General features: G+C 50.1%; 49 protein-coding genes (1 of these 49 only partly in view). 30 read left to right on the top strand and 19 right to left on the bottom strand.

The features are described from left to right. Window positions 1-315 precede the first annotated feature (315 nt). Window positions 316-1,686: an ATP-dependent 6-phosphofructokinase gene (locus tag LQZ19_RS03495; RefSeq protein ID WP_411046258.1), complete on the bottom strand. Its 1,371-nt coding sequence runs from the start codon at window positions 1,684-1,686 to the stop codon at window positions 316-318. 146 nt (window positions 1,687-1,832) lie between these two features. Here LQZ19_RS03495 and LQZ19_RS03490 point away from each other — a divergent pair, with 146 nt between their 5' ends. Continuing rightward, a complete protein-coding gene (locus tag LQZ19_RS03490; RefSeq protein WP_411046257.1) occupies window positions 1,833-2,057 on the top strand; it encodes a NifU family protein in 225 nt (74 codons plus the stop codon). Between the two features lie 7 nt (window positions 2,058-2,064). Further along, window positions 2,065-3,876: a YgiQ family radical SAM protein gene (locus LQZ19_RS03485; RefSeq protein ID WP_411046256.1), complete on the top strand. Its 1,812-nt coding sequence runs from the start codon at window positions 2,065-2,067 to the stop codon at window positions 3,874-3,876. Here LQZ19_RS03485 and LQZ19_RS03480 read toward each other — a convergent pair. Genes LQZ19_RS03480 through LQZ19_RS03470 form a run of 3 tightly spaced genes read right to left on the bottom strand, consistent with a single transcriptional unit; the run spans window position 3,854 to window position 5,791 of the window. Continuing rightward, window positions 3,854-4,411, bottom strand: coding sequence for an energy-coupling factor transporter transmembrane component T family protein (locus LQZ19_RS03480; RefSeq protein ID WP_411046255.1), 558 nt, complete (start codon window positions 4,409-4,411; stop codon window positions 3,854-3,856). The two genes, LQZ19_RS03485 and LQZ19_RS03480, sit on opposite strands and share 23 nt — an antisense overlap. Continuing rightward, window positions 4,404-5,228, bottom strand: coding sequence for an ATP-binding cassette domain-containing protein (locus LQZ19_RS03475; RefSeq protein ID WP_411046254.1), 825 nt, complete (start codon window positions 5,226-5,228; stop codon window positions 4,404-4,406). Before LQZ19_RS03475 ends, LQZ19_RS03480 begins: the two co-directional genes overlap by 8 nt. Window positions 5,229-5,233: 5 nt before the next feature. Continuing rightward, a complete protein-coding gene (locus tag LQZ19_RS03470) occupies window positions 5,234-5,791 on the bottom strand; it encodes a folate family ECF transporter S component (protein ID WP_411046253.1) in 558 nt (185 codons plus the stop codon). A 185-nt stretch (window positions 5,792-5,976) separates the two neighbouring features. Here LQZ19_RS03470 and ndk point away from each other — a divergent pair, with 185 nt between their 5' ends. Further along, the gene (gene ndk, locus LQZ19_RS03465; RefSeq protein WP_411046262.1) at window positions 5,977-6,426 is read left to right on the top strand and encodes a nucleoside-diphosphate kinase; all 450 of its coding nucleotides are present in this window, start codon (window positions 5,977-5,979) and stop codon (window positions 6,424-6,426) included. After that, window positions 6,410-8,233, top strand: a complete 1,824-nt coding sequence (locus tag LQZ19_RS03460) for a M3 family oligoendopeptidase (protein ID WP_411046252.1) — start codon at window positions 6,410-6,412, stop codon at window positions 8,231-8,233. Before ndk ends, LQZ19_RS03460 begins: the two co-directional genes overlap by 17 nt. Before the next feature lie 40 nt (window positions 8,234-8,273). Here the strand turns inward: LQZ19_RS03460 and LQZ19_RS03455 are convergent, their stop codons facing one another. Further along, window positions 8,274-8,942: a GNAT family N-acetyltransferase gene (locus tag LQZ19_RS03455; protein ID WP_411046251.1), complete on the bottom strand. Its 669-nt coding sequence runs from the start codon at window positions 8,940-8,942 to the stop codon at window positions 8,274-8,276. Window positions 8,943-9,049: 107 nt separating this feature from the next. Here LQZ19_RS03455 and LQZ19_RS03450 point away from each other — a divergent pair, with 107 nt between their 5' ends. From LQZ19_RS03450 to LQZ19_RS03425, 6 genes are all read left to right on the top strand, one after another. Next, complete coding sequence (locus LQZ19_RS03450) at window positions 9,050-10,117, top strand: NAD(P)H-dependent glycerol-3-phosphate dehydrogenase (protein WP_411046250.1); 1,068 nt, start codon at window positions 9,050-9,052, stop codon at window positions 10,115-10,117. Between the two features lie 2 nt (window positions 10,118-10,119). Continuing rightward, window positions 10,120-11,496, top strand: coding sequence for a signal recognition particle protein (ffh, locus tag LQZ19_RS03445; RefSeq protein ID WP_411046249.1), 1,377 nt, complete (start codon window positions 10,120-10,122; stop codon window positions 11,494-11,496). A gap of 105 nt (window positions 11,497-11,601) precedes the next feature. After that, window positions 11,602-12,444, top strand: a complete 843-nt coding sequence (locus LQZ19_RS03440) for a DNA-methyltransferase (RefSeq protein WP_411046248.1) — start codon at window positions 11,602-11,604, stop codon at window positions 12,442-12,444. Beyond that, window positions 12,444-14,009, top strand: a complete 1,566-nt coding sequence (locus tag LQZ19_RS03435; RefSeq protein WP_411046247.1) for a B12-binding domain-containing radical SAM protein — start codon at window positions 12,444-12,446, stop codon at window positions 14,007-14,009. The genes LQZ19_RS03440 and LQZ19_RS03435 overlap by 1 nt, the downstream gene beginning before the upstream one ends. A gap of 26 nt (window positions 14,010-14,035) precedes the next feature. Further along, window positions 14,036-15,403: a ClC family H(+)/Cl(-) exchange transporter gene (locus LQZ19_RS03430; RefSeq protein WP_411046246.1), complete on the top strand. Its 1,368-nt coding sequence runs from the start codon at window positions 14,036-14,038 to the stop codon at window positions 15,401-15,403. Next, window positions 15,390-17,897 (top strand): DNA polymerase domain-containing protein, encoded by a 2,508-nt coding sequence (locus tag LQZ19_RS03425; protein WP_411046245.1) that lies wholly within the window; start codon window positions 15,390-15,392, stop codon window positions 17,895-17,897. The genes LQZ19_RS03430 and LQZ19_RS03425 overlap by 14 nt, the downstream gene beginning before the upstream one ends. A 32-nt stretch (window positions 17,898-17,929) precedes the next feature. Here LQZ19_RS03425 and cls read toward each other — a convergent pair whose 3' ends face one another. The 3 genes from cls to LQZ19_RS03410 all read right to left on the bottom strand — a co-directional run bounded on the left by cls (window position 17,930) and on the right by LQZ19_RS03410 (window position 22,001). Beyond that, a complete protein-coding gene (gene cls, locus LQZ19_RS03420; protein WP_411046244.1) occupies window positions 17,930-19,468 on the bottom strand; it encodes a cardiolipin synthase in 1,539 nt (512 codons plus the stop codon). Between the two features lie 74 nt (window positions 19,469-19,542). After that, the gene (locus tag LQZ19_RS03415; protein WP_411046243.1) at window positions 19,543-20,382 is read right to left on the bottom strand and encodes a GNAT family N-acetyltransferase; all 840 of its coding nucleotides are present in this window, start codon (window positions 20,380-20,382) and stop codon (window positions 19,543-19,545) included. Further along, window positions 20,379-22,001 (bottom strand): glycoside hydrolase family 3 protein, encoded by a 1,623-nt coding sequence (locus tag LQZ19_RS03410; RefSeq protein WP_411046242.1) that lies wholly within the window; start codon window positions 21,999-22,001, stop codon window positions 20,379-20,381. Before LQZ19_RS03410 ends, LQZ19_RS03415 begins: the two co-directional genes overlap by 4 nt. A gap of 236 nt (window positions 22,002-22,237) precedes the next feature. Here LQZ19_RS03410 and LQZ19_RS03405 point away from each other — a divergent pair, with 236 nt between their 5' ends. The 3 genes from LQZ19_RS03405 (at window position 22,238) to LQZ19_RS03395 (ending at window position 26,166) form a co-directional block, all read left to right on the top strand. After that, complete coding sequence (locus LQZ19_RS03405; protein WP_411046241.1) at window positions 22,238-23,056, top strand: hypothetical protein; 819 nt, start codon at window positions 22,238-22,240, stop codon at window positions 23,054-23,056. A gap of 63 nt (window positions 23,057-23,119) precedes the next feature. Further along, a complete protein-coding gene (locus tag LQZ19_RS03400) occupies window positions 23,120-23,416 on the top strand; it encodes a HigA family addiction module antitoxin (protein WP_411046240.1) in 297 nt (98 codons plus the stop codon). A 53-nt stretch (window positions 23,417-23,469) separates the two neighbouring features. Beyond that, window positions 23,470-26,166 carry a GAF domain-containing hybrid sensor histidine kinase/response regulator gene (locus LQZ19_RS03395; RefSeq protein ID WP_411046239.1) on the top strand — a complete coding sequence of 899 codons (2,697 nt, stop codon included), beginning with the start codon at window positions 23,470-23,472 and terminating at the stop codon, window positions 26,164-26,166. Between the two features lie 5 nt (window positions 26,167-26,171). Here LQZ19_RS03395 and LQZ19_RS03390 read toward each other — a convergent pair whose 3' ends face one another. Next, a complete protein-coding gene (locus LQZ19_RS03390; protein ID WP_411046238.1) occupies window positions 26,172-27,596 on the bottom strand; it encodes a GGDEF domain-containing protein in 1,425 nt (474 codons plus the stop codon). 199 nt (window positions 27,597-27,795) lie between these two features. Between LQZ19_RS03390 and LQZ19_RS03385 the strand changes: the two genes are divergently transcribed. Then, window positions 27,796-28,080, top strand: coding sequence for a hypothetical protein (locus LQZ19_RS03385; protein WP_411046237.1), 285 nt, complete (start codon window positions 27,796-27,798; stop codon window positions 28,078-28,080). A gap of 8 nt (window positions 28,081-28,088) precedes the next feature. On the opposite strand, the gene trxB is transcribed toward LQZ19_RS03385, so the two are convergent. Beyond that, entirely contained in the window at window positions 28,089-29,018 is a 930-nt protein-coding gene (gene trxB, locus LQZ19_RS03380; RefSeq protein WP_411046236.1) for a thioredoxin-disulfide reductase, read from the bottom strand. A gap of 73 nt (window positions 29,019-29,091) precedes the next feature. On the opposite strand from trxB, the gene LQZ19_RS03375 reads away from it, so the two are divergent. From LQZ19_RS03375 to LQZ19_RS03345, 7 genes are all read left to right on the top strand, one after another. Beyond that, window positions 29,092-30,576, top strand: a complete 1,485-nt coding sequence (locus tag LQZ19_RS03375; RefSeq protein WP_411046235.1) for a BAR domain-containing protein — start codon at window positions 29,092-29,094, stop codon at window positions 30,574-30,576. A 37-nt stretch (window positions 30,577-30,613) separates the two neighbouring features. After that, window positions 30,614-32,077, top strand: a complete 1,464-nt coding sequence (locus LQZ19_RS03370) for a Wadjet anti-phage system protein JetA family protein (protein WP_411046234.1) — start codon at window positions 30,614-30,616, stop codon at window positions 32,075-32,077. Next, window positions 32,070-32,753, top strand: coding sequence for a DUF4194 domain-containing protein (locus tag LQZ19_RS03365; RefSeq protein ID WP_411046233.1), 684 nt, complete (start codon window positions 32,070-32,072; stop codon window positions 32,751-32,753). Before LQZ19_RS03370 ends, LQZ19_RS03365 begins: the two co-directional genes overlap by 8 nt. Next, window positions 32,750-36,154, top strand: a complete 3,405-nt coding sequence (locus tag LQZ19_RS03360) for an ATP-binding protein (RefSeq protein ID WP_411046232.1) — start codon at window positions 32,750-32,752, stop codon at window positions 36,152-36,154. Before LQZ19_RS03365 ends, LQZ19_RS03360 begins: the two co-directional genes overlap by 4 nt. Continuing rightward, window positions 36,144-37,442 carry a Wadjet anti-phage system protein JetD domain-containing protein gene (locus LQZ19_RS03355; protein ID WP_411046231.1) on the top strand — a complete coding sequence of 433 codons (1,299 nt, stop codon included), beginning with the start codon at window positions 36,144-36,146 and terminating at the stop codon, window positions 37,440-37,442. The genes LQZ19_RS03360 and LQZ19_RS03355 overlap by 11 nt, the downstream gene beginning before the upstream one ends. A 181-nt stretch (window positions 37,443-37,623) precedes the next feature. Next, a complete protein-coding gene (gene thyX, locus LQZ19_RS03350) occupies window positions 37,624-38,472 on the top strand; it encodes an FAD-dependent thymidylate synthase (RefSeq protein WP_411046230.1) in 849 nt (282 codons plus the stop codon). 30 nt (window positions 38,473-38,502) lie between these two features. Then, window positions 38,503-39,411 carry a nucleotidyltransferase family protein gene (locus tag LQZ19_RS03345; protein ID WP_411046229.1) on the top strand — a complete coding sequence of 303 codons (909 nt, stop codon included), beginning with the start codon at window positions 38,503-38,505 and terminating at the stop codon, window positions 39,409-39,411. A gap of 36 nt (window positions 39,412-39,447) precedes the next feature. Here the strand turns inward: LQZ19_RS03345 and LQZ19_RS03340 are convergent, their stop codons facing one another. From LQZ19_RS03340 to LQZ19_RS03315, 6 genes are all read right to left on the bottom strand, one after another. Then, window positions 39,448-40,116: a DUF3786 domain-containing protein gene (locus LQZ19_RS03340; protein ID WP_411046228.1), complete on the bottom strand. Its 669-nt coding sequence runs from the start codon at window positions 40,114-40,116 to the stop codon at window positions 39,448-39,450. Window positions 40,117-40,290: 174 nt separating this feature from the next. Continuing rightward, window positions 40,291-40,941: an HAD-IA family hydrolase gene (locus LQZ19_RS03335; protein ID WP_411046227.1), complete on the bottom strand. Its 651-nt coding sequence runs from the start codon at window positions 40,939-40,941 to the stop codon at window positions 40,291-40,293. 87 nt (window positions 40,942-41,028) lie between these two features. Further along, the gene (gene lgt / locus LQZ19_RS03330) at window positions 41,029-42,087 is read right to left on the bottom strand and encodes a prolipoprotein diacylglyceryl transferase (protein WP_411046226.1); all 1,059 of its coding nucleotides are present in this window, start codon (window positions 42,085-42,087) and stop codon (window positions 41,029-41,031) included. After that, a complete protein-coding gene (locus LQZ19_RS03325; protein ID WP_411046225.1) occupies window positions 42,084-43,223 on the bottom strand; it encodes a nucleotide-binding protein in 1,140 nt (379 codons plus the stop codon). Before LQZ19_RS03325 ends, lgt begins: the two co-directional genes overlap by 4 nt. A gap of 2 nt (window positions 43,224-43,225) precedes the next feature. Continuing rightward, window positions 43,226-43,630 (bottom strand): hypothetical protein, encoded by a 405-nt coding sequence (locus tag LQZ19_RS03320; protein WP_411046224.1) that lies wholly within the window; start codon window positions 43,628-43,630, stop codon window positions 43,226-43,228. A 112-nt stretch (window positions 43,631-43,742) separates the two neighbouring features. After that, complete coding sequence (locus tag LQZ19_RS03315) at window positions 43,743-44,135, bottom strand: DUF6941 family protein (RefSeq protein WP_010256131.1); 393 nt, start codon at window positions 44,133-44,135, stop codon at window positions 43,743-43,745. Between the two features lie 67 nt (window positions 44,136-44,202). On the opposite strand from LQZ19_RS03315, the gene dnaE reads away from it, so the two are divergent. The 5 genes from dnaE to LQZ19_RS03290 all read left to right on the top strand — a co-directional run bounded on the left by dnaE (window position 44,203) and on the right by LQZ19_RS03290 (window position 51,559). Further along, on the top strand, window positions 44,203-48,159 hold the full coding sequence (gene dnaE, locus LQZ19_RS03310) for a DNA polymerase III subunit alpha (protein ID WP_411046223.1): 3,957 nt from the start codon (window positions 44,203-44,205) through the stop codon (window positions 48,157-48,159). Beyond that, window positions 48,147-48,734: a YggT family protein gene (locus LQZ19_RS03305; protein ID WP_411046222.1), complete on the top strand. Its 588-nt coding sequence runs from the start codon at window positions 48,147-48,149 to the stop codon at window positions 48,732-48,734. Before dnaE ends, LQZ19_RS03305 begins: the two co-directional genes overlap by 13 nt. Next, window positions 48,734-50,881, top strand: coding sequence for an ATP-dependent DNA helicase RecG (gene recG / locus LQZ19_RS03300; protein ID WP_411046221.1), 2,148 nt, complete (start codon window positions 48,734-48,736; stop codon window positions 50,879-50,881). The genes LQZ19_RS03305 and recG overlap by 1 nt, the downstream gene beginning before the upstream one ends. 82 nt (window positions 50,882-50,963) lie before the next feature. Then, on the top strand, window positions 50,964-51,227 hold the full coding sequence (locus tag LQZ19_RS03295) for a type II toxin-antitoxin system prevent-host-death family antitoxin (protein ID WP_411046220.1): 264 nt from the start codon (window positions 50,964-50,966) through the stop codon (window positions 51,225-51,227). Between the two features lie 2 nt (window positions 51,228-51,229). Further along, window positions 51,230-51,559, top strand: coding sequence for a type II toxin-antitoxin system RelE/ParE family toxin (locus tag LQZ19_RS03290; protein ID WP_411046219.1), 330 nt, complete (start codon window positions 51,230-51,232; stop codon window positions 51,557-51,559). 146 nt (window positions 51,560-51,705) lie between these two features. Here LQZ19_RS03290 and LQZ19_RS03285 read toward each other — a convergent pair whose 3' ends face one another. Further along, a complete protein-coding gene (locus LQZ19_RS03285; protein ID WP_411046218.1) occupies window positions 51,706-51,972 on the bottom strand; it encodes a hypothetical protein in 267 nt (88 codons plus the stop codon). 67 nt (window positions 51,973-52,039) lie between these two features. After that, entirely contained in the window at window positions 52,040-52,381 is a 342-nt protein-coding gene (locus LQZ19_RS03280) for a helix-turn-helix domain-containing protein (RefSeq protein WP_411046217.1), read from the bottom strand. Window positions 52,382-52,489: 108 nt separating this feature from the next. Between LQZ19_RS03280 and LQZ19_RS03275 the strand changes: the two genes are divergently transcribed. Together LQZ19_RS03275 and LQZ19_RS03270 are read left to right on the top strand one after the other, a co-directional pair. Then, window positions 52,490-54,559, top strand: a complete 2,070-nt coding sequence (locus tag LQZ19_RS03275) for a leucine-rich repeat protein (RefSeq protein ID WP_411046216.1) — start codon at window positions 52,490-52,492, stop codon at window positions 54,557-54,559. Window positions 54,560-54,640: 81 nt separating this feature from the next. Then, complete coding sequence (locus LQZ19_RS03270) at window positions 54,641-54,913, top strand: hypothetical protein (protein WP_411046215.1); 273 nt, start codon at window positions 54,641-54,643, stop codon at window positions 54,911-54,913. Window positions 54,914-55,141: 228 nt separating this feature from the next. Here LQZ19_RS03270 and LQZ19_RS03265 read toward each other — a convergent pair whose 3' ends face one another. Further along, window positions 55,142-55,303 carry a hypothetical protein gene (locus LQZ19_RS03265; protein ID WP_411046214.1) on the bottom strand — a complete coding sequence of 54 codons (162 nt, stop codon included), beginning with the start codon at window positions 55,301-55,303 and terminating at the stop codon, window positions 55,142-55,144. Window positions 55,304-55,768: 465 nt separating this feature from the next. On the opposite strand from LQZ19_RS03265, the gene LQZ19_RS03260 reads away from it, so the two are divergent. Next, a complete protein-coding gene (locus tag LQZ19_RS03260; protein ID WP_411046212.1) occupies window positions 55,769-56,680 on the top strand; it encodes a sigma-70 family RNA polymerase sigma factor in 912 nt (303 codons plus the stop codon). A gap of 17 nt (window positions 56,681-56,697) precedes the next feature. Further along, window positions 56,698-57,114: the 5' portion of an HAD family hydrolase gene (locus LQZ19_RS03255; protein ID WP_411046211.1), read on the top strand. 252 nt of this gene lie beyond the right edge of the window; only the first 417 of its 669 coding nucleotides appear in the window; its start codon is at window positions 56,698-56,700; its stop codon lies off the right edge, out of view.

Genomic DNA, 57,114 nt, shown 5'->3' with positions numbered 1-57,114 from the left:
CTGATATAGAACACGATGAAGGCGTCTTGGCCTTTTACCAGAAAAACGGCTTTCTTCTGAACAACGAACTCTACAACAAAAACCGCAAGACAATCAGTATGAGAAAAGACATTTACAGTTAGATAGCGGTAGCGTAATTCCCTCTGTCCTTTCGTATGGACGAAACCCCGCCTGCTCTATACGGAACCTTTCACCCCTCCAACAAAGCACACACCATTCGGCTAACCTAGTATAAACCACAAAGTCGAAAAAGAAGGAAAACTTGATATTTCCTTCGACTTCTTCGACTTCGCGGTCAAAATTCCTATTGTGTCATCAGACGGGGATGCTGAACTCGTTAGTAAAGAGGGTATCGCTCTGGAAATTGTTTATCATAAGCACCGGTTGATGGGTCGCGTCCAGGGTATCCCGCCAGAGGGCGCCTTCGGGGTCCACATGGCTGCGATGGGAAATTACCACCTTAGTGGGGAGGTGTACAAATTCATTGTTCACCAGGCCGATGATGAGCTTCGTTTTCCCCGCCATGGCCGCATGTGCCGCAGCGTTGCCGAGCCGTTCGCAGTAAATCGAGTCACTGGGTGCGGCAGGAGCGGAACGGATCATGTAGCTGGGGTCGATGTACTTTAGGTTGGTCTCAATTTTTTTGTCGTCAAAGTACTTCTGAATCCGGTCCCGCATATAGGTACCCACGTCGACCATCTTAACATTGCCGCCGGCATCGGTCTTTACTTCCTTTATCAGCTGATCCTGCAGGGCCCCTTCGGCAACAATTACTACCGCATGGTGCCGTTTGCTCAGCCGTTCTTCCAGGTGGTGGAAGAAGCCGTTGGGCCCTTCCAGATCGAAGGGTACTTCGGGGATGAGCACAAAGTTTACCTCGTGGCTGGCCAGGGCAGTATGGGCGGCGATAAATCCCGATTCCCGTCCCATTACTTTTACTAGGCCTATGCCGTTGATCTGGGAATTGGCTTCCATGTGGGCGGCGGTTACAACTTCAACGGCCTTAGCAACGGCGGTGTCAAAACCAAAGGACCGTTCTATGAAGGCAAAATCGTTATCCACCGTCTTAGGGATACCCACGGTGGCGATTTTCAGCCCCCGTTTTTCTATTTCGTTGGCAATATCCAGGGAACCCCGCTGGGTTCCGTCGCCGCCGATGGTAAAGAGCATATTCATATTGAGCTGTTCAATGGCATCCACAATTTTGACGACCTCTTTGCCGCCGCCCCGGGCGCTTCCCAGGAAGGTACCCCCCAGCTTATGGATATCATCCACGTCTTTCAGGGTAAGGGGCATGATATCAAACTTATATTCCGGAAGGAAACCCTTGTATCCATAACGAATTCCCGAAACCCGGCTTACCCCGTACCGGGAAAGGCAGCGGACTATGGCCCGGATTACGTCGTTAATTCCCGGACAGAGACCTCCGCAGCTTACTATCCCCGCATGGACATGGTGGGGGCTAAAATAAATCATTTCCCGGGGGCCGGCGCATTCAACAACCTGACTGCGTTTGATCGTGGCCTGTTCACCCAGTTTTATCTGGGGCTTGAGAAGGACAAATTCGTCATCCGTAACATAGTTCGCGATCATATCGCCTAAGGTCTTTGACATGGCGATAGGTGAATGGACATTACGACTTCCCAATTCTTCAATCGTAAAATCGAAATCCTCGTTTTCACTCATAGTTGCCCCCTGTTCTATTGAATATAATACTATAATACTCCTTATAAAAGCCCCTTTCAATGGGATAAAAAAAAAGGTATATTATAAGGTAGTAAATATGGTAAATTTATTATATATTATTACCATATTATTAATAGGAGAATATTATGCTTGAAGAACAGGTTAAACTCGCCCTGGATAATGTCCGCCCTTCCCTTCAGAATGACGGGGGAGATGTGGAATTTGTGTCCCTTTCTGACGATGGGATCGTATCCCTTAAACTGACCGGAGCCTGCGGCACCTGCCCCATGGCCCAGATGACCCTTAAAATGGGGATTGAAAACTACCTGAAAAAGGAAGTTCCCGAAGTTAAGGCGGTTGTTGGGGTCTAAAAGCCCTATGGGTCCGAAAAAGCCCGGATTCCTCCCCGTAAATCTCCGTGAAATGGGGGAGCGGGGTTGGGAATCCTGTGATTTTATCTTTGTTTCCGGCGATGCCTATGTGGATCATCCCTCGTTTGCCGTTGCTCTGATCTCCCGTTTTCTTGAAGCCCAGGGCTTCCGGGTTGGGGTTTTGCCCCAGCCTGACTGGAAAAATCCTCAATCCTATACCGTTTTGGGTCGTCCTCGCCTTGCTTTCCTGGTTGGGGCCGGCAACATGGATTCCATGGTTGCCCACTATACTGCCGCCCGGAAGCCACGTTCGGAGGATGCCTATTCTCCCGGGGGCAAAGCGGGACTTCGGCCGGACCGGGCAACCTTAAAATACGTTGAAGGTATCAGGGCGGCTTATAAGGACATACCGGTTATTATCGGCGGTATTGAAGCGGGGCTCCGTCGGTTTGCCCACTACGACTACTGGTCCGATACGGTACGCCGTTCGATCCTGCTGGACTCTAAGGCGGATATCCTGGTCTACGGTATGGGGGAGCGGCCCATCCTGGAAATAGCCCGGCGCCTGGGTAAGGGGGAACCGGTCACGGCTATCCGGGATGTCCGGGGCGCCTGCGTCCGTTCCCATGGCCCGCCGCCGGAACTTTCCGCCGGGGCTCTCCGGCTGCCGGACTACGAAGCGGTGAAGGCCGGCGATCCCGACTCTCTGCGGGCCTATGCGGAACACTTCATGCTCCAGAAGCTGCAAGCCGATCCCGGGACTGCTAAGCCCCTGGCGGAACGGTCCGATGGGGACCGCTGGGTCCTCCAGAACCCCCCGGCCTTCCCCCTGGAAACCACGGAACTGGATCGGATCTACGAGCTTCCCTATATGCGCCGGGCTCATCCCATGTACGATGCTGCCGGCGGTGTTCCGGCTTTACAGGAAGTGTGTTTTTCCCTGGTTTCCAGCCGGGGTTGTTTCGGCGGCTGTTCCTTCTGCGCCATCACCTTCCACCAGGGCCGGGCGCTTACCAGCCGGAGCCGGGAGAGCCTGGTCCGGGAAGCGGAAACCCTGACTCACCATACGGAATTTAAGGGCTATATCCACGATGTGGGCGGTCCCACCGCTAATTTTTACGGCGCCTCCTGCCCCCGCCAAGCTAAGGGCGGCTTCTGCCCGGAAAAGGAATGTCTCTACCCCAAGCCCTGTCCGCAGCTCAAGGCGGATCACCGGCCCTACATGGAAACCCTCAAAGCGCTGCGGAACATCGGATCGGTCAAAAAAGTCTTTATCCGATCCGGTATCCGTTTTGATTATCTGGAATTGGATAAACAGCACGGCAGGGAATTCCTGGAAATCCTCTGCCAATACCATGTAAGCGGGCAGCTCAAGGTTGCCCCGGAACATATTTCTGCAACCGTGCTTGCGGCCATGGGTAAGGGCGATTATGATACCTACGAAAAGTTCCGCAGGGACTATGGGGAAATGAATTCACGGCTGGGACTCAAACAATATCTGGTCCCCTATTTTATCTCCGGCCATCCCGGTTCAACCCTGGAAGACGCCATAGAGTTGGCGCTGTATATGAAAAGGAGCCGCTTTGTTCCGGACCAGGTACAGGATTTCTACCCAACTCCGGGAACCATGACCACGGTGATGTACCGTACCGGCCTGGACCCCCGGACCATGGAGGATATTTATGTGCCCAGGGGGGAGCGGGAAAAGCGGCTCCAGCGGAGCCTTCTGCAGTTTAACCACCCTGATAAGAAGGCCCTGGTGATTGAGGCGCTGCGGACTGCGGGACGGGAGGATCTTATTGGTATCCTTTTAACCTGATCGCCCGGGATATTTCATTTGTTCTGCTTAGGATGCTTACAAAAAATGGTTTTACTATATATTTAAAATTTTGTGCATTTACCTTCATTCCCTTTGCCTTCAGGGCGGTTCTGATTTGTTCAAAGTCCCGGCGTAAAACAGGAATAAAGGCAAGGCTTATGGACACCATAAGGGATATATCTTTTCCGTCGATGTTAAATACCTTTAAAGGCTTGCTGAGGGTCTCGATTATCCTGCAAAGGTCGTTGGTGTTTACAACCTTTTTATAACACTGGGTAATATTGCAAATTAAAATTAAACGGGCGCTTAGATACAGTGCATTCTGTACAAATCCTAAAATAAAATTAAAAAATGCCGCTAAAAAGATGAAGGGTAAAAAAGAAATGATGTATTTTGCTGCGGCAAGGGGCCTTAAGCGGCAAAGGAACATCGCCGCAATATTAATTAAAAGAAAGGCTGCGATAAAGGGCCATTCAAAAAAGAAGATACCGATGGTATAGGCAAATATTGATAAAAACTTTACCGTGTTAAACATCGCTTCCTTTTATATATGCATAAATATTATCCGCTACGTCATCCACGGACCATTTTTTTACAAAAATGTCTATGCCCTTTTGTTTCAATGTATGGAGGAGGTCCATTATCATGGGTATCTCCAGGCCGAAGGACTTCATCTTTTCTATGTTGTCAAAAAGTTCCTGTTTTTTAATCTCAGCCTTAATACTGCCGTTTTCTATTACAACAATTCTATCGGCGGGAAGTACCTCGTCGATCACATTGGTAACGTATACCACCGTAAGTCCGCTTTTATGCAGATCCGTGACAATATTTTGAATATCCTTTTTACCCTTAGGATCGAGCATTGCCGTAGGTTCATCAAAGACAATACACTGGGGATTCATGGCCAGGACGCTTGCAATGGCTACGCGCTGTTTTTGCCCCATGGAAAGCTCAAAGGAATCGATAAAATCTTCTATGCCCATTGTTTTTGAAATTTCTTCAATTCGCTTGTCAATTTCGGTATCGGTAAAATTTAAATTTCGCAGGCCGAATGCAATATCATCCTTCACTTTTTCAAATACAATTTGATTTTCCGGATTCTGAAAAACCATCCCCAATGTTTTGCGTAATTCTATAAAGTTTTTTTTACTCTTAGTGTTTATGCCGTTCACAAATACGGCACCCTTCGTAGGCTTCATGAGCCCCGAAACTACGCCGGCAAAGGTTGATTTCCCCGAACCGTTTCGGCCTACGATGGCGACAAACTCACCTTTCTGAATGGTCAGGTTTATGTTTTTTAAAGCATGTTTGCCCGAGGGATATATGTACTCTAAGTTTTCTATGTTGATCATTTCTTTTAATCGATATCTTCTTCTGTGTCGGACCAGGGGCCTGAAGAATCTTCCAGAAGGTATTTTTTGACCGGTTTATCCAGAAAGATTTTTATGGCAAACATGGATCCTATTTCTATAGGAATTTCAACAATATTTGCAATAATTCTGCCTGCAATTACCACCATAAATGCTTTTTTATACAAAATGGAAAGCCAAAGGGTTGTAAGGCCCAGGTGTATAAATATATGCACCACAAAAATACTGATTATGAGCCGTATCAGATAGGATTTATTTGAAGGCGTCTTGTAAAGGAAAAGTCCGTAAACTAAACCGGTTAATAGGGCATTAAGGGTAAAACCCGGGAAAAAAGGCCCCTTGGGCATAAGAAGCATACCCAAAAGATCCCCCGCCACGCCAATGGCGGCGCCCCAAACCGGCCCCAAGAGTGTCCCGATTAAAATACAGGGCACATAGGCGAAACTTAAACGTAAAAGTAGGGTTTCTACAGAAATGAAACGTTCAAATACGATAAGGATAGCCAGGAGCAAGCCGGCAAGTACAACTTTCTTTACCTTAGGCATAAGGCACCTCTTTGTTTTGGTCCGTACAAGATTGGCACGGAAATTTCAGCAATTCGATGTTCCTTTAAGCCTGTCCGTTGAAGGCATAAACAAACAAGTAAAGTGTAGAGTATTTTTATCTGAGTGTCAAGAAAATATAGAATTTACATGCGGCCCTTCCAAAAATGTTCTATTTATATTAGATTATTTTTATGGAAAGAACTTTTGTGATGTTAAAGCCAGGAGTTTTGCAGCGCCGTATTGTCGGAGAAGTACTCAGCCGGTTTGAACGGAAGGGTCTCAAGATCCTTGCCCTTAAATTAGTACGGATGGATCAGTCCATGGTAGAGGCCCATTACGCAGAGCATAAGGGGAAGGATTTTTACGACAAACTTGTGAGTTACACCCTCTCGGGGCCCGTGGCGGCCATGATCCTGGAGGGGGAGGAAGCCATCGCCGCCGTGCGCCGTCTGGTGGGGCCCACGGATATACACAACTCCCAGCCGGGAACTATCCGGGGGGATTTTGCATACCGGACCAGGCTCAATATCGTTCACGCTTCGGATTCGACCGCCAGCGCGGAACGGGAGATAGCGCTATTTTTTAAGCCCCAGGAGGTTATTGAATGGGAGGACGGAAATGCCCAGTGGTATTGAGGCTCCGAAATGGGACCTATCATCCATATATGTATCCTTTGATTCACCGGAGTACCAGCGGGATCTGAAATTGCTTACAGAAAAGATTGCCGCCTTCCTGCAGCTTCTGGAAACGCCCCTGCCTACCGGGGCCGGGATAGCCGCTACCCTGCTTACTCTGATACGGGCCTATGAGGAGGCTGGGGATTTGAATGAAAACCTATCGGCCTATGCGGAGGCGATCTACACCGCCGATACCCGGGACAGCCGGGCTTTGACGGAGATCAACGCCATTGAAGCAGCGGCGCTGCCCCTGGGGAAAGGAGCGGTGATTTTTCGTAACCGGCTTGTGGAGGCGAAGGATCTCGTGTTAAAAGCCTTGGATTCCGATGCTGAACTGACGTCCTACGGGTTTTTTATTCGGGAAAGCCTGGAGAAGGCGGCTTACCAGATGAGTCCTGAGTTGGAGGACCTTGCCAACGACCTTTCCCGATCCGGCGGTGATGCCTGGGGGCGGCTCCAGGAGGCTATTTCCTCCACCGTAACAGCCCTGTGGGATACGGCTTCTGGGGAGCGGAAGACCGTAATTGCCCTGCGGGATCTGGCGCACAGCCCGGACCGTAGTGTCCGAGAGCGGGCTTACCAGGCGGAGCTTGAGGCCTGGAAGTCTATGGAGATACCCTTGGCGGCGTCCCTTAACGGTGTTAAAGGAACCGCCCTGTCGGTGGATAAGCGGCGGGGCTGGAAATCGCCGCTGCAGAAATCGGCCTTCCAGTCCCGGTTGAGCGAAAAGGCCCTGGAGGCGCTCATCGCCGCCATGGAAAATTCTCTGCCCCTGTTCCGCCGCTATCTTAAAGCTAAAGCTTCCCTGCTGGGGCTTAAGGCCTGCGCCTTTTACGACCTCTTTGCTCCGGTGGAGAATGTTACAAAAAAATGGACCTGGAGCGGCGCAACAGAATTCATCATCGAGCAATTTACTGCCTTTGATCCGGACATGGGAGCCTTTGCCCGTAAGGCTGTTTCCCGCTCCTGGATAGACGCCCTTGGCCGGGAGGGTAAAATCGGCGGGGCCTATTGCACGGACTTTCCCCTGGCGGGTCTTCCCGGCGAAACGAAGCGGGGAGAATCACGGATACTCTGCAACTTCGAGGGGTCCTTCGATTCGGTGTTCACCGTGGCCCACGAACTGGGCCATGGCTGGCACCACGAGTTGATCAAGGATCTAAGCCGGTTCCAATCCGCCTACCCCATGACCCTGGCGGAGACCGCCAGCATCTTTGCGGAAACCATCATCTTTGAGGGCGCTCTGGGCGCTTCCTCCACTGACGGTGACCGGATCGCTCTTATCGAGGGGAACCTCAAGGATTGCTGTCAGGTTATCGCGGATATCCTCTCCCGGTTCTACTTTGAGCGGGCCCTTTTTGAACGCCGGGACAAGGCGGAGTTAAGCGCAGAGGAACTTTGCGCCCTGATGATCGACGCCCAGAAAGCCACCTACGGGGATGGCCTGGACCCTGCGCAGTTTCACCCCTATATGTGGGCGGTTAAGAGCCACTATTACAGCCCCGGTCTTGCCTTCTATAATTACCCCTATGCCTTTGGGCAGCTTTTTTCGCTGGGGCTTTTCGCCCGGGCAAAGAAGGAAGGGCCGGGATTTTCGGCGGCGTACCGGAAGATACTCCGGCTCACCGGTCAGGCTTCCGCCGCTGATGTTGCCAAGTCTGCGGGGTTTGATATTGAGGATAGCGCCTTCTGGCAGGATGGGATTGCCCTTATCGCTGGTCGGGCGGCGGAGTTTGAAAAACTTGCAGAAAGCTGGGGGCCATAAGCGGCGAGGCGTTTACTATTATCCATGGTAACTCTATTTTTTATAAATATTTATTCACCAATTCATTAAATCTATTTTGTGTCTTTGCAAATCCTTTTTCCTTTTTATTAAACCCCGTCTCAAATTCTTCCAATTCTTTCTCATCTATTTCATAGGGTTTTCCTTCATCAAATATTCCCCTTATTCCATTTAGGGCATTTGGGTATAATTCTAAGACCAATAACGCTGCGGGATATTTTTTATCCTTGTTTGTTATGGTATATTCCTTTGATTCTTTAAATCCAAATCTTTTATAATATTCAGGATCGCCATATATTATTATTGCCTTATACCCCAATTCTTTTGATAAATTTATGGTATGTTTTATTAATTTACTTCCAATTCCATTGTTTTGATATTCCGGCGATACACTTAGCGGACCAAATGTTAATACGGTATATTCTTTATCCATGTTTTTAATTTTTGCTTTTACATATACAATGTTTCCAATAAGTTTATTGTTATAAATTGCTACAAAATCCAATTCTTTAATAAATTCAGTGGCCTTCCTTAAATTATGAATGAGTAAATGTTCACCACAACCCGGAAAATACACATTCCAGAATGCTTCTCTGGTTAGTTCCTCAACAATTCTATAATCTTTTTCTTCTTCAAGCCTTAAATTGATTTCCGTAAAATCAAGAATATCCTTGCCATTTTTAGCTTCCATATTGTATGTTATGCATGATAATGTGTAATGTCAAGCCTTTTTATACTTGTAGAATGCCGCCGGTAATGGTACAATTCAGGTATAACGTGAAGTGTAAAGGAAACGGTATGGCAAAAATAGGTATTTTGGGCGCCGGCGCCTGGGGAACCGCGGTGGCCAAGGTTATCGCCGATAAGGGAAACGATGTGCTGATCTGGAGCCACAGCAAATCTGCCCTGGAGGACATCAATGTACGGCACGTCAATTCCCGGTATCTGCCCGAGGTAGCCCTGCCGAATAATCTCCAAGCCTGCGATGATATCATTGAAACGGCTAATGGTAAAGAATATCTCATCCTGGCGGCCCCGTCACTCTATCTGCTGGATACGGTAAAACAGATCCTGACGGCGCCGTCCATACGGGAAGGGGAGACCGCCATTGCGGTGCTCACCAAGGGCTTCCTCCCCTCGCCCAAGGGGCCCCGGTTAATCCTGGAAACCCTGGAGGATTACCTGCCGGGTTTTTACCGCCAATCCCTGGTCTATATCGCCGGGCCAAGCCATGCGGAAGAAGTTTCCCGGGGGAAGATCACCGGCCTTATCGCCGCCAGCGAGAATGCCAAGAATTCCATACGGTTCCGGGATCTGTTAAAAAGCCCCCGGCTTTTAGTTTTTTCCTCTTTTGATGTCCGGGGGGTTCAGGTTGCGGCGGCGGCGAAGAACGTTATCGCCATTGCCTTCGGGATGCTGGATGCCTTGAAGACCGCCAAATCCTATGCCGGCGCAGAGGATATGTTCGGGGACGGAACAGAATCACTGCTTCTTGCCGCCGGGCTTAACGAGATACAGACCCTGGGCAAGGCCATGGGGGCGACCCACGCAGAAACCTTTACTTCTATCTCAGGAGTGGGGGACCTTGATGTTACCTGCCGTTCCGTATTTGGCAGAAACCGCCGCTTTGGTCGGGAAATTATCGAAAAGAATATTATGGGCCCCTTTATCAACTTGGATGATCTCATCGCCCGGATCGCCGAGGTCGGGTACCTGCCCGAGGGGGTGGTGGCTGCCAGGTATGTAAAAGCCCTGGCGGAAAAATTCAAACTCAAGATGCCCATATCCACGGGGCTCTATCAAATACTAAACCGCGAGACCGAGCCGGAAGATTTTCTGCGCTCCTTCTTAAAAGGAATGGAATAACGATGTTAGATAAACTAACCCAGAAAATTTCCGATGCCCTCCGTATTGTTTCGGGGAAGGCGACGATCACCGAGAAAAATATTGACGATGCGGTGGAGGCCATCAAGATGGCTTTGCTGGAGGCGGATGTAAATCTCCGGGTAGTCCGCCGTTTTGTTAATTCTACTATCGAAGAGGCGAAAGGGGAGAAAGTTCTCCGTTCGGTTGATCCGGGTCAGCAATTTGTCAAGATTATTCACGACAAGTTAACCGGTTATCTGGGGGATACCACCCTGAATGCCAACGGGCGCTCGGCGCAGGAACTCCAGCTCAAGGGACCGGACACTATTTCTGTTATCCTCATGTTGGGGCTTCAGGGTTCGGGGAAGACCACCAGTTCCGCCAAACTGGCCCTGCGGCTCAAAAAGGAAGGACGCAAGCCCCTCCTCGTAGCCTGTGACCTGGTGCGGCCTGCGGCTATGGAACAATTAGCGGTACTGGGAAATCAGATCGGCGTACCGGTGTACAAAGAAGACGGGGCTAAAGATAGTGTTAAGGTTTTTAAGGAGGCATGGAACTATGCCGGGAAAAATCTGATCGACACTATTATTGTTGATACCACGGGTCGGCTTCAGATAGACGAACCCATGATGGAAGAACTTTCCCGGCTCAAAAACGCCGCTAAGCCCGATGAACTCCTCCTGGTGGCGGATTCTATGACCGGCCAGTCCGCAGTGGATATCGCCAAGACTTTTGATGAAAAAATCGGCCTTACCGGAGTTATCCTTACCAAGTTCGATTCCGATACCCGGGGCGGCGCGGCGCTTTCCCTCAAGACCGTTACCGGCAAGCCCCTCAAGTTTGTGGGTACCGGGGAAAAACCCGAAGACTTTGAACTATTCCACCCTGAACGTATGGCAAGCCGTATCCTAGGCATGGGAGATGTGGTCACCCTGGTGGAAAAAGCCCAGGAGGTGATCGACCAGAAGGAAGCGGAAGAGCTCCGGAAAAAAATGGAGAAGGAGAATTTCACCCTGGAGGATTGGCTGGGCCAGCTTCGTTCCATGAAGAAGATGGGTTCCCTTCAGTCCATGCTGGAAATGATCCCCGGTATGGCGGGGCAAATCAGCGAAGAGGATATCGACAAGGCGGAGCTGAAATACCAGGAGGCCATACTTTCTTCCATGACCCGGAAGGAACGGGCGAACCATCTGATCATCGGCCCTTCCCGCCGTTCCCGGATCGCCCGGGGTTCCGGTACTTCGGTGTCCGAAGTGGGAAGGCTCCTCAAAAAATTCGAGAAGATGCGGACCATGATGAAAAAGATGTCCAAGATGAGCAGGAATCCTGCGGCTGCTCAATCAATGTTTTCAAAGATGGGGCAGTTCCAGGGACGGTGATCGTTTTTTCTCAATCATGGCCAGGGTGACTCCGGAGATTACCAGAATTGCTCCCGCCCACTGAATGGGATAGAGCCGGTACCGCCACTAATATATACAATTTCCATGATCTTTCATAGCGTGGAGAAATACTTTATAATGACCGGGGGACTGGTTATGGGAAGCGTATCGCCATATTATTCATCTGAAAATTTTGTCTTGTATAATGCCGATTGTCTTGAAGTATTAGCCGGTATGCCGGAGAATACCATAGATATGATATTTGCGGACCCTCCCTATATGCTTTCCAATGATGGATTCACCTGCCGGAACGGCAGAATGGCAACGGTAAATAAGGGGAAGTGGGACACAAGCAAGGGGCTTGAGGAAGACATGGCGTTTCACGATACATGGATTTCCGCCTGCCGCAGAGTCCTAAAGCCCGAAGGAACTATTTGGATAAGCGGTACTTATCATAGTATATATCTGTGCGGTTATCTTCTGCAAAAAAATAATTTTCATATTCTTAATGATATTGCCTGGTTTAAACCTAATGCCGCGCCCAATTTAAGCTGCCGTTTTTTTACCGCATCCCATGAGACCTTATTATGGGCACGAAAGGAAAGGGATTCAAAGCATATATTCAATTATGCTGAATTAAAAAACGGCCTGTTCCCGGAGGATAAATTAAAAAATGAGAATACCCAAATGCGATCCGTATGGTCCATCCCCACTCCTGCTAAGCAGGAAAAAAAACTGGGAAAACATCCGACCCAGAAACCGGTAAATCTATTAACCAGAATTATCATTGCTTCCACAAATCAGGATAGTATTATTTTAGATCCCTTCAATGGCGCCGGTACAACCGGAGTCGCCTGTGGGATCTTAGGCAGGCGGTATATTGGCATTGAAATTGATGCCGCCTTTTGCGAGTTGACTAAGAAAAGACTACAGGATGCGCCTGAATAATGCGTATCATATTAACATCGGTCCATCTTTATGACGGTCCCGAGGCTGTTCCCCTGGGTGCAGCTTCGGTAGCTTCCGCCCTGAAAGCGGCTTTCCCAAAACTTGCTGTCTCCCTGGTTGAAAGCTTTGTTGCCGACGGAGCCGAGGTTCTGGCGACCAAAATCATTGCCGGGCTTCCGCAGGCTGTTGGATTTTCCATTTACAATTGGAATCGATCTATTATGCTGGAAGCTGCAAAATGTATGCGTACCGGGAATCCTGACATTTTCCTTTTCTGCGGCGGCCCTGAGGCGACCGCCCTTCCCCAAGGCCTCTCTGTTTCCGATGGCGGCCCCTTCGACGCGGTAATCCCCGGTGAAGGGGAGGCTGCCGCAGTTGAACTTATTAGACGCCGGTTCTTTGGGGCAGGTCCGGAGCCGGCTGATTCCGTCAATGTGCCCTCACCCTGGCTTGACGGAACCCTTCGTGTCAAAGGCCGTGAGGGGGCGCTCTGGGAACTGGCCAGGGGTTGTCCATATTCCTGCGCGTATTGTTATGAATCTAAGGGAAAGCGGCAGGTCCTGTATTTTCCCGGGGAGCGGATCCAGGAAGAGCTGCGGCTTTTTGTTCATGAACATATCTCCTATGTGTTTGTCCTGGACCCGACCTTCAACAGTAATAATAAGCGGGCCCTGGGGATCCTTGATATGATAGCCGGGGAAATCCGGAAAAACCCGGGATCCGAAATGCACTGGCACTTTGAGGTTCGGGGCGAGCTGCTTACCCGGGAACAGGCCCGGCATTTTGCGAGCCTTGGGGCGTCCCTCCAAATAGGTCTCCAGACCGCCGACCTCAAGGTTTCCGCTTTGATAGGCCGGGAACTGGATCGGAATCACTTCGCTTCCCGGATAGGGCTGCTCAACGAGGAAGGGGTGGTCTTCGGCCTGGACCTTATCTACGGCCTTCCCGGGGACAGCCTCGCGGGGTACCGGCGGAGTCTGGACTACGCCCTCTCCCTTTACCCCAATAGCCTTGATATGTTCCGGCTTTCGGTACTGCCGGGGACGGCCCTCTTTGACAAGGCGGCGGAATACGGCTTGGAGGCGGATAGCAAAGCCCCTTATATGGTTCAGTCCACGCCGGATTTTTCCGCCGCCGATTTGGCCAGAGCAGAAACCCTATCTCAAGCGGCGGATCTGTTCTACAACCAAGGCAGGGCAGTGGCCTGGTTTAACCAGACTCTGCGGCCCCTGCGGATAAGGCCCTCGGCCTTTCTTGAGGGCTTCGGCAGTTTTGCCGGGAAGAATATTGAGGAAGCGCAGCTTACATGGCTTGAACAGAAGTACCGGCAGGCGAAAAAGGAGCCGCTCCTGCCGGCGGTGCGGGACCTGGTGCGCTTTCACGGCGCCTGGGGCCGGGCGCTGGCGGAGGGAGCATCCACGGAAATCAGTCTTGCTTATCACCCGGATGATGTGCTGGGAGAAAGAGCCCTGGATTTAGAGTCCTTTGTCCGGGGAGTCAAACCCCATCCGGGGAAGTTTCGGGTGCGGCCCGGAAACGACGGACCCGAGACAGCGTGGATATAAGGGAATAATGTAGCTATACTCTATCCATGGGTAAACCCAAAACACAGATAGAAACGGCGATCCGTCACTGGTATAGTTCCCGTTTGGCGGTAGTCCTGGAAAGCATCCTTATCGGCTTTATTGTGGGCTTTGTAATTGTACTATTCCGCATTTTACTGAGCCGGGCCGATTCCCTGCGGCATTGGATTTACGGGATCCTCCTGCCGGGAAAGCCCTGGTATTGGACTGCAGCCCTGGTTCCAATCCTGATACTGATTGGCCTTTTCCTGGGCTGGGCAGCCAAAGCAAGGCCCATGATAAAAGGGAGCGGTATACCCCAGGTAAAAGGCGCCCTAAGCCGGGAACTGAGCCTGAACTGGGCTCCGGAACTGCCCCTCAAACTGATCACCGGAGTGCTTGGTCTTGGGGCCGGCCTTTCCTTGGGACGGGAGGGGCCGTCCATACAAATCGGCGCCTATGTGGGCATGGGAGTGCTTAGTCTATTCCGCAGGCCCTATGGGGAACGAAAATTCCTCATCACCGCCGCTTCCGCCGCCGGGGTGTCGGCGGCCTTTAACGCTCCCCTGGCGGGGGTGCTCTTTGTTCTGGAAGAGATGCAGTCCTCCTTCACCCCCCTCATGATAGCATGCGCCATGGGCGCTTCCATGGCGGCGGATACGGTGGCGGGCTATTTTTTCGGTCTGGGCCCGGTGTTTGATTTTCGGCATATCACCCTTCTCCCTATCCATGCCTTCCCCTGGGTGGTCCTTTTGGGTGTACTCTGCGCCCTTCTTGGCGATCTTTTTAAGCGCCTCCTCTACGGAGCCCTGGACTTCTACGACAAGCTTGTGATTCCCCAGGTGATCCGTCCCATACTTCCCCTGATGGTCTCCATCCCCCTTGGGTTTTTCCTTTTCGATGTTACCGGCGGCGGTCACGGCCTGATAGAATCCCTATCCGGCACGAACAGAACTCTAACAATGATAATAATACTGCTCGCAGGGAAAATGCTCTTTACGGTATTTTCTTTCGGTTCCGGAACCTCCGGAGGAATTTTCCTGCCCCTCCTGGCCTGCGGCGCCCTTACCGGCGCCGGGCTGGGGAAACTGCTGACCGGCTGGGGATTTATCCAAGATGCCCAGACCCTCAACTTCATGATCCTGGGGATGGCCGCCTTTTTCGCCGCCGTGGTTAAGGCCCCGGTTACGGGCATCGTTCTGATCCTGGAGATGAGCGGTAGTTTTAATCACATGGTGAGCCTGGTTCTGGTTGCCCTTTCCGCCTTTGTTACCACCGATGTGATCGCCTCAAGGCCTGTATACGCAGTATTGCTGGAACGAATACTGCAAAACAAAAAGCGGCAGCCCGATGTACCGGAGAAGCCCGAATCTGACGGTGGGTATGAACTTGGGTGAACCTCTTTCGCCGCAGTTCCGGGGCTTCCTGGTCCACGCCTGGGCGGATCATCGTCAGGATCGGCTCTATCTTACCGGCCGCCTTGAGGATGGGCGTTCCTTCGCGGCAGTCCAGTTTTGGCGGCCCTGTTTTCATATCTACGAACACGACACGGCCCGATGCGCAGATTTGCTGTCATCCATAAAATATGAAGTATTTCCTTCCGATCTCGAATCTTTTTCGGGAACAGAAAAGCTACTTTTTCTCTGTTTTTCCCGTTACGGAGATCGTTCCCGGGCAGCGAAAATTCTGGAACAGACCGGAATACCCAGCCCCGACATGGATATGAAACCCCAGGATTTATTTCTGGCTGAAAAATACATCCGGGGTTTCCTGCGGATCCGGGGCGATTCCCGTCCCGGCCGTCTGGTAAATCTGGTTTTCCCGGATGCGGAAATTCTCCCCCCTGACACCGATAGTAATCCTATTAAGGTTCCTTTGCAGATAGCATCTATAGATATTGAAACCGATACCCGGAATGGGACCATACGCGCCGTGGCGATTGCTCTGACGGATTCGGATTTTTGCGGGACAAGCGGACTGGTCCGAGTCCTGGCGCCGACTCCCTGTAATACAGACTGTATTACAGTACCCGGTACCGGACCTGTCTTTCATGCCGATGAACCGTCTCTCCTCCGCTCTTTTGTAGCGGACATACAGGACATGGACCCGGATGTACTTACGGGCTGGAACTTCCTGGACTTCGATTTCCCACGGCTGGCTGAACGCTGTGAGCATTACGGCATCCCCTTTGCCTTGGGCCGCGCTGCGGGATCGGCAAATCAGGATGGGGCTAAGTTTTTTTCCGGCGAAGGCAGACGATCCGCCGCAGCATTAGTGCCGGGGCGGCAGGTTATCGACGCCCTGCGGATAGTCCGGTCCGGCCCGCGGCGTTTTTCCGACTATACCTTGGAAACCGTATCACAGGCGGTACTGGGGGAAGGCAAGATCGTGGCCGCCTCGGGGAAAGATAAAATAGCTGAGCTGGACCGGCTCTATGCAGAGGACCCCCGGCTCTTCGGGGAATATTGCTACAAGGATGCCGCCCTGGTCCCGGGGATTCTTGCCAAGACCGGCCTCTTCCGGCTTACCCTGGAGAGGGCTGCCCTAACCGGGGTTTCCCTAGATAAGGCATGGACCAGCGTGGTGAGCTTTGAACGGATCTACGGTATGGAACTCCGCCGCCGATCCATTGCTCTGCCGCCGCCGAACCCGCCGGATTTTCAGGTATCCGGGGCTGCCGGGGGAACCGTGCTGGAGCCTCTGTCCGGACTTTTTAGTAATGTTGCGGTTTTCGATTTCCGCAGTCTCTATCCAACCATCATGCGGAGTTTCAACATCGATCCCTTAGCCCACGAGCGGGCTATTATTCACGAACGCTCTCCCCAAGATCAGCCCGCGATTATTGCTCCCAACGGCGCCGCCTTTTCCCGACAGCCGGGAATACTGCCGGAACTTATTGCGAATTATTTTGCCGAGCGGCGAAAAGCTCTGGATGCGGGAGATGAAAACGCAGCATTTGTGTATAAAATACTGATGAACAGTTTTTATGGCGTTCTTGGAACTGCCAGCTGCCGCTACGGCCGTACGGAACTGGCTGGTTCCATCACCTCCTTTGCCCGGAAGTGGCTCCTCCTCTCCCAGGACTGGTTTACCGAACGAGGCTACCAGGTGCTGTACGGCGACACGGATTCCCTCTTTGTGGAAACCGGTCTTGGCGATGAAGCCAGCCTGGATGAGTATATCAAAACATGCGGTACTCTTACCACGGAACTGAATAGTTTTCTTACGGAACGTATAGGGTCGGAATATAATCTGGAATCCTTTCTGGAACTGCGGTTCGAAAAAGCTTATCGTCGTTTTCTGATTCCCCCACTCCGGAGTATCCACGACGAAGGTGAGACCCGTGGCCGGGCTAAGGGCTATGGAGGTTATCTTATAGATAGTGATGGCGCTATGTCGGTGGAGGTAAAGGGCATGGAGGCGGTACGGAGCGACGCCACCCCCCTGGCTCGGCGGATACAGGTGGAGCTGCTGGAATTAGTATTCGGCGGAGGCGGCGAAGAGGCCTTCGGGAGGCAGATCGTAGAAATACTGCGGGAACTCCGGCAGGGGAAACTGGATGAGGAACTGGTATACCGGAAGCGGCTCTCCCGTCCGCCCGAGACCTACACGGCCTCCACTCCGCCCCAGGTAAAGGCCGCCCGGCTATTGGGCTGGAAGGGCCGCCGGGGTACGGTGGAATATGTCTGGACTATCTCCGGGCCTGAGCCGGCGTCCCTGCCCCACGCTCCCTTCGATTACGATCACTACACGGATGCTCAGGTACTGCCGGTAGCTCTGTCTATTGCCGCCGCCGCAGGATGGGATACGGAGCCTTTCCAAAAAAAGAGCAGAAGCCGCCAGTCCCGAAAGGATCTTGTCACAGGGCAGCTGGAATTGGAATTTTTGTGAACCGATAGTCCCCTTTATGGTGTTTTATTTCCCTACATAAGGGGCGCGAAAATCCGCAGTACATCCCGGCCAAAATTGCGTATGGGGCTGCGGGAGCAATCTTCCAGGGTGATCTGTGTGGAGATGGGAATCGTCTTTAGAAAATCCTCTTTAACTTTACTGACGGCGCTGTTTTTGTAAATCCAGACCCCGCATTCAAAGTGCAGATACAGGCTGCGGTAATCCAGGTTGGTGGTACCCACGGTGGCAACCTTGTCGTCGGACACAAAGGTCTTTGAATGATTAAAGCCGCTGGTGTACTCGTAGACCTTTACCCCCGCCATGACCAGCTGCCGGTAATAGGACCGGGATACCATCCGTACAAACCATTTGTCCCAGCGATGGGGGGTGATGATCCGCACATCAACACCGCTCTTTGCCGCCAGAGTCAGGGCGGAAAGGAGATTGTCGTCTATCACCAGGTAGGGAGTGTTGATGTACACATACTCCTTAGCATTGTTGATGATCTGGATGTAGACATGTTCCCCCACGTTTTCCGCATCAATGGGGCTGTCCGCATAGGGCTGCACATAGCCGTCGGATTTTACCGGACAGGGATCTTCCCTCCAGGGATAAAAATCCCCATAGCTCTCCATTACCTTTTTCCCCAGGTCCCACATTTGTAAGAAGATCAGGGTAAGACTCCAGGCAGCTTCCCCTTCGATCATGATTGCTGCGTCTTTCCAGTGGCCGTATTTTGGGAAGATATTGATATATTCATCCGCCAGGTTCATACCCCCGGTGAAGGCAACCTTGCCGTCGATGGAAACGATCTTCCGGTGATCCCGGTTGTTTTGAAGAGAGGAAAAGATAGGCTTAAAGAGGTTGAAAATAGTACAGCGAATACCCCGCTGCTCCATCTGCTGTTTAAAGTCCGGCGGCAGGGACATGAAGCATCCAAGGTCATCGTACATGAGCCGCACGTCCAGACCCTCCCGGGCTTTTCGTTCCATAATATCCAGGATAGGGTCCAGCATTTGCCCTTCGCTGAGTATGAAAAATTCCAGGAAGATATACCGTTCCGCCTTTTCCAGTTCCACCAGAACCTGTTTGAAAAAATCTTCCCCCGAAGGAAAGTATTCGGCCTGGGTATGGACATAGATGGGAAATCCCGCGTATTCCTGCAGGTACCGGGCCTGGGGCAGGCAGTCTTCGTAATTTTCCATGAGGAAGGGCAGGGAATCTCCGGGAAGCAAGAAGAGAGGCCGGCACTGCCGTTCGCTTTCCGCGAAGTACCTCTTTAACTTGCGGGGATTAGACTGAAAATAAAAGATGATGTACAGGATCCCCCCGAAGATAGGGAAGAGCATGATAAGGAAAATCCAGGTTAGTTTATAGGCGGATTTTTCTTTTTTATTGACTATATATATACAAACCAGTACGCTCACCACATTCAGAGCCCAGCCCACATAGTGGGAATTCATACTCGTGCTGGCGATGAGGGACAGTATAAACGCTATTTGTATAAGCAGGATAGCTATAACAAAAATCCGCCTCCTGAATACAGCCCGAAACCATTTTTTTTCTTTCACCGAATACTCCGTTCGTTATGAAGTATATACCAACCGGGGGATCAAAACCAGATTGGAATGTACTTAATATTTGTTTAGTAGTAACTGATCCGGTAATCCCCAATCGTCTTAAACCCAAGCTGCCGGTAGATTTTCTGTGCCGCCGGATTGTCTTTCTTTACAAAAAGGGTAAGCCCCCTGCCTGCTTTGATAAGCTCCCCAACAAAAGCTGCGGTCATCCGGCGTCCTATGCCTTGGCCGCGGTACTCTGGGAGGACGTAGACACCGCCGATCTGGACGCGGGAAAAGGAGGCGGCGTTGGTATTGATCTTCCCTACGATGCGGGTACCCAGGCAGGCTATGAGGGATTGTTCCCGGGTCAGGATCTTGCTTAGGTTGCAACGGCATGCTACGGGGTTGAAAGCCGTGTCCTTGGGAAGAACTTCTTCCTTTTCGTATGCAGCCTGGAGGGGGTACAGTAGATCCATGTCGGTAAAACCCGGTTTGCGGAGGACAAGCTCTTGGGGACCGGAACAGTTTTCCCACCCGCTCTGACTATCCAGGGTCATGAGGTCGTAATTTCGGTGTTCCGCCGCATGGTAACCCCGGCTTGCTAAAGCGGTTTCCAGGAGCTCCGCTTCATCAAGCATACCCAGGACCGCACGGATACTGATCCTGCCCAGGAAGCTTTTTATAAACCGGGGCAGGGGAGGATTCCGGGTACTGCCAAAGACGGGGAAGAGCATACCGCCGAAGCGGAGGAGTACCGCCGAGATGGTTCCGTCCGGATCGGTGAGATACCACACCTGTTCATGCGGTGAATTTTTTTGCAGAAATTGTGCGCAGGCGTTTACGCAGTAATACTCATGGGATCTAAGAAACTCCTCCGTTCGGATCGCCTCTGATTTGCCGGCTCTTCGCCACCGTTTTTTCATTGCAGGGGAAGCCGGCCCTGAGCGGGGATGCGGCCCAGCATGGAGGAGAAGCCTGCCACAAAGGATTCCGGCGCATAACTATAGACTGCCACGGCGCCGTCAATCCAGGGAACCTGATCGAGGTAAACCGGGCTGAGAACGGAAAAAACGATGACCCGCTTTCCCAGCCACCGGAGGTTTTTAAGAACGTTTAACCCTTCGGTATCGGCAAGGCAGAAGATGATCGTGTCCGACCGGCGGGCATAGCCCTGCAGCTCTTCTATCGCCTCCTCCGACGGGGTGTACCAGTAGCCGGTGGCGCCGGGATAGGCCGATTTGCCGGTGCTGAAAAAGTCCAGGTATTGACCTGCCAGGAGTACCCTGCCGGCTTTTTCCCGGCTTAGGGGGAAGATGGCCTGGTCTTGATCTTCACCCTTGAGAATAGTAACGCTGCGGGCTGCCAGGTCCAGGAAGAAACGGATTCCATCGGGATCGGGCAGACCCGCTTCCGCCTTGCGGAGGTCCGGCACGTAGGGTACCGCAGTTTCACCCCGCAGGTGTTCCAGCTTAGTCACAATAATCCTACGGGCGGCATCCCGTACCCGGTCCCGGAAAGCCGGTTCCTGCCGCATGGAGGCGAGCAGGTTGGTCCAGACCGGATCGCTCAGGTTGGGGGTTTTGGAGAGCATGATAATATCGTTACCCGAAAGAAGGGCCTGTTTCGCCGCCTGAGAAAGGCTCCCCGCCCAGGTGGTAGCACCGTTCATCATCAGATCATCGGTAATGATCAACCCCTGAAATCCTATCCGGTCCCGGAGTATATCCCGGAGAAACCAGGATGAAAGGGATGCCGGGGTGGACGCCGCCTGGGTATTGGGAAAGGCCAGGTGCCCGCTCATGATCGCCGGGATTTTTTCCTTGGCGAGCATACGGTATGGGATCAGCTCCCGGTCCCAGAGCACCTCGAAGGGAACCGTTATCCGGGGCAGGACCCCGTGGGAATCCAGGTCCGTATCGCCGTGCCCGGGGTAGTGTTTCGCCGTGGCGATAACCCCCGCTGCCTGCTGCCCCTTCATAAAAGCGGTCCCCAAAAGGCCTGCCCGCACAGGATCGTTACCGAAGGACCGGGGACCGATGACGGTGGAAGCCAGGTTCGTATAGATATCCACCGTGGGGGCGAAGTTCATGTTGATACCCAGCAGCGCCAGTTCCCGGCCTATGTAGTAGCCCGAAAGGTAGGCGTCCCGGGGATACCCCGAAGCGCCGATGGCCATATTACCCGGGGTCTCGCTGGTGGCGCCCTTTACATGGCGTATCCAGCCCCCCTCCTGATCCGTGGCCACCAGGAGCGGTACCTTAAGTTTTCCCGCCAGGGACACCTGCTGGAGTGATCCCACGGTTTCCGCCAGCCTGAGGGTATCACCGGTATTCCATCCGAAGATCTTTACCCCGCCGATATGCCGATCCCGGATCCAGTCCAGGATGAGCGGCGAAGGCTCCGCGCCCACCCAGCCAAGCATGAAGGTCTGAGCCAGGGCTTCTTCATCGGACATGGCTTCCACCAGGGCGGCCGCCAACTCCGGCCCGTCACCGGTATCGGTAAAGCTAAGAGGAAAGATTTTTGCAGTACAAAGAAGCAATGGAAATAAAAAGCATGATAGGGTACGGCTGCGAAGTGTCATATGTTGTATTCAATTATATTATAGAGAAATAGTCAATTCTATATGTTAATCGGGGATGTAATTATATTCATAGGTGGATTATAATTCATAAAAATGGAGTATTTATAGGGAAATCGAATATTTGTTCTAAAATTATCTTTATTTTTATAGTAAGGTATTGGTGCGAAAATGTTGGCGGAGGAGTCGAAAAAACTATGAGATACAATGAAGTAAAACCATCTTCCCATACCGATTTAGAAATTATTCTCAGCAGACTGGATAAAGAGGATCTCACCGCCTTCCTATTGGAATATGCGGCTCAGAATGATGACTTCCATGATACTCTTTTAATCCGTTTTTCTGAAAAGGCCGATATTGAAGAAAATCTTGATAATCGGGATTTTAGAAAGATTGCCATTGAGCATGCTGTGGCCGAAAAGAAATATGAAAGGGCGTTGGAACTATGTTCCGGAGGTGAACAAGCAGAGACTGGATATAAAGGGAAAGCTGATGAATGGCAGCATCTTAAGTACATGATCTATGAAGAACAAAAAGATATAACTAAACAAAAAGAACTGGCCCTTATGTTAACCCTTGGGGGTGATTTTTCCTATTACCAAAAATTGAAGACCCTCTACCTCGTGGAAGAATGGCCTGATGTTTTACAGAATATCTTGGAGAAATTGGAAAAGAGCAATCATAAATATGGTGTTTATATACAAATTTGCATCCATGAACATTTGCAAGAAAAGCTTTTGGCCTATTGCCGGGAGAATCATTCCTCAGCCGTTGAACTCTATCCTCACCTAATTCCCAAATTTTCTGATGAGTTGAATGAAATCTTTATGGCTCATATTAGGCAGGAAGCAATCCAGGCGTCCAACAGACATGAATATAAAGCGGTTACCGGAATCATTAAACATCAAGTTAAGGCTTGTGGAAAGGAGAAGGAGAAATTTATTATAGCGGAATTACTTGCCGCCTATCCCAGACGACCGGCCTTTATTGATGAGCTGAATAAAATTAAGGTTTAATATGCGCCTAAATTGCGAGTATATCCGCTTGACAGATATATCTGTTTGCCGTATATTATATATATGAAAGAACGGATTGAAACCCCTACGGTAGGGGAAATGTTGAAAGAAGAATTTTTGGACCCCTTGGGTATAAGCGCGTATGGTTTAGCTAAACATATTAACGTGCCCAGTTCACGGATTTTAGATATTCTTCATGGGAAACGAAGAATTACCGTTGAAACAGGGCTGAAACTTTCCCGGTATTTTGGTATGTCGGATCGATTTTTCATCGATCTTCAAACAGATATTGATATCCGCAACGAAAAAATCGTACTTGTTGCTGAATTAGCTAAGATTGAACCTGCCATAGCCGGTTAATCTTTTCAACGGCTAATCTTCGATGAGTTAGCCGTTACGAAAACGGAGTGAACATGAAATCTATAAAATCGCTGATCCATCGATATATCTTTTCGAATGAACTTTCCCTGGATGCGAGAATTTTAAACATGGTATGCGCCTTTGGTTTGGCAGCGGCGGTGGCCGCCACAGCCGCCCGCATCATAGAAAAAGCTCCTCCCATCGCTATGCTTGCCATGGCTGCCATGTTTGTTTTCATTATCGGCCTCCTTATTGTGAGTAATCGTTTTAAGTTGTATAAGATCGGAATCTGGATTTCCTTGATTTCCCTCGGCGATGTCCTATTCCCTGTTATTTATTTTACCAATGGCGGCATCAACAGTGGTATGGCCGCGTATTTTGTGCTGAGTATGGTCATCATCTTTCTCTTGTCCCGGGGAAAGAGCTGCGTTGTTATCCTTATACCCCATATTATTATTATTCTGGCCTGTTATTTTATCGGTTATCGTTATCCGGATTTGATCCGTCCCGTAAGTACCTTTCAACTATATGTGGATACTATCCAGTCCCTGCTGGTTACGGGTTTTTTTATCGGCTTTGTTATTAAATTCCAGAGCCGGATTTACAATGACGAAAAGCAAAAGGTCGAAATTACGGGAAGAGAACTTGCCCGGCAGGATCAGCTCCTCCATGTTATAAACGAAGCCGCAACGCTTCTGCTCGCTTCCGATGCAAATACCTTCAAGGCAGCTCTGGATACCAGTATGGAGATGATGGCCCGCTGCGTGGACGTGGATCGTATCCATGTTTGGAGAAATCAAATTGAGGGTGAGCAGATGTCCTACTCGATCGTGTACGGATGGGCCGCTTCCCCTGAATTAAAACAGGAGAAAATGTCCTTTCTGTACAATCAAAGCTTTCCGGATTGGGCGGCAAAGCTTTTTGCCGGTCAATGTATAGGGGGTCCCCTTACCAGCCTTTCCAAAACTGAGCAGGAACGGCTTGGGCCTTATGGCGTACGGTCTATTCTGGTGGTTCCCCTGTTTTTACAGCATTCCTTTTGGGGCTTTGTTAGTTTTGATGACTGCCGGAATGACCGAGATTTTCCCGAGGCTGAGGTTGGTATTCTACGTTCCGGGGGAATGCTCATCGCAAACGCCATACTGCGTTTTGAAATGACCGAAAACCTTATCCAGGCTAGGGAAGAAGCCCTTTCCAGTACCAAAGCTAAGGGAGATTTTCTGGCGAACATGAGCCACGAAATGCGTACACCCATGAACGCAATCATCGGTATGACCAATATCGCCAAATCCTCTGCAGACCCGGAAAAGAAGGATTATTGTCTCTCTAAAATAGAGGATGCTTCCAATCATCTTTTGGGGGTCATCAACGACGTGTTGGATATGTCAAAAATCGAAGCGAACAAATTTGAACTTTCTTTTACGGAATTCAATTTTGAAAAAATCCTTCAGCGGGTGGTGAATGTAAATAATTTCCGGGTTGATGAAAAGGAGCAGAATTTTACCGTAAAGCTGGATAAAAATATTCCCCGTACTCTTATCGGGGATGATCAAAGGTTGGCCCAGGTTATTACCAACCTTCTTTCCAACGCCATCAAATTTACGCCCCAGCATGGTTCTATCCAACTGAGTACCTTTTTTGAAAAGGAAGAAAACGGCGTCTGTACTATCCGGATTGAGGTACGCGATTCGGGTATCGGGATCAGCGAGGAGCAGCAGCGCAAACTCTTTACCTCCTTCGAGCAGGCGGATAGTAATACCTCCCGGCGTTTTGGCGGTACCGGCCTTGGGCTTGCAATTTCCAAGCGTATCGTCGAAATGATGGACGGGCATATATGGATAGTGTCGGAACTTGACAAGGGTTCAACCTTTGCGTTTACCATTCAGGCGAAACGGGGTTCGGAAAAGAACGGTCTCCTCCGACCCGGGATAAATTGGAAAAATGTCCGGCTTCTTGCGGTGGACGATGATTCGGATATACGATCCTATTTTCTGGATGTCGCCCAGCAGCTTGGTCTCCGCTGCGATACTGCCGCTGGTGGAATCGAGGCCCTCGCCATGGTTGAACAAAAGGGGTCCTACGATATTTATTTTGTTGATTGGAAAATGCCCGGCATGGATGGTGTGGAATTTTCCCGCCGCGTTAAGGAGCGGAGTTCGGGGACCTCCGGGGTTTCACAACCGGAGTCGGTTGTGATCATGATATCCGCTGCGGAGTGGAGCACCGTTATGGACGAGGCCCGGCGAGCGGGTGTGGACAAGTTTCTTTCAAAACCCCTCTTCCCATCAGCTATCGCCGACTGTATCAACGAATGTCTGGGCGCCGAAAATGTACTTGCGGAGAATCAGCAGCCGGGGCAGATTGATCGTTTTGAGGGGTCACATCTCCTGTTGGCGGAGGACATCGACATTAACCGGGAGATCGTACTTGCCCTGTTGGAACCGACGGCTATTGTCATTGATACTGCGGAAAACGGAAGGGAAGCGGTGGAAAGGTTCAGTCAGAACCCGGACAAGTACGATATGATTTTTATGGATATCCAAATGCCCGAAATGGACGGCTATGAGGCAACCCGGCGTATCCGTGCCCTGGATAACAAACGGGCGAAGGAAATTCCCATCATTGCCATGACCGCTAATGTATTTCGGGAGGACATTGAAAGATGCCTTGAGGCAGGGATGAACGGCCACGTCGGCAAACCCCTGGCCATGGACGAGGTGTTGACAAAACTCCGGACCTACCTTCGGTAGTGATACTATATGGCAAAGCCATCCCGTCCGGCTTCTTTTGCCCGGTAGAGTGCCTCATCGGCTTTGCTAAATAATTCATGGTATGCTTGTCCATCCTGCGGAGCAAAGGATATTCCGATACTTGCGGTGATGCCCTTCTCACCGCCCGGCGGAATAATCTTCAGCCATTCATCGCGAATCTGCCACGCCTTTTGTTCCGCCATGGCGACAGAACCGATACTTTTGCAGAAGACCGCAAATTCATCGCCCCCCAATCTGCCGACAATATCCGACTCACGCACCACTCTCCGCAGAGCGTGTGCGCATTCCGACAGAACCATGTCTCCTGCGGCATGGCCGTAATTATCATTGACCGCTTTAAAATAATCTACATCAATCATCAAAAAGGCATTAATCTGATCCGTATCCTGCCGGAGGCGCAGGACGGCGCTTACCTGCTGCTCGAAAGCGCCTCTGTTACAAAGCGAAGTCAACACATCCGTTTCTGATTTGATGGTAACAATGTTCAAGCTGGTGATGTACTCGTCAATCTTCCGCACCATGGATTTCAAGGATTCGGCAAGGCTTTGCATCTCATCCCCGGTGTTGATATCCATAGATAGAATATCGGATGCACCGATTGATTTCTCGCCCTTTGGAGGAGAATCCTGCCCATCAATTTTTCCGGAGAGTTCCAGACTGTTGACAAGAAAGCTATCCGCCGCCTTTGCCATAATATTGATCGGGCGGATGATGGCTTTCCGAATAATATACAGGTATATTACCGCAAACAACGCAGTGGTTATAAGTATGATAATTGCAAGCTGCCAGAGATATGCCGATTGTTTGGCTACCACCTGATTCACATCAAAATCAATTCCCACATATCCTTTACACGTTCCGTCACTGCCATAGAGCGGCTCGCTCACGGTTATTATCCAGCCGTATTGGGTAATTCCCATGACGGTGGTAACTTGTCCGCTATTTCGCAGCTGCTGTACTGTGTCATCGGGGTAAAGATGCCCAACCGTTCCGTCATCGTCAATATAGGTATAGGGATCGTAATGCCCCAATTCACACCACATATCCGAAGGGTCGGTATCATATATATACGTAATCCCATCCTCTGTCGCCCGAAACACATACAATGCTTGAGCCTCACATTCAAGATGAGCTTTCTTAAGTAGTTCCATGGTGTTTTCGTACTTTTTATCTGTGGTAAGAGTATCGAGATACGTATCCAGGGAATCGGGATCAATAATTGCTGCCACAATGCCTGCGGTGGTTTCTCCCATTCTAAAATAATATTCTTCCGTTGATTTTTTGAATCTCAAATACCCAATTATCATCATAACGCCGCTTAGCACCACAATCATAAGGACAATTAAGGCTGTCAGCCATCTGCCCACCGAGCGATTGGTTTTTTGTCCCCGCATTGTTTGGTTTTTCATTTGTATTCCTGCAAGTTTAACCTCATTTAGGAAAAACTTTCAATGCGTGGAAATATACTACATATATGTATAGTTGTAGATCTATAAATCATGAAACAACGAATAATTTTCGAAAAACCCACAAAAAAAATTAATACCAGCTAAAAATACCGCAATATTGAATTTGCCAGGAATACGGGCGATCTTTAATACTCAAATTATGAGATCCTCTAAAAAAAACTGGAAAATAGACCTGAAAAAGAAAATTTGTCGGAATGATGCAATGGGAATTGAAGTTTCATTTATTATTACAAACGAAAACAAGCTCTTTGGTAATATCACCAGAACGGACACAGGCTTACATCAATATATCGCCAAAATTGAATGTGATCTGGAGGGTATTCCTGAACAGTTAATTAACCTGGCCAGATATTATTTCGCAAAAAAATACTATAAAAAAAATAATCCCTATGAAAATTTACCGGATCCGGTTTTGATCTGGTAGGGCATGGCTCATGACTTTAGCGTATCAATATATTCCGCGGCACAGTGGGCGGCGATGGCTCCTTCGGCAGCGGCGACTACCACCTGGCGGAAGGGGCTGGAGCGGACATCTCCGGCGGCGAAGAGGCCCGGGATGGAACTTGCCATGCGCTGGTCCGTGATGATGTAGCCTGTTTCGTCGGTTTTTACATCGGGGACGAGGGCGGTCTGTGGGTTGGTTCCGACGAAGATAAACACTGCGCTGACCGGCTCTTCGTACTGGGTTTTCTCGGCGGTGTTTTCCAGCAGTATTGATGTAACCTGTTTATCGCCCCGGATTTCCAGGGGGCGGGTGTTGAGGCGGACATCAATGTGGGGGTTCCGGAGGACCCGCTGGGCCAGGCCTTGTTGGGCGCGGAAGGTATCGCGGCGGTGGACCAGGATGACCTGATCGGTCAAAAGCGAAAGGTACCAGGCTTCGTCACAGGCTGCGTCACCGCCGCCTACCACCAGGACCTTCTTACCCTTAAAGAAGGGGCCGTCGCAGGTGGCGCAGTAGGAGACGCCCCGGCCTGCGTATTCCGCCTCGCCGCTTATGCCCAACCTGCGGTGGGTGGCGCCGGTGGCGAGGATTACCGCGTAGGCGCGGAGTTCCTTGCCGCTGCCCAGGCCGGCGATGAAAAGACCGCCTTCCTTCTTTAGTGAAAGGACCGCATCGCCGATGATTTTGGCGCCGAATTTTTCGGCCTGGCGGCGCATGTCCTGGGCGAAGTCGAAGCCTGAGCGGGGGGTGGCGTCGCCTGGGTAGTTTTCCAGCTTGTTTATCACCAGGGCCTGACCGCCCGGGGACATCTGTTCTATGGCCAGGACCTTGAGGTTGGCCCGGCCGCCGTATTGAGCGGCGCTTAGACCCGCAGGACCGGCTCCCAAAATTAATAAATCAGCGTCTACCTGTGCCATGGATACTCCTAATAACTATAATAAGTAATGCCCCATAGTACCGTCAACGGGTAATGTGGTACAATGCACATTAATGAAAAGGATGGTTTTTTTCGTGTTTGTTGCTTTGACTCTGGCGGACATGGTGTTCATACCCTGTCTATCCGCACAGACGGTTCAGTTCCCTGCCCTGGAGCCTGATCCACGGGTTCTTGAATTTGCCCGGCGCGGGGATTATTCCTGGCGGGATATCGGGGAAATTGCCCTGTGGGCTTCCGTCGTCGGCGCCCAGGGGGCATCCAATGGATCTGCCCAGGCGGAACTTATCAGAGATGCTGTGGCGGAGCTGCTGGCTATGCCGGATCTGCCCATGGATGCCAAGGGACGCGGAGAATTTGTCCTCACCTTTGTTCATCAGCGTTTTCTCAAGGGCTATATGGAAAATCAAACCCGGATGGACGAGATTTTTAGGACCGGGCGATATAACTGTGTTTCTTCGGCGGTGCTCTACGCCGTCTTTGCCACTGCGGCGGGACTGGATGTTTCGGGGGTGATGACCAAGGACCACGCCTTTATCACAGTGAACACCGGCGCTGAGCTTATCGACGTGGAGACCACCAACCCCATGGGATTTGACCCGGGGAATCGCCGGGAATTCCACGACGGCTTCGGGAGGCTTACGGGCTATGCCTATGTTCCCGCCCGGAATTACCGGGACCGGACTTCTATCAGCCAACTGGAACTGGTTTCCCTCATTTTAACTAACCGTATATCCGAACTGGAACGCCGGAACCATTTTGCTGATGCGGTGCCCTTGGCGATAAACAGGGCAGCGCTCCTCAGGGACCGCCGGAATCCTGTGTCCTCCCCCTTCTTCACGGAGCCCCAGCAGGATCTGATGGACCGACTGCTGAACTATGGATCATCCCTGATGAAATCCGGACAGGAAGCGACGGCCCTCCAGTGGGCGGCCCTGGCGAGTAACCGGTATCCCGATGATGACCGATGGCAGGAATTTATCTACGCCGCTTTGAATAACCTTCTGGTTAAGCTTGTACGGGCTCAGCGTATAGCAGATGCCCGGAACACACTTGATGCCAATACCGCTATTCTGAGCCGGGATAATTTTAACCGTCTGGAAGTTCTGGTATTGGACGCAGAATTGGTGCAGCATTCCGAGGCAGTACGGACCGCAGAGGAAGCCCAGGCGGTTCTTCTGACCATTGACACTGCCCGGAGCAGGGGGGCCATCAACGAAAGCCGAACCAGGGAGCTGCGTAATTTTATTATCCTTAAGGAAGGGGAGCGGCTCTCCTCCGCCGAGAGCTCTTTGGCTGCCATACGCTACACCGAAGCTGCCATAGCCAAGTATGGCAGGGATTCCCAGTTGGAAAACGCCGTCCGCATATATCGCAACAACCGTCTGGCGGAGATGCACAATGCCTTTGCAGACCTGTACAACAACGGGGACTACGACGGAGCCGCCCGGGTCATCCATGCCGCCCTGGAAGAATTTCCCGGGAACCGGAATTTGACCCAGGATCTTAACCTGGTAGAGCGGGCTTTGAAGAACCGGTGATGACAATCATCTTTCCCTGTAGTATACTTATCCAGCCATGAACCTGTTCAACCTGATTCCGGGCAACTTCTTTTCCCTCCTGGCCTCCGCAAACCGGGAGATATATTTTGACGCCCTGATGCTGCTGAATGATTTCCTAAAACGGGAGCTCAACATACAGGTGGAGGATTACATCACCTCCCTGATCGCCCTTATCGAAGACAGAAATTTTATCCCCGAAGCTGAGGATGAATCCCCGGACAGCCCGGGCGTGGCCGCAGGGGACGGCGGGCTTGCACCCAATGTTAAGGCGCGGCTCATTTTGAAACGGATCGTGGACACCGGATGGGTTGACCGGGAATACATGGACGGCTCTTTTATCGAGATCATCACCCCCAGGGATTATGCCATCAGGATGATGCAGCTCCTGGATGAACTGCGGGACGAGAAGATCCACGAGTACAATTCCCTGGTTTTTTCAACCTATTCGGCCCTGAAGCAGGCCCTTAACGAGCAGCCCCGTGAAATGTATGATGCGATCCTGGCCGCCAAAAGAAATACCGAACAGCTTACCTATGAACTAAAAAGCCTTTACCACAGTATCCGTACCTATCTCAGACGTATTCAGGAGCAGAACAATATAAACGATCTGCTGGCAAACCACTTTGAAAAATTCAAGCCCATGGCCGACCGGATCTATCACCCCATTAAGACCATGGATTCTATCCACCGGTATACTGCGCCCATCAGGGATATTCTGACGAAGATCCGCGATGATGACGCCCTAATGGCGGGGATGCGGGAACGGGCCATGAGGGTACGGAAATATGAATACGACGAGGAAGCGGGGGAAGAAATACTTTCGGCCATAAATTTTGTGCTGGATACCTACGGAAAGCTGGGAAACACCATAAATGAGATTGATAAAAAACACCATTCCTATATAAAAAATTCCATAGAAAAAATGACCTACATGATGAACACGGATCAGAGCGTGGTGGGGAAACTCCTTGAAATCCTCAAGGTCTACGCATCATCCTCCGATGCGGGGCGTAACAAGGTAGGGGACTTGCTGGGGAAGAGCATTAAAATTAACCGGCAAAATTTTCTGGACGGCGCCTCCCTTTTCCATAAAAACATTCTGAGCCGCAGGTTAAACGGGGAACCCCTGGAGATCAATGCCGAGACTGCTAACGGACAGACTTTTGCGGACAGCGCCATGGAAGAAATGGCGAGCCGGATGAAAAATGTCTATTCCCTGGAAAGGGTACGCCGTTTTGTGGAAAGCCTCTTTGCGTCTGCGGAGAGCAGCGATGCTGATGGTGCAGGGAAACTGGTTCTGGAGAGCGAAAATCTGCCTATTGAAGAGGATACGGATTTTGTTTTGCTGATCCTGGCGATCATCCGATCCCACGAGCAGGGGATGGACTATGCTGTAGATATTGAGGAGGGAATGGTGGAGCGTAACGGGTATCGTATTCCCAAAATGAGGATACGCAAAAAGGCGGGGAAACATGTTTGAAAAGGACCTGGAAAACCTCAACAGCAGCGAGAAGGAAGATTTTCGCCGCATTGCCAACTACCTCCTGTCCCACACCTACCTGGTGCGCCATGAATACCAGAGTTCCCGGCAGATGACCCTGCCGAACCGGGAATACCAGATAGTATCCCGGCTCTTTGAATTGTTCAGGGATTATTTTGCCATTTCGGGCTGGCGGCTTGAAAAGGACGAAAACTACGGGATTATCTCCCTCACCAATACCTATGAACACAACCGCCTGCAGCTTAACCGCTTCACCACACTTTTTCTCTACATGTGCCGGCTTATCTATGAGGAGGGACGGGAGGAGGCGGGAAGCTTCCATACCGTGCGGACCGATACTCAGACGGTGGTAGAAAAAATGCAGACCCTGGGGCTCATAGGGAAAGAAACTGAAAAGGGAAGGGTCCGGGGGAAAACAACCAAGAAAGAACGCATTGAAGCCCAGCGTACCCTGGCGCATTTCAATATTATCAGAAAAATGGAAAACTCACCCTGGGACGGGGAGGGAAATAAAATACTGATACTCCCTTCCATTTTGTCAATTATTCCCAATCAGGAGATCAATACCATGTACTCCGAGCTGGAGGATTTGAAGTACAGTCCCGGCAACGAGGAAGCTGCGGAAACCGGATCAAGTGAGGATGAAACGCAATGAAACTGATGACAAGGTTACTGCTAATCCATTGGCATTATTTTACCCACACATCCATAGGCTTTGAAAAGATCAATTTTCTTACCGGCAAAAACGCTTCCGGCAAGTCCACCATTATTGACGCCCTCCAGGTCATACTCCTGGCGGACACTTCGGGAAATTCCTTTAACAAGGCTGCCAGCGGGAAAAGCAACCGTACCCTGAAGGGCTACCTTCTGGGGGAGCTGGGGGATGACGAGGGTTCGGGGTTTAAATACCTGCGTAATGGTAGGTTTACCAGTTTTATTGCCCTGGAATTTTTTGATGATGAAAAAGACGCCTACTTTACTGCGGGCTGCTGTTTCGATGTGTATTCGGAGAATGATTTTACCAGGATGTTTTTCCGGTTTAACGACAGGATACCGGACAACGAATTTGTGGCCGACCGTAAGCCCATGGAGATCGCCCTTCTCCGCTCATGGATACGGGACAAATACAACGCGAATAACAGCTTTACCACCGACACCAACCAGAGTTTTAGAACGGATCTCTACGGCAAACTTGGGGGGCTTCAGTCCCGGTTCGGCCCGCTGCTCAAGAAGGCGGTCTCCTTTGATCCGAATGTGGATATACAAAAATTTATTTCAGAGTTTGTCTGCGACGCCCAGCAGCCGGTGGACATAAGCGGCTTGCAGGATAATATACAAAGCTATACCCGGCTGGAAAATGAAGAAGCCCTCCTCCGGGAGCGGATGGAGGAATTGGGGAAGATCAATGAATCTTACGATGCCTTTGATACCCATCGCCGGAACGAAATGCTTTACGGATATCTGGTTGATAAGGCCAGGCTTGACATAAAAGATGCGGCTATACAGAACCAGGAAAAGATAGCCGGTAATTTGAGTGAAGAAATAAGGGAATTGATTGAGCTCATAGAAGAAGAAAACGCCAGATTTGAAAAGCTACAGAATGAAAAGTACGATCTCCACGCAAAACTGTTAAATAACGAATCTGCCAGGATTATGGAACACCTGGAATCACAGATTCGGGAAAAGGAAGACGAGGCAAAGTCCATTCAGGTGGAATTCGGTACAATTTCTAAAAGATTCGCAGAAATAGTGTTTTCATGGGTGTCCGGGACCAGGGGGGTGGACAATGCCCCGGTCCCGGTGGAACCCCTCCTGGCAAGCTTGATACAAAACCTAAAGAACGAGGTAGAAAAATTTGGCGCCCTTCTTGGGGACATTGATGTAAGCAGCCCTGAAGCTGTAACCCTGCTGGGTGAAGATGAATTTTGTTCACGGGTTCTGATGGCCGACGGGATCAGGTCCCATTCAAGCGCCCTGTTAATACGCCTGCGGGAAGAGCAGGACAGGATACGCCGGAAGCAGGGGGATCTCCGGCTTGAGCAGGAATCCCTGGAAAAGGGAATATACCGCTTCCCCCAGGATGTATTGGATCTCCGGGAAGCCATAGCTTCCCGGATCCGGGGCAAGGCAGGCAAATCCGCGGAGGTGCTTATCGTTGCGGAAGCCGCGGAAATACAAAATAAGCGCTGGCGCAATGTTATTGAGGGCTACCTCAACACACAGAAATTCTACCTTATTGTTCCGCCTGAGCATTTTAATACCGCTCTTCATGTATACGATACGATAAAGCGGGAACGGAATATCTACGGGGCAGGTATTGTGGATATTGAAAAAATAGAAAAACTAAATCCTCGCCCTGATCCGGGCAGCCTGGCGGAAGAAATTTCCACCTCCAATAATTATGTGCGGCTGTTCCTGGATTATACCCTGGGCCGGGTTATGAAATGCGACAAGGTAGGGGACCTTCGCCGCTTTAATACATCCGTCACCGACGAGGGGATGCTCTACCGGAATTTTGTCGCCCGGGCCATGAACCCCGGTCTCTGGGCAAAGCCAGCCATAGGGCAGGATGCCATACGCCAGCGCCTGGATGATGTGAAGCAAGAACTCGTGCTCCTGACAGAGGGGATGGCGATCATCGGGGGGGTACAAAACCAATTTCAGCCCTTGAGCGTTTTGGCGATTCCGGGAGAATCGGAACCGGGGCGGCTTGTTAAGGCGGCGGAAATGGTGCGGTTTATACCCAAGCTTGAAGAGGAAATAGAAGTTCTGCGCAAAAACCTGGCCTCGGTAGACAAAAGCGCCATTGAGGCGCTCAGGGAAAGGATTGAAACCCTTGATACCATGCTGAAAAGCTTGAGAGAACAGATGGATCAGCACAAGCGGGACCAGGCTACGGATGAAGAAAAACTGCGGGCGATCATGGCCGACAGTATCCCTAAACTCAAGGGTGAATATACAGAAATGGAAGGACTCCTGTCGGAGAAATTTCCGGAGCAGTGGCTTTCCGAAACGGGGATTCCCCGGTACCAAAAGGAGCTCGCCGAGAGGGGAGATCCCCTTGCCATCGAACAGGCTTTTCCCCGCGAGTTGAGCCGGTCTTCCAATGCGAAGGAAAGTTTCTGGGAGGAACTGCGGGAATCCCGCCGCCGTTACAATGACAAACACAAAATGGGTTATGACACCACCGCCATTGATAATGGGGTGTACGAAAGCGCCTGGTTTGAGTTAAGCGAAAACAAGCTTCCCGTCTACCATGTTCAGATTGAGGATGCCCGGAAAAAGGCCTATGAACAATTCAGGGAAGATTTTTTAAGCAAGCTCCAGAGCAATATAAATGATGCGAAACAACAGATAGACGGCCTGAACGACGCCCTGAGCAAAAGTTTCTTTGGGGATGACACCTATCGTTTCAGAATCATTCCCCAGCCGGATTACAAACGTTACTACGATATGATAATCGATCCCATGCTTGTTGAGGGTGGGTACACTCTTTTTTCCGAACAGTTCAACACCAAGTACAAGGATGAAATAGGAGAGCTTTTTTCCCTGATCACCAATGTGGGTGACAGAAGGGGCGCCGAGGGACGGGAGGATTATGAAAAACGGGTACAAACATTTACGGATTTCCGCACCTACCTTTCCTTTGACCTTGAGGTTATTAACGGTGAAGGTGAGTCCCAGCGCCTGTCAAAGACCATGGGCAAAAAATCCGGCGGGGAAACCCAAACCCCCTTTTATATCGCCGTGTTAGCATCCTTCACCCAACTCTATCGTACCGGCAGGGACAAGAAGGCCAATACCGCCCGGATCATTATCTTTGACGAGGCCTTTTCCAAGATGGACAGCGAGCGTATTATCAGCAGCATAAAACTGCTGCGGCAGTTTAATTTCCAGGTCATTCTTTCTGCGCCTCCGGACAAAATTGGCGATATCGCCATCCTTGTGGACCGGAACCTCTGCGTCCTCCGGGAAGGCAAACTGGCGGCGGTGCGCGGTTTTGACCCGAGAAAAATTGAGGAACTGAAAGCCCTGGAGAAGATCGGTGCAGATTGAAAAGTACCAAAGAGAATTGCTTTCCGCTTTGCTGGATAAATACGAGGGGAGCAGTTTTTTTAAGACAGGCGCCGTGCCGACCCGGCGTATCATGATCAGGCTTTACGACGGGGGCATAACGGACTTCCCGGCCTACGAAATTGAGAAACCTGAAATTAAGGAAGGGATAAACCGGGCGGTACTTTCCCTGAACAGGGATGAGCTTGTTTTCTACCAGTGGATGAAGGGCGAGAAAAACCATTTCCTTGCCAAGGTTTGGCTTGATTTTGAAAATATAAACGCCGCCTATGCATTCATAAACCGCCGGCCCGCTAACGATATTGCCGACGATGTATGCCTTGAACTGCTTGAGACCCTGGAAAAAGTCAAAAGCCAATGGATACAGGATTTTCTCAACCAGGTGTATGAAAAAATTTCCCGGAAACGATCAGTCGGGACACGGTTTGCGGCCACCGGTCTTCCCGCCGATAGTGAAGAGCGGAGAAACCTGCTGCGGGCCCTCGTTTTTACCGACCATATGGAGGAGACAGAATTACTGGAACGTGTTTTTTCCCTTCAATGTTTTGGAGATTCAAAAACTTTTGAGAACAGCGTAAGAAAGCGCTTTCTTAGTATCATACGGCAGTATACGGACTGTGATGATAACAGTACCGATGAGGAACTCCTCCGTTTTGCGGGGATCGCCAAGTACCCTGAGCAGTTTGAATTCCGGGGTCCCCTTTCCATCAGCTTTGAACGGGGGCAGGACGGCGGAGACGACCCCGGGGCATTAGTTAATTTTGCTCCCCTCATCTCAGGCGGCGCCCTTTATACCGGCGACCTCAAACGGGGACAGCTTTTTCTGCCGCCGGACACTGAAATTCTTTCCATAGAGAACCGGGCTAATTACATTGATTATGTTCACCGGCAGCATAATGACAAAGAACTTGTGGTATACCACGGCGGTAACTACAGCCCCGCACGGGGCCTATTTCTCAAGGCCCTTGCCGCCGGTCTGCAGCCCGGTTGTTCCTGGCGTCACTGGGGTGATATTGACTACGGTGGGTTTTCCATGCTGGCGCGGCTGCGCCGGGAAATTAAAAAAGACGTCTTGCCCTACCGTATGGACAGGAGCGAACTTGAGCGTTACACCCGGTTTGCCGTCCCGGTGATCTTGCCATATATCGAAAAATTAAAACTCCTTACCAAACGTGAAGAATTGACGGACAGTCTGCCCTGTATACAGTACATGATTACTAAGGGCGTTAAACTGGAGCAGGAAGCGATGTTGACGGAATTTTCGGAGTAACTAACCGGTCTATTATTAAACCGAGCCGAAGTGTCAACCGGTGACGGATACCAACTTTATCGGACAAAAAACAGCATCCAACGAATCTGCTGAAAAAGTCATTGCATGCAATATCAAGCCCCTTTCTTTACCGCCCCATTCCTATTATACTAATGGAGATATTCAATTTTCAGGAGGAAACATGGCTCATTGCGTAGTTCCGGAAGCGGAAGCTATTTTAGATAAGGAATACCCCGTTTTGGACAAGGGGTTTATACGCCTGGTGGATTATCTGGGGGGGGATGAGCGGGTGGTGCAGTCCGCCCGGGTTTCCTACGGCGAGGGGACCAAGAGTTACCGGGAGGATGCGGGGCTCATCGACTATCTGCTCCGGCACCGGCATACCAGCCCCTTTGAACAGATTGCCCTTACTTTTCATATAAAGATGCCCATTTTTGTAGCCCGCCAGTGGATTCGCCACCGGACTGCCAAGCTGAACGAGATTTCCGGCCGCTATTCGGTGATGAAGGACGATTTTTACGTTCCCGCTCCCACTGATGTTGCCCTTCAGAGTACGGACAATAAGCAGGGCCGCTCGGAAGAAGCCCTGGATGCGGGGGCGGTGGAAAAGGTGCGTTCCTCCCTGAGCGAGGGGCAGAAACACGCCTACGGGGAGTATACGGCGCTGATCGACCAGGGCATAGCCCGGGAATTGGCCCGGATCAACCTGCCCTTGTCCTTATATACCGAACTATACTGGCAGATTGATCTCCATAACCTGTTCCATTTCCTGGAACTCCGGCTGGACGTTCATGCTCAGAAGGAAATCCGTCTTTACGCCGAGGTTTTGTTGGAAATCACCAAAAAGGTAGCCCCCCGGTGTTGCGAATCCTTTGAACGGCATTTCTTTGGGGGGGTGAGTTTCTCCAAAGAGGAATTCGCCGAGTTAAAGAGGCGGCTTGAGGGCAGCAGTTCCGCCTCCGGGAGCGGACTGACCGGTAAGGCGTTGGAGCGGTTTGAAGAAAAACTTCGCAGTGGGAAACAGGCATAGGATAAAATAAAATTAAGGAAGAGGTTTAAAATGAAAGGACCAGTTTTAGTTGTATTAGCCGCCGGTATGGGAAGCCGTTATGGCGGGCTTAAGCAGATGGACCGGATAGGGAAGAGCGGTGAAGTGCTGCTGGACTTTTCGGTGTTCGATGCCAAGCGGGCGGGGTTTACCAAGATTGTGTTTATTATCCGCCACGATATCGAAAAGGATTTCAGGGAAATTGTTTTGAGCCGGATCAAGGGCCATATCGAATGTGAGCTGGCCTTTCAGGATCTGGACACCATTATCCCGGCGGATGTTCTGGCGAAAAGCCGGGAAATAGGCCGGACCAAGCCCTGGGGAACCGCCCATGCCCTGCTCTGCGCCCGGGACAAAATCGACGCTCCCTTCACGGTGCTTAATGCGGACGATTTTTACGGCCGGGAAGCCTTTGCGGCTATGGGAAAATATTTGGCCGACCCCGCTATCACCGATGGCGCCATCGTGCCCTTCCGGCTGGAAAGTACCCTCAGTCCCCAGGGTACGGTTACCCGCGGGGTCTGCGAGGTAACCCAGGGCTACCTTTCCTCGGTGGATGAACTCAAGTCTATCGAGAAAAAGGACGGCAAGATTTTCAACACCGGTTCCGATGGGGCGCGGCAGGATCTTGCTGCGGATACCCCGGTATCCATGAACTTTTGGGGTTTCCCGGTGAGTATCTTCCCAAAATTGCAAAACTATTTTGATGATTTTCTTAAAACTTCGGGTTCGGAACTGAAGAGCGAATGTTACCTGCCCCTTGCTGCGGACTGGTTTATAAAAAAAGGGTTCCTCAAAATTAAGGTCCTCAAGGCGGATTCCGAATGGTTCGGGGTTACTTACAAAGAGGATCGGGAAGCTGCGGTTAACCGCATAGCGGAATTGGTTTCCCAGGGGGTTTACCCGGCATCGCTTTGGTAACGGAACAGAGTAACTACTGCCTTGGAACCTTAGTCCCTAAGTTTTAGGGAGTAGTTCTTTTAATAATTCGTTCCTTTTTCCCATCGATAATATTGCTTGAAAAATGCTACTATGTAAAACTGCTAATTGTTCAAAATTGTATATTTTTATTGCATTTTTATCATAGAGAATTTGTAATTTTGAAGGGTACTCATCATCTCCTTCATAAAATATTAATTTGATCGATATTTTGGGCAATATTTTATAATTCCAGCTATACTTTCCATCCCTGTTTCCTTCTTCATATTCCATACTAAACATATTCATTATTTTTTTAAATTTTTCATAATCGTTGCCAAATGTATCCGTGAATTTTTTGTTTTCCATTGATACAAAACTACTGCTTTCCCGAAATACACCGCCGGAAAATTGTCCCAGAGTGCAATATTCGTATATTGGCTCTATATTTGCACCTGACAATACATAATATCCTAAGACGCTTTTCAAATCAAATTCATAACCTTCAGAATCTACCGTCCATATTGTTTCCTGTTCAATAAGTTCTACACCTTCTTTTGTTATTCGGTATGTTCGATTAAGAAAATTAACCAATAGTATATTTTCTGAAATTTGCTTTAATCCAAGCCTTTTGGAACTATCGGAAAAATCACAAGTTTTCAATAAACCTTTTACCCAATTATATGTTTTTTCATAACCCTTTTGCATTTATTCTTACCACCAACCATTGTGTCATTGACTAAAACAGCCTGTCGATAAATTGTTTTTGTCTGTTTTCCAGAAAAATATGAAGTCAAGCCTTTTCCCTAAAGAAATCCGTTCAATTATTTTATCCATATTTAGGCGTTCCTTACCAATCCACATAGTATCCGTACCCCTCGGTCATAGATGCTCTCTTTTTATTATTTTTATTATATCCATTACATCTTTACAAAAGTATGTCGGTTTTGATTCTTCCAATTCTTCTTTGCTGCCATATCCATACATTACCGCTACTGAATGTATATTATTTTTATGTGCCCCGATAATATCATATTTCCTATCGCCTACCATTATTGTTTCCGTTTTATTTAAATTATTTTCTTCAATGATATATTTTATTATTTCCTCTTTTTCAGATAATGTTCCATCTAAATTGCTTCCGATAATTTCATTAAAATACTGGTCAATTTTAAAATATTTTAATATTTCCAATGCAAATTTCTTTGGTTTTGATGTTGCAAGTATGCAATTTTTATTTTTCATGTCGTTTAATAAATTTTCAATATTATCATATAATTTATTTTCATATATTCCTTTTTCTGAAAAATATTCCCTGTAATATTCTATGGCGATTTTTGCTTTGTTTTTATCAAATTGATAATATTCGATAAATGATTTTTCCAATGGCGGACCAATAAATAATTTTAATTTATTTATGTCATTTTCCAATATATTAAATTTTTCAAGAGCATATTTTACAGAATTTGTTATTCCTAAATATGGATCAGTTAATGTTCCATCCAGGTCAAACAATATATTTTCATAAGCCATTAAATATTCCTTTCATTTATTCAAATATTATTACAAAGCGAATATCGTACCAGGTATGCCCTTCCCGAAAAGTGTTTGCTTTCAATCCTACTTGAGCCGTTTTCTCAGCTTCCGCCTGTTTTTCCGCAGATTCTCTCTTTCCTGCAATTCTTCAGCAGTAGGCGGCTTTGACGGATCGGGAGCATCGGGGTAGATACGTACCGCTTCGTTGTCAGGAAGTTTGCGGGCGATAAAGTACCAAACTATGGCCAGGAGTACCATGCAGAAGGAAAAGACCTGGCCGGTGGAGAAACACAGGAGCGGATGGGCCTGGGCGGGGGAGAGGGTTGTGGGAATAAGCTGGATACGGTAACCCAGATCGGAATCGGGCTCCCGGAAGTATTCGATGAAAAACCGGAAGATGCCGTAGCCGCCCAGGTAGAGGCTGAGCAGGAAGCCCTTGAAGGGTTTCCGGTTCCGCCATATCCAGATGATCAGCCAAAGGATCAGCCCTTCGAAGAGGGCCTCGAAAAGCTGGGAGGGGTAGCGGGGCAGGTTCACCAGGGTGGAGCCGCCGGGAATGGTGACGCCGGTTTTTTCCGCAGCCTCCCGGACCCAGCTTTCCTGCGGGGAAAGGGGTTGGGCATAGGGGAAGATTATTCCCAGAGCGCCCGTGGTTACCCGGCCGTAGAGTTCGCCGTTGATAAAGTTTCCCAAGCGGCCGAAGGTGTAGCCTAAGGGAATGCTGGCGGCGTACATGTCGCCGATTTCCCGGAAGTCAAACCGTTTTATCGCCGAATAAATTACTATCGACAGGGCGCCGCCTATGACGCCGCCGTGGTAGCTCATGCCCTGGAGACCGGTGAAGCGGCCGTTCTGGAAGGGCCAGAATATCAGCCAGGGCTGGCGGCGGTAGATGTCCCGGGTTTCGTAGACGAAGGTGGCAAAGACCCGGGCGCCTACCAACAGGGCCAGGATGCCCCAGAAGAAGAGCCCCGAAAGATCATCTTCGCTCATGGGGAAACGCCGTTCCCGCACCTGTTTGCGGTAGAGCAGAAAAGCGATACTAAAGGCTACAATGTACATAAGCCCGTACCAACGGAAGGGAAGGCCGGGGATTATCTCCGCTTTCAGCCATGAGGGGAATTGTACGGCAAGTAGGTTCATGGTTTAAATCCCTTTTGCATAGCATTGGACAGGGTATACTTCAGAAAGTTGTTTTCTTTTTTCAGCTTGGAGATTTCGATCTGCTGGGTCTTTACCGTTTCTATCAGATCCCCCTGGCTTAAAGCGCCGGAGTGCATCAATTCTTCTACATACTCCATCTTGTTCTCAAAGTCGATCTCCGCTTCCACCGTAGCTTCCTGGAAAGTTTCGTTGATCTCCTCATCGGTCAGGGTAAAGTGATCCTCATCGGACTGAAGGATCTTTTCGGCAATGCGATAGATGGCTTGGGAAATGACTGCCTGGGGTTTGTAAATAGTTACGGGCATCCTGGAGGCAAGGCTGGTATCCTGTATGGAGTCCCGGTATATAACTCCCAGGTGTTCAATTTTAAGATCCAGGTATATCTCGCAGGACCGGCGTATTTTTGTGGCAATATCCGCATCCTTGGGGTCCTGAACCATATTCATGATCAGCCGGGGGTGGAGACGATCCACATGGGCCTTAAACTTATTGTAGGACTTAGCATCGATCTTCTTAATTTCCTGAAGCATCTTGGGCAGGTAGAGCCGCTGCAGCCCGGAACCTTCCTTGCGGAGTTTTTCCAGGTAATTGTAGGCCTTGGTTTCCTTGGCAAAGGCGGTGTACATGATCCGGAAGATAGTATTCTTGAGGAACACGTAGGCGTTCAATGTGGCGGTTACCGTTGGGGCGGAGACGATGATCCCCTGGCCGGAGAGGAGGAAGAAATCCAGGATAGACTGATGGGTCCCGGCGCCTAAATCGAGGATCAGGATATCTGCGTTCAGGGACAGGAGCCGTTTAACCAGGGCCTGGCGTTGGTTGGTCTTGAGGTTAGCGGTTCCGGGGATTTCCATATCCCCGGGAATGAACTTGAGGTTGGGTATGTCCGTATTGGCTACAACCTTGGAAAAATCCGAACGGGGATCGTTGAGAAAAGTCCCGATACCCAATTGTGGGGCCTGGTAGCCAATGACCAGATGGAGGTTCGACGCCCCCAGGTCAAGATCCGCCAGAATGACATGCTGACCGGCCTGGGCAAAGGCTACCGCGAGATTGGCCGCTACCATGGATTTGCCGACTCCGCCCTTGCCGCTGGCTATTGGAATGATACGCATTTTTAACCTTCCTCAGGAGCATCTTCGGGGAGCTCCGCTTCCCGTGGCAGCGTTTCCGCGACCAGGATTCGTTTTTTCAATACCGCCCCGCCAAGGACCGTAAGGGCGTCTCCGGCGGATAGGAGCAGTGCGGTTCCGATTAGGGTAAAGGTTCCCCGGGGAATGCCAATCAAATCGCCCGTAAGGTTGGGTAATAAAAAAGCAAGCCACGCAAAGACCGCAATTACCGCAAGGATCTTCCCCGCCATGTACAGGGCGATATACGGTTTATAGGCGTCAAGCCTAATCCATAGGAAAAAGCTCATCAGGGGAAACAGGCCGTTGGGGACGGCGTAAAAAACATGGGGGAATATGCCGCCCTCTCCGGCCCCCCCCGGGGGGATAAAGGCTGCAAGGAGACTTGTCATTACAACCAGCCGGATAAAATCGTAAATAAAAAAAATGAGCCTCAAAGGCCGATATGGTTCCATTATAGAAAATTCTACGGTTCTCGGGGATTAGGGTCAAGGGGGTTGGATATCATCCCTGGCCCTTTCTGATATGCAGGGGTATGGAACTTAGTTCCTTATTATCAATATATAACACAAAATTCACCACCCCTTGATTGGCGAAATGCAGATTGGAAAAGGTAAACACCAGATGGGCTATGGCGGCAGCGCTTCCTTCCCCATGGACATCCACATGGCCGTTTATGGGCTCAATGTTCAGTTCCCCGTTCAGGTCCAGGGTCTCAATCCGGAAACTATGGGTGTTGAATTCCCACATATCAAAGCGGATCCGGATAACCACCGCTAATTGGGGGTGGACGCAGGGAAAATTCCGGGCGATGATCGTGTCGAAGGTCCCCACTATGGTAAGTTTACCGCCGTTTTCCTGGGCAAAATCACAAAATGTAAATATTTCAGTTTTCATTGCTTGTTCTTAAAGCATGGGTTATATCCTTGATAAAATCAATATGCGCAGGTACTATTAGGTCATCATGACCGATTTTGTCCACCTTCATGTCCATTCCGATTTTTCCCTCCTGGATGGCGCCGCTTCGGTGGAATCCTTGGCAGCCAAAGCAGCTTCCCTGGAGATGAAGCATCTGGCCATTACAGATCACGGGAATATGTTTGGCGCCCTAAAATTTCGTAATGCCTGTTTAGGTGATAAAGACCACCCCCTTAAGGACCGCGCACCGGTGCATCCCATTATCGGCAGCGAATTTTACATGGCCCCGGGGGCCCGGACCGAGCGGAAGGGCGGCGAGAACGGGAACAAGTACTACCATCTGATCCTCCTTGCTACCAATGAAGAGGGATACCGGAACCTCATGAAGCTTTCATCCTATTCTTATACCGAGGGGTTCTATTACAAGCCCCGAATCGACCGGGAATTACTGGAAAAATACCATGCCGGGCTTATCTGCCTTTCCGCCTGCCTGGCGGGGGAAATTCCCAGCCTGATCCTCCGGGGGCAGATCCAGGAGGCGGAAAAAACCGCACTCTGGTTCAACAGCCTCTTTGGGCAGGATAATTTCTACCTGGAAGTTCAGGATCATCGCATTGCGGAGCAGCGGCAGGTAAATCCCATAATCGTCGAAATTGCCGGGCGTACGGGTATCCCCCTGGTGGCTACCAACGACATCCACTACATAGAAAAGGAAGATTCCATTGCCCAGGATCTGCTCCTCTGTATCGGCACCCAGGCGAAACGGGGGGATGAAAAGCGTATGCGCTTTGACACCGACGAGTTTTACTTCAAAACCGGTGACGAAATGGCGGCGCTGTTCCCGGACTCCCAATACCCCGGCGCTATTGCCAATACGGCGCTGATCGCAGAACGCTGCAAAACCGAAATTCCCAGCCCGGGGCCGCTGCTGCCGGATTTTGAAATTCCTGCGGGATATGCCAATGCGGATGAATATTTGCGGCGGCAGACCATGGAGGGACTGGAAAAACGGTATCCCGCTATGGGCGCTGAGGTCATCCAGCGGGCGGAATATGAGCTTGGGGTGATCATCTCCATGGGCTTTACGGGCTATTTCCTCATCGTGGCGGATTTTATCAACTGGGCCAAGGAGCATGATATCCCCGTGGGGCCCGGGCGTGGTTCCGGGGCCGGCTCCATTGTGGCCTATGCCCTGCGGATTACCAACAACGACCCTATTAAGTACAAGCTGCTCTTCGAGCGTTTCCTCAACCCTGAACGGATATCCATGCCCGACTTTGACGTGGACTTTGCCAACGAGGGCCGTCAGGATGTGATCGACCATGTGACTGAAAAATACGGCAAGGAAAAGGTGGGGCAGATTATCACCTTTGGCACCATGAAGGCCAAGGCTGCGGTTAAAGATGTGGCCCGGGCGCTGGACATAAGCATTGACGAGTCCAACATGCTAACCAAGCTTATCCCGGAAGACCCCAAGATGACCCTGAAAAAAGCCTTTGAGCAGGAGCCCCGGCTGCGGGAACTGGAACAGGACACCAAGTACCAGGAACTTTTTGCCATGGCCCGCAAGCTGGAGGGGAAGAACCGCAATTCCAGCATTCATGCTTCGGGGATCGTGATTGGGAAAACTGATTTGACCGACTATGTGCCCCTTTACCAGGATAAAACCGGGGTGGTGGCGAGCCAGTATACCATGGACCTGATCGAACCCCAGGGCCTGGTAAAGATGGATTTTTTGGGACTTAAAACCCTGGACCTTATTGACCATTCGGTAAAACTTATCCGCCGCCGGGGTGGAGAATATGCGAATTTTGACATCGAAACCATAAGCGAGGGCGGAACGGCGGAGGCTGGTGCGGTTTTTAAGATGTTGGGAGAGGGAAAGAGCTACGGAGTGTTCCAGTTTGAATCCGAGGGGATGCAGAAGGTCCTTAAGGATGCCCAGCCCACTAGTATTGAAGACCTTATCGCCTTAAACGCCTTATATAGGCCGGGGCCTATGGATAATATCCCCCAGTTTATCGCTTCCAAACACGGCCGCCAGTCTATCGTCTATCCCGATCCCAGCCTAGAAGATATTTTGAAAGAGACCTATGGGGTTATCGTCTATCAGGAACAGGTCATGCAGGTGGCGCAGATCATTGCAGGGTACAGCCTGGGGCAGGCGGATATACTGCGCAGGGCCATGGGAAAGAAGAAACGGGAAATACTGGACAAGGAAAAGGTTCCCTTCATTGCCGGGGCGCTTAAGCGGGGCTTTAAAGAGGCGGACGCAGACCGGATATTTGAAATCCTGGCGCCCTTCGCTGGCTATGGGTTTAACAAGAGCCATGCTGCGGCCTATGCGGTGTTGGCCTACCAAACCGCGTACCTCAAGGCGAATTTCCCGGTGGAATTTATGGCCGCCAACATGTCCAATGAAATTTCCAGCGTGGATAAGCTCCCCCTCTATATCGATGAGGCCCGGCGTATGGGAATTTCCATTGATCCCCCGGACGTCAACCGTTCGGACCGGCTTTTCACCGTGGTGGATGGCCGCATTGTCTACGGCTTTGTGGGCATTAAGGGTCTGGGGGACGCTTCCGCAGAGGAGATCATAAACTGCCGCAAAGACGGCTCCTACAAGAGTTTTATAGATTTCCTTGACCGGGTGAACATTAAAACGGTGGGTAAAAAGGTGGTGGAGATCCTCGTTAAGACCGGAGCCTTCGATGCCTTTGGCCAGACCAGACAGACACTGCTGCTGAATATGGAAATGGCGGTGGAACATGCCCAGAGCAAAAAGGCCGACAGGGAGCTGGGACAGGCCAGTCTCTTTGAGGATACGGACGAGCAGGCCTACCCGGATTACCAGTTTACGATCCACCCGGAAATGGACCGCATGGAAAAGCTCAATATCGAAAAGGAACTTATCGGCTTTTATTTTTCCGGCCACCCCATGGATGATTACAAGGAAGCCTGGGAACAGTTTGTAAAGCTGGATCTCTCCGATACCGACAAGGCGCTCGAAAGGGATTATACCCTGATAGGGATATTGAAAAACCTGAAACCCTATAACAACAAGAGCGGCAAGTCCATGGCCTTCGGGTCCCTTTCGGATTACCGGGGCGAAATAGATTTAGTGTTTTTTGAAAAGACCTGGGAAAGCTGCCGCGACAGGATTGCTGTGGGTGATACCGTTGCCATTAAGGGCCGGCTGGATAAACGGCGGGGCAGTCCAAGCCTGCGGGTGGATTCGTTACTCCCCGGGGATCGGCTTAAAATAAAAGAAGACCTTTTGGAATACTGTTCCTCAGCAGGCAGTTCCACGGGAAGCGTTGCCGTCGAAAGAACTGCTGTTTATGCTCCGGAAAATTTTGCGGAGGACCTGTCGCCCCTGGATAATTATAAAGACGCCTGGGAACAGTTTGTTAAGCTGGACCTCTCAAAGCCGGAGGCCGCCTCCGAAGGGGAGTATACCCTGATAGGGATACTGACACGACTCAACCCCATACTGACCAAGAAGGATAATAAGCCCATGGCTTTTGGATCCCTTACCGATTACCGGGGCGAAATAGATCTGGTCTTTTTTCCAAGTACCTGGGAATTCAACCGGGACAATGTTGAAGAAAACCGCTGTATTGCGGTTAAGGGAAAATTGGACAAGAGCCGGGAGAAATTAAGCTTCCAGGTAAGTTCGGTGCTTGAACTGGGAAAGCTCAGGCGAAAGGCCGCTAAACTAAACGATGGGGCTGAAACATCCCCTGCCGTCCCTGCGGGGCCTTCCTACCGGGAACTGCATATACGGCTGGACAAGACGGCGGCGGAACGGGAGGAGAACCTCTTCCCTCTGCGGGATTATCTCTATGGAAGTTCCGGCCCCTGTTCGGTTTTTATCCACGTTCCTATTCTAGAGGACGAGGCGGTGATCCGTACCGCCGCCCAAATTACCGCATCTGCGGAGGCTTCCTGTATTGAAGCCCTAACCCTTTGTACCGGAGTTGCCGAAGTATGGCCGGAATAATGAACATACTGGGAGGGATCACCAGTCTCTACATGATCCTTATTTTTATCCGTATCATGCTTACCTGGTTTACCGGGGCAAATTACGGCAAGGCGTTCCATCTTTTAAGCGGCGTCACCGACCCCTACCTTAACTGGTTCCGTCGTTTCTCCTTCCTCCGGGTGGCCAATCTGGATTTAACCCCCGTCGTGGCCTTAGCGCTCCTGACGGTGGTGAACAATATTTTTCTTACCCTGGGCCGCTATGGTACCCTTACCATTGGTATTATCCTTTCCCTGCTGTGTTCCGTCCTCTGGTCCGTGGTTTCCTTTGTCCTGGGTTTCTCTATCGTTGTCCTGGTACTGCGGCTTATCGCCTACCTTGCCAACCGGGATGTGTACCACGGTTTCTGGCGGATCATCGACACGGTCTCAGCGCCCATACTGTACCGCATTAACCGTATGCTCTTTGGGAGACGGCTGGTCCGGTTCATGACCGGTATCCTCACTTCCCTTGGGGTTCTGCTGGCTCTCCGGGTCGGTTTGGAACTGCTGGTCCGGTTTGCCCTGGATCTTCTGGTCCGGCTCCCCTTCTAATGTTCCTGCGGGAGCTTACCGCGTCGGCGGATCACATCAAGGGCGCCGGTCCCGCTTCGGTTAAAGCCCTGGCTAAAGCCGGTATAAACAGTGTTGCTGCGCTTCTCTGTTATTATCCCCGGGACTGGGAAGACCGGAGCCATTCGGTACCATTGGCGGACTATTCCCGGTACCCCGCGGTGTGTACCGTGGTCCGGGTTATCGCCCATGACTGGTTTGGTTTCGGCGCCATGAAAACCCTCAAGATCCATGTGGAGGACGAAAGCGGTCGGGCGGTTTTGGTTTGTTTTAACCGCCCCTTCCTGGAAAAACAGCTCGTACCCGGAATGCAGTACCGGTTATGGGGCCGCTTCTACTATAAATACGGGGAACTCCAGTCTTCCGCCTTTGAGTTTGAACCGGTGGAAGGGGCCGTTAAGGGCTTCGGCCATGTGCTGCCGGTGTATCCCCTCACCGCGGGCCTTAACCAGGGCCTGTTCCGTCGGCTTATCCGCCAGGCACTGACCCAATACGCTAAACCCCTGGAGGATGAAATTCCGTCGGCCATAATCCAACGGGACGGTCTCCTCCCCAAAAGCGAAGCTATCCGCGCCTACCACTTTCCCGCTTCCGTGGAAGAACTGGACAGGGCCCGGAAAACCCTGATCTACGAAGAGCTTTTCTACCTGGAAGTGATAATTGGGCGGAGAGCCCTGGAAAGAAAAAATACGGCGCCCCTGGTACACAAAAAGAGAGAAGCTGGGAAGGATGGAGAACTTTCGGCTTTGCAGAGACGTCTTCTGGAGCGGCTCCCCTTCAGCTTAACTGCGGGTCAAAGCGCGGCGGTTACGGAAATTAACCAGGACATGGATGGGGAATATCCCATGGCGCGGCTGCTCCAGGGGGATGTGGGTTCGGGGAAGACCCTGGTAGCGTTTCTGGCGGCGCTCCGTGCGGTAGAATCGCTATCCGGGGAAGGCGGGCAGGCGTCGCCGCCTGGGCAGGCGGCGATCCTGGCCCCCACAGAATTACTGGCACGGCAACATGCGGAGAACGCCGCGCGGCTGTTGGAACCGGTGGGCATCAGACCGGCGTTTTTGACGGGAAACCTGAAGGCAGCCGGGCGATCCAATCTTTTAAAGGCCCTGGCCGCCGGGGATATCGATATCGTGGTGGGAACCCACGCCCTCTTTTCCCGGGACGTGGTTTACCGGGATCTCCGGCTGGTGGTGGTGGATGAACAGCATCGCTTTGGGGTAACCCAGCGGCAGGCCATCATGGCCAAGGGTGACCACCCGGACCTTCTGATGATGAGCGCCACCCCCATACCCCGGACCCTGGCCCTTACCGTTTTTGGAGATATGGATGTTTCAGTGATCCCCGATCTGCCCCCGGGGCGGAAACCCGTAAAGACCCATCTGGCCAAGGAATCTAACGAGACTAAGGTCTACGACTTTGTCCGTAAGGAACTTGCTGCGGGGCATCAGGCCTATTTTGTTTATCCCCTTATCGAAGCTGATATAAACAAGGACCTAAAGGATGCGGCTTCCATGGCGGACCGGCTGGGGCGGCAGGTCTTTAAGGGGATGCGGGTTGCCCTGGTCCATTCAAAACTGGACGAAGAAGAAAAGCGGCGGACCATGGAGGCCTTCCGGCTGGGTGAAATAGCAATACTGGTGGCTACCAGCGTGGTGGAGGTAGGGGTGGATGTACCCAACGCTACCTGCATGGTCATAGAACACGCCGAACGTTTCGGCCTTGCCGCCCTGCACCAGCTCCGGGGCCGGGTCGGCCGGGGGGAGGCGCAGTCCTACTGTTTTCTGGTCTACTCCGATGCGCCGCCGGACCCGCCGGAATCCTTTGCCCAGGATGTCCTTACCGAGGACGGTAAGACCCGGCTTAAGGTGATGCTGGAAAACAACGATGGCTTTGTTATCGCCGAGGAGGACCTTAAACTCCGGGGCCCCGGTCAGATTGCCGGCATCGAACAGTCGGGTTATCTGTCCCTGGGGGTAGCTGACCCCATCCGGGACGCTGCGGAACTTGCCCGGGCCCGTACCGACGCCTTTGCCATACTGGAGGAAGACCCAGGACTGCTGCTCCCGGAACACCGCCGAATCGCCGCGGTACTGGAACGGGCGCCGCCGTTTTCGAATGTAACGCTTTAGGGTTTACCGGTATTCGGGACGACGCTTGATAAAATACCTAAATATTGATAATATTTAGGTATGGATATTTTTGGAGGTTTTTATGCCGGTTATAAAGAAAAGCGCCGATCTACGAAATAAGTATAGTGAAATTTCCGCATTTTGCCATAAATACATGGAACCAGTATTTATAACTAAAAATGGTGAAGGGGATCTTGCTGTAATGAGCATAGAAACATATGAAACTTTGTCAGGGAAAAACGAATTATATAAATTAATTCAGGAAGGAATAGACGATATAAAAAATGGAAGAACATTAACGGAGACCGAGATTATTAAAAATATGGATACTGCATTGGAAAAATAAAAATGTATACACTGACATTTTCTTCCGCGATTAATGATGATATAGTTTCAGTGATTGCTTACATAAAAAACACCTTAAAAGCGCCTATGGCAGCGGAAAAGCATATTGCTGAATTAAAAAAAGTATATGAGAAATTAAAAGAAAATCCTTTTTCGAGACCATTAGTGCATAATAAATATTTAGCGTTAAAAGGAATTAGATTTATAAAAATAAAAAATTATATGCTGCTATATTATGTAGAAGAAAAAACTAATGAAATATTTCTATATCGATTTATGTATGCTCGTCGGGATTGGATAAATATATTAACGAATGATTTAACAGAAGAATAAGGCAGGTACGTATGAAAAAGTGCGTTAAGCTCGGGATGGTTCTTTTAGCGGCAGCGATTTTTGCCGGCGGCTGTTCTGCAAAAAAAGGAGTGCGTTTAAGAAGGACGTCAAGAATTATATTTGTGTCGGCCAGTACATTCATAGGATTATTCGTATTTGCCTAAGCGTTCGGCCCTGATTTCATCAAGGGTAATATCTTTGCTTGATAATGCGCCGAGGAGCCTGTCAGATATGGGGGTTGCCGAAAGGGCAACTTGCTGCTTTTGAGAAACCGGTTTTGCGGCTTGGACCTTATTCGGGACGATTTTTATATATGGTTCGCCATCTTTGCGGATTATGATCTCGGCGGCGTTATCTTCAGGGAGATATTTTTGCACATTCCGGGAAAAATCGGCAAGTGACAATACAATCATAAAACGCTCCTACCCCAATGGTATACTGATTTGAGAGAAAATGCCAATACGGAAATCAAGGGGTATCTTATGGTTTCAATGTCTCGTCAATATCGTCGCTAATCACGGTTAAAAGCTGCTTTTTAAGGTCCCGCCTAACCCGATCCGGTAAATTTGCCAGAAATTCCTTTGTTTCCCGCTTTTCGTCCGGTTCTTCCCCGGTTTCATCTTTAAATAGGCGGTAGGGTTCCACTTTCAGGACGACGGCGATCCTTTCTATTAATTCTATCGAAGGGAATCTCCGACCCATCTCGATCTGCCCTATATGATTGGGGGAAACATCGCAACGTTCGGCGAGGGCCTCCTGGGATAGGCCCTCCTCTTTTCTGAATTTTTTCAGGTTTACCACAAAAAGCCCTTTTAAAGCCATAACTACTATCTATTAGTCAAAAATCATTATTGACTATTTGCTATATGTCATGTATTATTTATTATAATTTATGACTATTTGGCAATATTTTGTATAAGGGGGAATAGTATGAAAAAGTTGATAGCTATTGCCTTGCTTTTATCCGCCGCTTTTATGCTCTACGCCGGAGGCGGCAAGGAGAAACCCAAGGCTCCGGCTGTTCCGGCTGCCGCAGTACAGCCAACAAGCGGAACTCAGCAGGCGGTCCCAGCCTCAACTCCTGCCCCTGTACAGCCGAAAAGTGAAACCCAGGCGCCGGTTGCCCCAACGCCCGCTCCGCCACCGCCTTCGGTTGCAGCCCCCGTTCCGCTACCCTCACCCCCGATTCCCCCAAACCCCTACTTTGACGGAGACGGCAGTAAGGGGACCAGCCTTGCCATACTGGTCCCCGAAGGGAAAAACCTCTCTGCCGCCGAGGCATACCTGCCCACCCTGGTGCAAGGCGTTTTTGTGGGGGATTTAAGCAAATTTTCCGCCATATCCGTACTGGACCGGCAAAGCCTGGAAAAGGTGCTTACGGAAACTGAAAGTGGCATCTATAAAAGCGCAGAAGATTATTCACACCTGGGAGAAATCGCCAATGTAGGCTATGTCCTGACCGGGACGCTGACCAAAACCGCCTCAGGTTTTGCATTGCAGGTACAGATTACCGATACCGCAAGCGCCGTAACAAAGGCATCCTACTCCGGTGTCTGTACAGCCGGAGACCTGGACAATTTTACGGGCATCAAAAAAGCTTCTCTGGACCTGCTTGCCCAAATGGGGGTGGAGCTTACCGCCAAAGGCAGGGAAGAACTTACCAGCGCCGGCGCCCAACAGACCATTAATGGCGAGACCGCCCTTGCCAAGGGTATTACCGCCCAGAAAAGCGGGACGGTGGTGGAGACCCTGACCTATTACTTTCAGGCCGCCGCCATCGATCCTTCCCTGACCGAAGCAGTAAGCCGGGCGTCGGTAATATCCGCCGATATCTCAAGCGGGAATATCGGCGAAAATGTCCGCAACGATATAGCATGGCGGGACGCCTGGGTTGCGCTTCTAACGGAAACGGAAAACTTTTTCAGAGACTATATAAAAACGCCCCCGGCCTACGATCTGGTATACTCCACGGATATACAGACCGGAGCAACTAACTATACCGACCGGACCGTAGCCCTGAGTTTTGAGATAGAGCTGCATCCCCCTTCACCGGAGTGGTTTGATACTATGGCAAAGGTGGTACAAACAGTACAAGAAGGTTTAAGAGCTACCGGTCGAAGTGAGGTTTGGGGTTTTACTAAAGAGGAGACAACTGTTACGGATGATGTTTGGGAGGGCAGGAGGAGTTATTCCTATATTGTGCTTAATTGGCCGGGTAAACTGGTATCTCCGGGCGCAGACCCTTTTATTGGTCAGAATAATGCTTTTACTATTGTTGCGGCACTAGTCAATGAGAAGGGAGAAAGCTTAGGCAGGCAGAGTATTAACTTGGCGTATGGAAGGAACTTTGTTTCAAGACCAAAGGCGGGCGTTTCGGGGACCGTAACCTTCCCCTCAGTTAAAGCAGATTTAATTACCGATACATTGACCATAAAAATTGTCAGCGTGGACGGCGTTGCCGCCGAAACAGCGGGCAGGGACGGACATATCAGGATTACCACCAAGGCGGAGTATGACAAATTGCCCAGGGTTATTGCCGCAGAGGAAGCGAGAGCAGTGTGTTTTGGGTTTAAGGATGGAACAATAATCAGCTGGAATAGAAATGACTGGGTTGGTGATAGAAATAATGTTTTTATACCGTCAACCATTAATGGTGTGGCTGTCACTGCTATTGGATCTGGTGCTTTCAGAGCTAGCGGTTTGAGCAGTGTTACCATCCCCAATAGCGTTACTTCCATTGGAAGTCGCGCTTTTGCAGACTATGGTTTGACCACCATCACTATTGGTACAAATGTGAGATTAGCGGGTAATGAATATGGTAGTGTGGTCGGTACCGACTCTTTTCCTTTTAAAGAATTTGATCGTATTTATTCTTTCAATCACGAAAAAGCAGGAACGTACACTCTCATTGATGTCACGAAGAATCGTTGGAGTTATAACGGATCTGAAGTTATTATAACGAACCAAGGAATACAGCAGCAGACACGGCGGTTTTTTTAGCTTTTTCTGAATAAATACTGAAAAAATCATTGCAGCATTCTCCAAGAGGCGCTGTTATGGAAGTTTATAAGGAGGCTTATTATGATGATGGAAAACACGGAACTTGGTATCAGGATTGTTGGCGGTATTGCCAATATTGCGGTTGATGTTAATCAACTATTTACATACAAGGAACTGAATACTCTGCTTTCCCTGTTCGATCATTTTACAAGTCAGAATAAAGAGTATTTGCGGTCTAAACCTTTAGTTGAAAAGGCAATTGAGACATACAAAACTAATGGCGATACAAATACTGCAACAAATATTCAAAATGTTTTTGTAAATGATCGTGTTGACACTTCATTGCTGAAATAATTATGAAAAGGTTGTCAAAAGAAAAAAGATAACATGGAAAATTACCATCCGGTTGAAGCAATAATAGGCGGAGGGAATGGGGAAATCTTCCTTTGCGCACCTTTGTGGTTTTCCTCCTCTCACCACATCTACACCTGTCACTTCCCTTCACTACAAGCGGTTTTCACCGGCCCTTCAAAGCCTGCTCTACCAGGTTACGATCCCTGGGGATAGCGGGCTTATTATATATTACGAAACCAACCAATCTAATACATTGATTTGTTTAATGCCCTTGTGCGACAAATCCATATAATCCATGCTTAGCAGAATTTTGGGATAATGGTCATCAATTTTATCCAGCGGGTCGATTTCTCGTGCAAAGGTTTTAGGGTCAAGGACGGTTTGCGCCACTTGATAATATTCTGTGATATCGCCTTTTGCCGGCTTTATACAAAATGAAACTTTTAAGGAGCGCCTCCAGATAATTTTCTATAGTCCGTGCATCGATCTTAAAGTTATCGCTGGTCATTTTATTTTTTATATTGTTTATAGTTTTAGCATTGCAATGCTAAAACTTTGTATTTCTGATAGGTTTTTGCATTGTAGTCCAAACATATAGCACTGGGTCAGAATGGCCCACAATTCAGCCGGATTTGGGGAAATGGGCCTTTTTGAACCAATCAGTCAACTGGGATGAAAGTACTTGTCTTTTTTTAAAATTATCCATCTCCCCGCGAAACGTATCATCTTGCTATAATTCTTTATTATACAACGAATTATAAATATATTTCCTCAGCCCGGGTTAAATTTCATGAAGCGCTACAAAGTTGGCATGATTTTTGCATGTTATATAATGACATTTAATAGGAGGCCCTAATGGCGACAACGACGATGAAAACAAAAAAAACGACCGGCAATTCCAGGAATATCCAGCGTGATTCTTCCCCGAACCACAGTTCTGATGAAAATATTCTCTCCATGTATTTGAAAGAAATCAACCGGATTCCACTTCTGACCAGGGAGGAGGAGGACACTGCGGCCCGGGAAGCGGCCAAGGGTAACCGGGCGGCCCAGCATAAGCTGGTCAACGCTAATCTCCGCTTTGTGGTCAATGTAGCTAAAAAATACCAAGGCCAAGGGCTTCCTCTTTCGGACCTTATCAGTGAAGGGAATATCGGCCTTATGAACGCCATCGAACGGTACGATGTGGATAAGGGCTATCACTTTATCTCCTACGCGGTTTGGTGGATACGCCAGGCCATTCTCAAGGCGATTTGCGAAAAATCCCGGATGATCCGGCTGCCCTTGAACCGGGCGAACGAGCTGGTGCAGATAGAGAAGGCCAAGAAGTGCGTCCAGGAAGGCGGAAGCGGGGAATCGGAGATTGACGAAATCGCCAGGCTTTTGGTCATGGAGCCGGAGCACGTGGCGGATCTTATCAATATTTCCAGGGACCTGGTTTCTTTAGAGAATCCCGTGTATGACGAGAAAGACTCCGCTACCCTTGGTGATTTTATCGAAGATGAAAATTACGCCTCTCCGGAGAAATACGCCACCGATGTGGCCCTTCATGACGATATTGAAACGGTGCTGGATACCCTCAATCCCAAGGAAGCGGATATCATCCGTTATCGGTTTGGGCTGGGCGAGAAAGCTCCCATGTCCTTAAAGGAAATCGGCGATTATTTCAACCTGACCAAAGAGCGGATACGGCAAATTGAGAAGAAAGCCCTTCGGCGGCTGCAGCATCCTTCCCGTATGCGCGTTCTTGAAAGTTATGTAGCTTAGGATTATCATCCTATCCCATGGTAAAAGACGAACCTCTTACCCCCAAGGCCGTCATATTTGATATGGACGGTCTGATGTTGGATACCGAGCGTCTTGCGGTAACTATGCGGACGAAGGCGGCGAAAGAACTGGGGTGGGAGCTGTCCGAAGAGCTGGTGCTCCGGACTATCGGCATGGACGAGGGATCTACAAAAAAAATCATTGTCGATTTTTGCGGTCCCGAGTTTCCCTACGATAAGACCCTGGAATTAATGCGGGAGCTTATTTTCAACCAGTGCGAGAAGGAAGGTATTTCTCACCGGCCGGGACTCCTGGTCCTGTTGAATCATCTATCCAGGTTGCAGCTTCCCTTTGGGATTGCTACCTCCACTCCCAGGGAAATTGCCCGGTGGAAGCTTGAAAAAGCGGGAATTCTGGAACGTTTTTCCGTAATG

Source organism: Treponema primitia, from assembly GCF_046533075.1.
In the GTDB taxonomy this organism is placed as follows: Bacteria; Spirochaetota; Spirochaetia; order Treponematales; family Breznakiellaceae; genus Termitinema; species Termitinema primitia_B.
Note: the sequence above shows the minus strand (reverse complement) of the source record. Positions and strands in the feature narration are given on the sequence as shown.

Coding starts and splice junctions, on each gene's coding strand:
- LQZ19_RS03495 (WP_411046258.1), bottom strand. CDS start 1,686: ATGAGTGAAAACGAGGATTTCGATTTTACGATTGAAGAATTGGGAAGT.
- LQZ19_RS03490 (WP_411046257.1), top strand. CDS start 1,833: ATGCTTGAAGAACAGGTTAAACTCGCCCTGGATAATGTCCGCCCTTCC.
- LQZ19_RS03485 (WP_411046256.1), top strand. CDS start 2,065: ATGGGTCCGAAAAAGCCCGGATTCCTCCCCGTAAATCTCCGTGAAATG.
- LQZ19_RS03480 (WP_411046255.1), bottom strand. CDS start 4,411: ATGTTTAACACGGTAAAGTTTTTATCAATATTTGCCTATACCATCGGT.
- LQZ19_RS03475 (WP_411046254.1), bottom strand. CDS start 5,228: ATGATCAACATAGAAAACTTAGAGTACATATATCCCTCGGGCAAACAT.
- LQZ19_RS03470 (WP_411046253.1), bottom strand. CDS start 5,791: ATGCCTAAGGTAAAGAAAGTTGTACTTGCCGGCTTGCTCCTGGCTATC.
- LQZ19_RS03460 (WP_411046252.1), top strand. CDS start 6,410: ATGCCCAGTGGTATTGAGGCTCCGAAATGGGACCTATCATCCATATAT.
- LQZ19_RS03455 (WP_411046251.1), bottom strand. CDS start 8,942: ATGGAAGCTAAAAATGGCAAGGATATTCTTGATTTTACGGAAATCAAT.
- LQZ19_RS03450 (WP_411046250.1), top strand. CDS start 9,050: ATGGCAAAAATAGGTATTTTGGGCGCCGGCGCCTGGGGAACCGCGGTG.
- ffh (WP_411046249.1), top strand. CDS start 10,120: ATGTTAGATAAACTAACCCAGAAAATTTCCGATGCCCTCCGTATTGTT.
- LQZ19_RS03440 (WP_411046248.1), top strand. CDS start 11,602: ATGATCTTTCATAGCGTGGAGAAATACTTTATAATGACCGGGGGACTG.
- LQZ19_RS03435 (WP_411046247.1), top strand. CDS start 12,444: ATGCGTATCATATTAACATCGGTCCATCTTTATGACGGTCCCGAGGCT.
- LQZ19_RS03430 (WP_411046246.1), top strand. CDS start 14,036: ATGGGTAAACCCAAAACACAGATAGAAACGGCGATCCGTCACTGGTAT.
- LQZ19_RS03425 (WP_411046245.1), top strand. CDS start 15,390: ATGAACTTGGGTGAACCTCTTTCGCCGCAGTTCCGGGGCTTCCTGGTC.
- LQZ19_RS03415 (WP_411046243.1), bottom strand. CDS start 20,382: ATGAAAAAACGGTGGCGAAGAGCCGGCAAATCAGAGGCGATCCGAACG.
- LQZ19_RS03405 (WP_411046241.1), top strand. CDS start 22,238: ATGAGATACAATGAAGTAAAACCATCTTCCCATACCGATTTAGAAATT.
- LQZ19_RS03400 (WP_411046240.1), top strand. CDS start 23,120: ATGAAAGAACGGATTGAAACCCCTACGGTAGGGGAAATGTTGAAAGAA.
- LQZ19_RS03395 (WP_411046239.1), top strand. CDS start 23,470: ATGAAATCTATAAAATCGCTGATCCATCGATATATCTTTTCGAATGAA.
- LQZ19_RS03390 (WP_411046238.1), bottom strand. CDS start 27,596: ATGAAAAACCAAACAATGCGGGGACAAAAAACCAATCGCTCGGTGGGC.
- LQZ19_RS03385 (WP_411046237.1), top strand. CDS start 27,796: ATGAGATCCTCTAAAAAAAACTGGAAAATAGACCTGAAAAAGAAAATT.
- trxB (WP_411046236.1), bottom strand. CDS start 29,018: ATGGCACAGGTAGACGCTGATTTATTAATTTTGGGAGCCGGTCCTGCG.
- LQZ19_RS03375 (WP_411046235.1), top strand. CDS start 29,092: ATGAAAAGGATGGTTTTTTTCGTGTTTGTTGCTTTGACTCTGGCGGAC.
- LQZ19_RS03370 (WP_411046234.1), top strand. CDS start 30,614: ATGAACCTGTTCAACCTGATTCCGGGCAACTTCTTTTCCCTCCTGGCC.
- LQZ19_RS03365 (WP_411046233.1), top strand. CDS start 32,070: ATGTTTGAAAAGGACCTGGAAAACCTCAACAGCAGCGAGAAGGAAGAT.
- LQZ19_RS03360 (WP_411046232.1), top strand. CDS start 32,750: ATGAAACTGATGACAAGGTTACTGCTAATCCATTGGCATTATTTTACC.
- thyX (WP_411046230.1), top strand. CDS start 37,624: ATGGCTCATTGCGTAGTTCCGGAAGCGGAAGCTATTTTAGATAAGGAA.
- LQZ19_RS03345 (WP_411046229.1), top strand. CDS start 38,503: ATGAAAGGACCAGTTTTAGTTGTATTAGCCGCCGGTATGGGAAGCCGT.
- LQZ19_RS03340 (WP_411046228.1), bottom strand. CDS start 40,116: ATGCAAAAGGGTTATGAAAAAACATATAATTGGGTAAAAGGTTTATTG.
- LQZ19_RS03335 (WP_411046227.1), bottom strand. CDS start 40,941: ATGGCTTATGAAAATATATTGTTTGACCTGGATGGAACATTAACTGAT.
- lgt (WP_411046226.1), bottom strand. CDS start 42,087: ATGAACCTACTTGCCGTACAATTCCCCTCATGGCTGAAAGCGGAGATA.
- LQZ19_RS03325 (WP_411046225.1), bottom strand. CDS start 43,223: ATGCGTATCATTCCAATAGCCAGCGGCAAGGGCGGAGTCGGCAAATCC.
- LQZ19_RS03320 (WP_411046224.1), bottom strand. CDS start 43,630: ATGACAAGTCTCCTTGCAGCCTTTATCCCCCCGGGGGGGGCCGGAGAG.
- LQZ19_RS03315 (WP_010256131.1), bottom strand. CDS start 44,135: ATGAAAACTGAAATATTTACATTTTGTGATTTTGCCCAGGAAAACGGC.
- dnaE (WP_411046223.1), top strand. CDS start 44,203: ATGACCGATTTTGTCCACCTTCATGTCCATTCCGATTTTTCCCTCCTG.
- LQZ19_RS03305 (WP_411046222.1), top strand. CDS start 48,147: ATGGCCGGAATAATGAACATACTGGGAGGGATCACCAGTCTCTACATG.
- recG (WP_411046221.1), top strand. CDS start 48,734: ATGTTCCTGCGGGAGCTTACCGCGTCGGCGGATCACATCAAGGGCGCC.
- LQZ19_RS03295 (WP_411046220.1), top strand. CDS start 50,964: ATGCCGGTTATAAAGAAAAGCGCCGATCTACGAAATAAGTATAGTGAA.
- LQZ19_RS03290 (WP_411046219.1), top strand. CDS start 51,230: ATGTATACACTGACATTTTCTTCCGCGATTAATGATGATATAGTTTCA.
- LQZ19_RS03285 (WP_411046218.1), bottom strand. CDS start 51,972: ATGATTGTATTGTCACTTGCCGATTTTTCCCGGAATGTGCAAAAATAT.
- LQZ19_RS03280 (WP_411046217.1), bottom strand. CDS start 52,381: ATGGCTTTAAAAGGGCTTTTTGTGGTAAACCTGAAAAAATTCAGAAAA.
- LQZ19_RS03275 (WP_411046216.1), top strand. CDS start 52,490: ATGAAAAAGTTGATAGCTATTGCCTTGCTTTTATCCGCCGCTTTTATG.
- LQZ19_RS03270 (WP_411046215.1), top strand. CDS start 54,641: ATGATGATGGAAAACACGGAACTTGGTATCAGGATTGTTGGCGGTATT.
- LQZ19_RS03260 (WP_411046212.1), top strand. CDS start 55,769: ATGGCGACAACGACGATGAAAACAAAAAAAACGACCGGCAATTCCAGG.